Source organism: Fulvimonas sp. R45, assembly GCF_030504985.1.
Taxonomy (GTDB): domain Bacteria; phylum Pseudomonadota; class Gammaproteobacteria; order Xanthomonadales; family Rhodanobacteraceae; genus Rhodanobacter_A.
The window spans coordinates 1-44,046 of the sequence record NZ_JASERU010000025.1 but is presented as its reverse complement, the minus strand read 5'-3'; the positions used below and the strand labels follow the sequence as shown (position 1 = coordinate 44,046).

General features: G+C 72.5%; 48 protein-coding genes and 1 tRNA gene. 28 read left to right on the top strand and 21 right to left on the bottom strand.

Annotation, left to right across the window (positions count from 1 at the left end; translation table 11 throughout):
- The first annotated feature begins 148 nt into the window (after positions 1-148).
- Positions 149-538, top strand: a complete 390-nt coding sequence (locus QMK61_RS16380) for a hypothetical protein (protein WP_302073309.1) — start codon at positions 149-151, stop codon at positions 536-538.
- A gap of 208 nt (positions 539-746) precedes the next feature.
- Here the strand turns inward: QMK61_RS16380 and QMK61_RS16375 are convergent, their stop codons facing one another.
- Together QMK61_RS16375 and QMK61_RS16370 are read right to left on the bottom strand one after the other, a co-directional pair.
- Complete coding sequence (locus tag QMK61_RS16375; protein WP_302073308.1) at positions 747-1,007, bottom strand: flagellar biosynthesis protein; 261 nt, start codon at positions 1,005-1,007, stop codon at positions 747-749.
- Positions 1,004-2,155, bottom strand: coding sequence for a flagellar hook-length control protein FliK (locus tag QMK61_RS16370; protein ID WP_302073307.1), 1,152 nt, complete (start codon positions 2,153-2,155; stop codon positions 1,004-1,006). Before QMK61_RS16370 ends, QMK61_RS16375 begins: the two co-directional genes overlap by 4 nt.
- A gap of 157 nt (positions 2,156-2,312) precedes the next feature.
- Here QMK61_RS16370 and QMK61_RS16365 point away from each other — a divergent pair, with 157 nt between their 5' ends.
- From QMK61_RS16365 to QMK61_RS16320, 10 genes are all read left to right on the top strand, one after another.
- Complete coding sequence (locus QMK61_RS16365) at positions 2,313-2,615, top strand: STAS domain-containing protein (RefSeq protein ID WP_302073306.1); 303 nt, start codon at positions 2,313-2,315, stop codon at positions 2,613-2,615.
- Between the two features lie 18 nt (positions 2,616-2,633).
- Positions 2,634-2,996, top strand: a complete 363-nt coding sequence (locus QMK61_RS16360) for a response regulator (RefSeq protein ID WP_302073305.1) — start codon at positions 2,634-2,636, stop codon at positions 2,994-2,996.
- 10 nt (positions 2,997-3,006) lie between these two features.
- On the top strand, positions 3,007-4,956 hold the full coding sequence (locus QMK61_RS16355) for a chemotaxis protein CheA (RefSeq protein ID WP_302073304.1): 1,950 nt from the start codon (positions 3,007-3,009) through the stop codon (positions 4,954-4,956).
- Positions 4,957-5,074: 118 nt separating this feature from the next.
- Positions 5,075-5,581, top strand: coding sequence for a chemotaxis protein CheW (locus tag QMK61_RS16350; RefSeq protein ID WP_302073303.1), 507 nt, complete (start codon positions 5,075-5,077; stop codon positions 5,579-5,581).
- Between the two features lie 23 nt (positions 5,582-5,604).
- Positions 5,605-7,308: a methyl-accepting chemotaxis protein gene (locus QMK61_RS16345; RefSeq protein WP_302073302.1), complete on the top strand. Its 1,704-nt coding sequence runs from the start codon at positions 5,605-5,607 to the stop codon at positions 7,306-7,308.
- A 3-nt stretch (positions 7,309-7,311) separates the two neighbouring features.
- Positions 7,312-8,184, top strand: coding sequence for a protein-glutamate O-methyltransferase (locus QMK61_RS16340; protein WP_302073301.1), 873 nt, complete (start codon positions 7,312-7,314; stop codon positions 8,182-8,184).
- On the top strand, positions 8,181-8,819 hold the full coding sequence (gene cheD, locus QMK61_RS16335; RefSeq protein WP_302073300.1) for a chemoreceptor glutamine deamidase CheD: 639 nt from the start codon (positions 8,181-8,183) through the stop codon (positions 8,817-8,819). The genes QMK61_RS16340 and cheD overlap by 4 nt, the downstream gene beginning before the upstream one ends.
- 77 nt (positions 8,820-8,896) lie before the next feature.
- The gene (locus QMK61_RS16330; protein ID WP_302073299.1) at positions 8,897-9,997 is read left to right on the top strand and encodes a chemotaxis response regulator protein-glutamate methylesterase; all 1,101 of its coding nucleotides are present in this window, start codon (positions 8,897-8,899) and stop codon (positions 9,995-9,997) included.
- A 13-nt stretch (positions 9,998-10,010) separates the two neighbouring features.
- Positions 10,011-11,186, top strand: coding sequence for a methyl-accepting chemotaxis protein (locus QMK61_RS16325; protein WP_302073298.1), 1,176 nt, complete (start codon positions 10,011-10,013; stop codon positions 11,184-11,186).
- A 46-nt stretch (positions 11,187-11,232) separates the two neighbouring features.
- Entirely contained in the window at positions 11,233-11,538 is a 306-nt protein-coding gene (locus tag QMK61_RS16320) for an STAS domain-containing protein (protein WP_302073297.1), read from the top strand.
- A 54-nt stretch (positions 11,539-11,592) separates the two neighbouring features.
- Here the strand turns inward: QMK61_RS16320 and QMK61_RS16315 are convergent, their stop codons facing one another.
- The 7 genes from QMK61_RS16315 to cdd form a co-directional block, all read right to left on the bottom strand.
- Positions 11,593-11,955 carry a hypothetical protein gene (locus QMK61_RS16315; RefSeq protein WP_302073296.1) on the bottom strand — a complete coding sequence of 121 codons (363 nt, stop codon included), beginning with the start codon at positions 11,953-11,955 and terminating at the stop codon, positions 11,593-11,595.
- Between the two features lie 516 nt (positions 11,956-12,471).
- Positions 12,472-13,035, bottom strand: a complete 564-nt coding sequence (locus tag QMK61_RS16310; protein WP_302073295.1) for an NUDIX hydrolase — start codon at positions 13,033-13,035, stop codon at positions 12,472-12,474.
- A gap of 68 nt (positions 13,036-13,103) precedes the next feature.
- Positions 13,104-14,051: a DMT family transporter gene (locus tag QMK61_RS16305; protein WP_302073294.1), complete on the bottom strand. Its 948-nt coding sequence runs from the start codon at positions 14,049-14,051 to the stop codon at positions 13,104-13,106.
- Between the two features lie 49 nt (positions 14,052-14,100).
- Positions 14,101-14,925, bottom strand: coding sequence for an AraC family transcriptional regulator (locus tag QMK61_RS16300; protein ID WP_302073293.1), 825 nt, complete (start codon positions 14,923-14,925; stop codon positions 14,101-14,103).
- Positions 14,926-14,961: 36 nt separating this feature from the next.
- Positions 14,962-15,891, bottom strand: a complete 930-nt coding sequence (locus tag QMK61_RS16295) for a 5'-3' exonuclease H3TH domain-containing protein (RefSeq protein ID WP_302073292.1) — start codon at positions 15,889-15,891, stop codon at positions 14,962-14,964.
- A complete protein-coding gene (locus tag QMK61_RS16290; protein WP_302073291.1) occupies positions 15,879-16,448 on the bottom strand; it encodes a nitroreductase in 570 nt (189 codons plus the stop codon). Before QMK61_RS16290 ends, QMK61_RS16295 begins: the two co-directional genes overlap by 13 nt.
- 43 nt (positions 16,449-16,491) lie before the next feature.
- Positions 16,492-16,899: a cytidine deaminase gene (gene cdd / locus QMK61_RS16285; RefSeq protein WP_302073290.1), complete on the bottom strand. Its 408-nt coding sequence runs from the start codon at positions 16,897-16,899 to the stop codon at positions 16,492-16,494.
- Positions 16,900-17,063: 164 nt separating this feature from the next.
- Between cdd and QMK61_RS16280 the strand changes: the two genes are divergently transcribed.
- Complete coding sequence (locus tag QMK61_RS16280) at positions 17,064-18,164, top strand: NAD(P) transhydrogenase subunit alpha (RefSeq protein ID WP_302073289.1); 1,101 nt, start codon at positions 17,064-17,066, stop codon at positions 18,162-18,164.
- Between the two features lie 186 nt (positions 18,165-18,350).
- Here the strand turns inward: QMK61_RS16280 and QMK61_RS16275 are convergent, their stop codons facing one another.
- The 3 genes from QMK61_RS16275 to QMK61_RS16265 are packed head-to-tail and all read right to left on the bottom strand — an operon-like array spanning position 18,351 to position 19,852.
- Positions 18,351-18,866, bottom strand: a complete 516-nt coding sequence (locus QMK61_RS16275) for a DUF3106 domain-containing protein (RefSeq protein ID WP_302073288.1) — start codon at positions 18,864-18,866, stop codon at positions 18,351-18,353.
- 3 nt (positions 18,867-18,869) lie between these two features.
- Positions 18,870-19,265, bottom strand: a complete 396-nt coding sequence (locus QMK61_RS16270; RefSeq protein WP_302073287.1) for a hypothetical protein — start codon at positions 19,263-19,265, stop codon at positions 18,870-18,872.
- The gene (locus tag QMK61_RS16265) at positions 19,262-19,852 is read right to left on the bottom strand and encodes an RNA polymerase sigma factor (RefSeq protein ID WP_302073286.1); all 591 of its coding nucleotides are present in this window, start codon (positions 19,850-19,852) and stop codon (positions 19,262-19,264) included. The genes QMK61_RS16270 and QMK61_RS16265 overlap by 4 nt, the downstream gene beginning before the upstream one ends.
- Positions 19,853-20,041: 189 nt before the next feature.
- Here QMK61_RS16265 and QMK61_RS16260 point away from each other — a divergent pair, with 189 nt between their 5' ends.
- A complete protein-coding gene (locus tag QMK61_RS16260) occupies positions 20,042-20,341 on the top strand; it encodes an NAD(P) transhydrogenase subunit alpha (protein ID WP_302073285.1) in 300 nt (99 codons plus the stop codon).
- Positions 20,338-21,807 (top strand): NAD(P)(+) transhydrogenase (Re/Si-specific) subunit beta, encoded by a 1,470-nt coding sequence (locus tag QMK61_RS16255; RefSeq protein WP_302073284.1) that lies wholly within the window; start codon positions 20,338-20,340, stop codon positions 21,805-21,807. The genes QMK61_RS16260 and QMK61_RS16255 overlap by 4 nt, the downstream gene beginning before the upstream one ends.
- Here the strand turns inward: QMK61_RS16255 and QMK61_RS16250 are convergent.
- Positions 21,788-22,228 (bottom strand): hypothetical protein, encoded by a 441-nt coding sequence (locus tag QMK61_RS16250; RefSeq protein WP_302073283.1) that lies wholly within the window; start codon positions 22,226-22,228, stop codon positions 21,788-21,790. The two genes, QMK61_RS16255 and QMK61_RS16250, sit on opposite strands and share 20 nt — an antisense overlap.
- 228 nt (positions 22,229-22,456) lie before the next feature.
- On the opposite strand from QMK61_RS16250, the gene sufT reads away from it, so the two are divergent.
- Positions 22,457-23,014 (top strand): putative Fe-S cluster assembly protein SufT, encoded by a 558-nt coding sequence (sufT, locus tag QMK61_RS16245; protein ID WP_302073282.1) that lies wholly within the window; start codon positions 22,457-22,459, stop codon positions 23,012-23,014.
- Between the two features lie 45 nt (positions 23,015-23,059).
- On the opposite strand, the gene QMK61_RS16240 is transcribed toward sufT, so the two are convergent.
- The 3 genes from QMK61_RS16240 to QMK61_RS16230 all read right to left on the bottom strand — a co-directional run bounded on the left by QMK61_RS16240 (position 23,060) and on the right by QMK61_RS16230 (position 26,654).
- Positions 23,060-23,551, bottom strand: a complete 492-nt coding sequence (locus QMK61_RS16240) for an asparaginase domain-containing protein (protein WP_302073280.1) — start codon at positions 23,549-23,551, stop codon at positions 23,060-23,062.
- 136 nt (positions 23,552-23,687) lie between these two features.
- The gene (locus tag QMK61_RS16235; protein ID WP_302073279.1) at positions 23,688-25,328 is read right to left on the bottom strand and encodes an acyl-CoA dehydrogenase family protein; all 1,641 of its coding nucleotides are present in this window, start codon (positions 25,326-25,328) and stop codon (positions 23,688-23,690) included.
- A gap of 357 nt (positions 25,329-25,685) precedes the next feature.
- Positions 25,686-26,654, bottom strand: a complete 969-nt coding sequence (locus QMK61_RS16230) for a YafY family protein (protein WP_302073278.1) — start codon at positions 26,652-26,654, stop codon at positions 25,686-25,688.
- 63 nt (positions 26,655-26,717) lie between these two features.
- Here QMK61_RS16230 and QMK61_RS16225 point away from each other — a divergent pair, with 63 nt between their 5' ends.
- Together QMK61_RS16225 and QMK61_RS16220 are read left to right on the top strand one after the other, a co-directional pair.
- Positions 26,718-27,602: a hypothetical protein gene (locus QMK61_RS16225; protein ID WP_302073277.1), complete on the top strand. Its 885-nt coding sequence runs from the start codon at positions 26,718-26,720 to the stop codon at positions 27,600-27,602.
- Complete coding sequence (locus QMK61_RS16220; protein WP_302073276.1) at positions 27,599-28,234, top strand: LysE family translocator; 636 nt, start codon at positions 27,599-27,601, stop codon at positions 28,232-28,234. The genes QMK61_RS16225 and QMK61_RS16220 overlap by 4 nt, the downstream gene beginning before the upstream one ends.
- A gap of 7 nt (positions 28,235-28,241) precedes the next feature.
- Here QMK61_RS16220 and QMK61_RS16215 read toward each other — a convergent pair whose 3' ends face one another.
- Positions 28,242-28,592, bottom strand: a complete 351-nt coding sequence (locus tag QMK61_RS16215; RefSeq protein ID WP_302073275.1) for a DUF2069 domain-containing protein — start codon at positions 28,590-28,592, stop codon at positions 28,242-28,244.
- Entirely contained in the window at positions 28,589-29,188 is a 600-nt protein-coding gene (gene wrbA / locus QMK61_RS16210) for an NAD(P)H:quinone oxidoreductase (protein WP_302073274.1), read from the bottom strand. Before wrbA ends, QMK61_RS16215 begins: the two co-directional genes overlap by 4 nt.
- An 80-nt stretch (positions 29,189-29,268) precedes the next feature.
- Between wrbA and QMK61_RS16205 the strand changes: the two genes are divergently transcribed.
- Genes QMK61_RS16205 through QMK61_RS16195 form a run of 3 tightly spaced genes read left to right on the top strand, consistent with a single transcriptional unit; the run spans position 29,269 to position 31,285 of the window.
- Complete coding sequence (locus QMK61_RS16205) at positions 29,269-30,543, top strand: YihY family inner membrane protein (RefSeq protein WP_302073273.1); 1,275 nt, start codon at positions 29,269-29,271, stop codon at positions 30,541-30,543.
- Entirely contained in the window at positions 30,540-31,016 is a 477-nt protein-coding gene (locus QMK61_RS16200; protein ID WP_302073272.1) for a TlpA disulfide reductase family protein, read from the top strand. The genes QMK61_RS16205 and QMK61_RS16200 overlap by 4 nt, the downstream gene beginning before the upstream one ends.
- Positions 31,016-31,285 (top strand): acylphosphatase, encoded by a 270-nt coding sequence (locus tag QMK61_RS16195; RefSeq protein WP_302073271.1) that lies wholly within the window; start codon positions 31,016-31,018, stop codon positions 31,283-31,285. Before QMK61_RS16200 ends, QMK61_RS16195 begins: the two co-directional genes overlap by 1 nt.
- Positions 31,286-31,347: 62 nt before the next feature.
- Here QMK61_RS16195 and QMK61_RS16190 read toward each other — a convergent pair whose 3' ends face one another.
- From QMK61_RS16190 to hemA, 3 genes are all read right to left on the bottom strand, one after another.
- Positions 31,348-33,450, bottom strand: coding sequence for a tetratricopeptide repeat protein (locus tag QMK61_RS16190; protein WP_302073270.1), 2,103 nt, complete (start codon positions 33,448-33,450; stop codon positions 31,348-31,350).
- Complete coding sequence (prfA, locus tag QMK61_RS16185) at positions 33,447-34,529, bottom strand: peptide chain release factor 1 (protein ID WP_302073269.1); 1,083 nt, start codon at positions 34,527-34,529, stop codon at positions 33,447-33,449. The genes QMK61_RS16190 and prfA overlap by 4 nt, the downstream gene beginning before the upstream one ends.
- 70 nt (positions 34,530-34,599) lie before the next feature.
- Entirely contained in the window at positions 34,600-35,868 is a 1,269-nt protein-coding gene (hemA, locus tag QMK61_RS16180) for a glutamyl-tRNA reductase (protein WP_302073268.1), read from the bottom strand.
- A 153-nt stretch (positions 35,869-36,021) separates the two neighbouring features.
- On the opposite strand from hemA, the gene QMK61_RS16175 reads away from it, so the two are divergent.
- The 8 genes from QMK61_RS16175 to ychF all read left to right on the top strand — a co-directional run bounded on the left by QMK61_RS16175 (position 36,022) and on the right by ychF (position 43,490).
- The gene (locus tag QMK61_RS16175; RefSeq protein WP_302073267.1) at positions 36,022-37,704 is read left to right on the top strand and encodes a tetratricopeptide repeat protein; all 1,683 of its coding nucleotides are present in this window, start codon (positions 36,022-36,024) and stop codon (positions 37,702-37,704) included.
- The gene (lolB, locus tag QMK61_RS16170) at positions 37,701-38,315 is read left to right on the top strand and encodes a lipoprotein insertase outer membrane protein LolB (protein WP_302073266.1); all 615 of its coding nucleotides are present in this window, start codon (positions 37,701-37,703) and stop codon (positions 38,313-38,315) included. Before QMK61_RS16175 ends, lolB begins: the two co-directional genes overlap by 4 nt.
- Before the next feature lie 53 nt (positions 38,316-38,368).
- Positions 38,369-39,763: a 4-(cytidine 5'-diphospho)-2-C-methyl-D-erythritol kinase gene (ispE, locus tag QMK61_RS16165; protein WP_302073265.1), complete on the top strand. Its 1,395-nt coding sequence runs from the start codon at positions 38,369-38,371 to the stop codon at positions 39,761-39,763.
- Positions 39,764-39,776: 13 nt separating this feature from the next.
- Positions 39,777-39,851 (top strand) — tRNA-Gln (locus QMK61_RS16160).
- Between the two features lie 51 nt (positions 39,852-39,902).
- Positions 39,903-40,841 (top strand): ribose-phosphate diphosphokinase, encoded by a 939-nt coding sequence (locus QMK61_RS16155; protein WP_302073310.1) that lies wholly within the window; start codon positions 39,903-39,905, stop codon positions 40,839-40,841.
- Positions 40,842-40,987: 146 nt separating this feature from the next.
- Positions 40,988-41,644 (top strand): 50S ribosomal protein L25/general stress protein Ctc, encoded by a 657-nt coding sequence (locus QMK61_RS16150; protein WP_302073264.1) that lies wholly within the window; start codon positions 40,988-40,990, stop codon positions 41,642-41,644.
- A gap of 51 nt (positions 41,645-41,695) precedes the next feature.
- The gene (pth, locus tag QMK61_RS16145) at positions 41,696-42,280 is read left to right on the top strand and encodes an aminoacyl-tRNA hydrolase (protein WP_302073263.1); all 585 of its coding nucleotides are present in this window, start codon (positions 41,696-41,698) and stop codon (positions 42,278-42,280) included.
- Positions 42,281-42,398: 118 nt separating this feature from the next.
- On the top strand, positions 42,399-43,490 hold the full coding sequence (gene ychF / locus QMK61_RS16140) for a redox-regulated ATPase YchF (RefSeq protein ID WP_302073262.1): 1,092 nt from the start codon (positions 42,399-42,401) through the stop codon (positions 43,488-43,490).
- The last annotated feature ends 556 nt before the right edge of the window (positions 43,491-44,046 follow it).

Below are 44,046 nucleotides of genomic sequence, written 5' to 3'. Positions count from 1 at the left end.
TCGTCCACCACCGCCTCGCCACCATCGACATGCGCGAGGCCGACTAGACTGTTACCCATGTCCTGGCACGGGTGTAACCCATCTCCCCGGTCCATACAGCAAGAACAAAGAACGTGGTCGCCGCGACTTTCTGAAGAGTGCGGGCGCGATGGGATTGATCCTGGCAGCAAGCGTTCCGGTCGCAGGTGCCGCTTTTGCTCAAACAGCTATGGCGGCACCGGGTGATACTCACGCGCCCATCCAGGGGACGCAGGTGTTCCATGTGAAGGTACGGACCGATCTGTATTCGCCGCCGCTCGACCTCGATGTCGTGCCCGGGAAATTAACGGATCCTGTGGCGCTCAAGGGGAAAGGCCTCGTGCGTCTTCGCATCACGCCTGACAAGGTCGATCCGCACTTCGGGCCGTCCTATCACGTGGTCGTAACTGATGCGAAGGGCAACAAGCTGGCCGCCATGAACATCGGCAGCAATACGACGGCTACCTTCGAGAACCTCGGCATACAGATATATCTGCTGTCAGTCCAGCAGGCGACCTAGCCCGGCTGGGGTCGATCCGACGCTGCGACGCTGCTTGCGTCTACAGCGTCGCGCACCTGCGTTGGCCAGGAGTAGCAGGAGCAGGCGCCCGGAGTCCCGCGGGCGCCTTTTTTGTTTCCAGCGTCCGCTATGCCACTTACCAGCATGGTCCGTGTCATATGAAGATCGGCGGATGAATAGTGCTCCCGGCAGGGGGGCGGAACGCGTGCTAATGATCCTCTGCCTCGGCGTCATAGACGCTGGCAAGCACGGCGGCCGCGGCGGCGTACAGCGTGGCCGGCACGTCCTCGCGCAGGCGCAGCGCGCACAGCAGGCCGGCGACCTGGGCGTCGTGGTGCAGCGGCAGGCCCAGCGCGCGGGCGCGCGCCAGCAGCGCGTGCAGCGGTTCCGGCGGCAGCGGCGGCACGTCCACGCCGTCGGCGGCGAGGCGGAGGCTGATCTTGCGCTGGGGTGACGGCAGCGTATTCATGCGGTGGCCTTGAGCAGCACCTGGCTGTACGGGCCGGGAGGCTGGGGCAGGCCGTGCTGGCAGCTCAGCTGGTCGAGCAGCAGGCCGCTGCCGGCCAGGCGCTCGCGGAGCGCGGCGAAGCGGCGTTCCAGCCGTTCCACCGCAGGCGCATGCTGCGCCCACAGGCGTACCGCCAGGCGCAGGCCGCGCAGTTGCAGTTCGCCGTGCAGCGGGCCCAGCGCGGGCAGGTCGATGGCGAAGCCCAGGGTCCAGGCCGCGTCCTCGCCGGCGTCCGCCGCGCCGGGTTCGATGCGCAGCTGCAGGATGTCGTGGCCGCGCGTTCCCTGCAGCGGAATCTCGACCAGCCGCGCCGGCAGCGCGCCGGCCTCGAGCTGGGTCACTTCCAGCCGCGCCAGCGCGGCATGGGTGGCGTCGCGCAGCTGCGGCAGCAGGCGCGCGGCGTCGTCCGGTCGTGCTTCCGGCCACTCGGTTGCCAGCGGCGCGCGTGGCTGCGCCTGCAGGCCGCGCTGCTGCAACGGCGGCGGCGTGTCGGCGGGAACGCGCGCGCCGGGCGTGCCGCGAGGCAGGTCCTGCAACGACGCGGCCAGGCGCAGCAGGGCGGCCTTCCAGTCGTCCTCGACGGGCTGCGCGTCCGGCGTCGCCAGCAGGTCGGCCTCGAGGAACAGGCCGCTGCGCAGCACGGCCTGGCGCAGGCCGTCCGCGTCGGCGATTTCGGCGGGCGTGCGCAGGCTCTGCTCCAGTTGCGCCAGCGCCGTGCGCACGTACGCCGGCAATACGCGCAGCAGCGGGCGCTGCGCCAGCGCGGCCACGGTCGCCAGCAGCGGGGCGTAGCCGTTCTGCTGCGGCAGGCGCTCGCGCAGGGCGCGGCCCAGCGCCTGACCGGCGGAGGCCGGGCCGACCACCTCGAACTGCGGCTGCGCGCCCAGGCTCAGCACGCGCACCTGGAATTGCGCCGGCAGGCGGGCGCCGGCGCCGGGCGTGTCCGTCTCCACCGTCAACGCGCCGATCTGCAGCACCAGCAGCCCCTGCGGCGTGGTGCCCAGCGGGCGCGCCGACAGCACGCTGCCGATCCGCCACGCCTCGGCGCCGGCGCCGGAAGCGGCACCGGCCCAAGTGAGCGCGGCAAGGCTGGTGGGCTGGATGATCAAGCGGGACCTGTGCGGGCGCGCCATCCCGAGCGGCGCGTTCGCGGGATGCATCGGCCGGCATCACATGAACTTGAGCGCCGCGCCGCGCGGGCCGGCCCTCAAGCCGGCGCGCAAGCTGCCGATACCGGTCGCAGACGGGCTGAGGCGAGGCGGGGCGATGGCTGGACGGAAGGACGACGAGGCGCGGGTCGCGTTGCCGGCCGACTGCCGCATGGCCGCCGCGCCGGCGCTGCACGCCGCGCTGTGCTCGGCATTGGCGCGACCGGCCTGCGTGCTCGACGGGGCCGCGGTGGAGCGCGTGGACACCAGCGCGCTGCAGTTGCTGGCCGCGTTTCGCCGCGATGCCGTGGCGCGCGGCGTCGCGGTGCGCTGGCACGGCGCCAGCGCGGCGCTGCGCGAGGCGGCCGGCCTGCTCGGCCTGGCCCGGGCCCTGGACCTGCCGGCGACGCAGCCGGCCTGACTTTTTCGGAGATCGACGATGGCGAAGATTCTGGCGGTGGACGACTCGGCCTCGATGCGCGGCATGGTGGCGTTCACCCTGCGCGGCGCGGGCCACGAGGTGAGCGAGGCCGAGAACGGCGAGCTGGCGCTGGGCGCGGCCCGCGGCGAACGCTTCGACCTGGTGCTGGCCGACGTCAACATGCCGGTGATGGACGGCATCAGCATGGTGCGCGAGCTGCGCGCGCTGGACGCCTACCGCGGCGTACCGATCCTGATGCTGACCACCGAATCGCATGCGGACAAGAAGATGGAAGGCAAGGCGGCGGGCGCCACCGGCTGGCTGGTCAAGCCATTCGACCCGGAGCAGCTGCTGGCCACCGTCAAGCGCGTGCTGGGCTGAGGGCCGGTCCATGGGCGCGTCCGGGCTGGCGCAGTTCCAACAGGTGTTCATCGAGGAAAGCCTGGAAGGGCTGGACACGATGGAGTCCTCGCTGCTGGCGCTGGACGGGGGCGGCGACGCGGAGCTGGTGCACGGCATCTTCCGCGCGGCGCACTCGATCAAGGGCGGCGCGGCCATCTTCGGTTTCCCGGAGATGTCCTCGTTCACCCACGAGGCGGAGTCGCTGCTCGACGAGTTGCGCGACGGCCGGCGCGCGATCGATGGCGCCACCATCGAACTGCTGCTGCGCGTGGTGGATTGCCTGCGCGGCATGTTCGCCCAGGCGCAGGCAGGCCAGCCGCTGATCGACGCGGCGGCGGACGCGCTGCGCGGCGAGTTGGCCGCCGTGATGGGACGCGCGGCACCGGCGGCGGCCACGATGGAGGCGAAGGGCGGTCCCGGCGCGTGGCGCATCGGCTTCCGCCCGCATCGCGGCATGCTGGCCAGCGGCAACGATCCGCTGCGCCTGCTCCGCGAACTGGCGGCGCTGGGCGAGCTGGACGTGACCGCCGAGCTCGACCGCCTGCCGGCGCTGGAGGCGCTCGACCCGGACGAATGCCACCTCGGCTGGCGCCTGGAACTGCGTGGCGACGTGAAGCGCGCGGCGATCGCCGCGGTGTTCGACTGGGTCGAGGACGAGTGCGACCTCGCGATCGAACCGCTGCCGCCGGCGGTGCCCGCGCAGGCATCCGTGCCCGCGGCGGCCGCGACGCCGGCGCGCACGGCACGCGAGGCGGGCGCCGAGTCCGGCTCGGTGCGCGTGTCGATCGACAAGATCGACGGCCTGATCAACCTGGTGGGCGAGCTGGTGATCACCCAGTCCATGCTCGACACCTTCCGCGAGGGCGCCAATGCCTCGCGGCTGGCCATGCTGGAACAGGGCCTGGTGCAGCTGGCGCGCCACACGCGCGAGCTGCAGGAGAGCGTGATGGGCATCCGCATGCTGCCCATCGCCTCGGTGTTCAACCGCTTCCCGCGCATGGTGCGCGACATCGGCCAGAAGCTGGGCAAGCAGGTCAGGCTGGAACTGGCCGGCGAGCACACCGAGCTGGACAAGACCGTGCTGGAGAAGATCGGCGACCCGCTGGTGCACCTGGTGCGCAACGCCATCGACCACGGTCTGGAGACGCCGGAGCGGCGCCGCGCCGCGGGCAAGCCGGAGGCCGGCACGCTGCGGCTGGAGGCCTCGCACCGCGGCGGCAGCATCGTGGTGGAGGTGGTCGACGATGGTGCCGGCCTGAACCGCGGGGCGATCGTCGCCAAGGCAGTCGAGCGCGGCCTGGTCGCCAGCGGCGAGGGCATGGACGACGATGCCGTGGCCGAGCTGATCTTCCGGCCCGGCTTCTCCACCGCGGCGGTCACCACCGACCTGTCCGGCCGCGGCGTGGGCATGGACGTGGTCCGCCGCAACGTGGCCGACCTCGGCGGCACGGTGACGGTGCGCAGCGCGCCGGGGCGGGGCAGCACCTTCACCATCGTGCTGCCACTGACCCTGGCGATCATCGACGGCCTCACCGCGGCGGTGGGCGACGAGCGCTACATCGTGCCGCTGGTGTCGATCGTGGAATCGGTGCAACTGGACGACGGCGCGATCAAGACCATGCCCGGCGGCGGCGAGCTGTTCCGCTTCCGCGGCGACTACCTGCCGGTGGTCCGCCTGCACGAGGCCTTCGGCTGCGAGGGCGCGGTGCGCGAGATTCCGCGCGGCCTGATGATCGTGGTGGAAGGCGACGGCAGCCGCGCGGGCCTGTTCGTGGACGGCCTGGTCGGCCAGCAGCAGGCGGTGGTGAAGTCGCTGGAGGCCAATTACCGGCGCGTGCAGGGGGTGTCCGGCGCCACCATCCTGGCCGACGGTTCGGTGGCGCTGATCGTCGACATCCCCGGCCTGGTGCGCATGCAGGGCCGTCGCCGCGCGGCCTGAAGCGGCCCGTGGCGCGGCCCCCCGGAGACCGTGAACGGCCCGGGCCTCAAGTTTCCCGCGCCGCCGCCGATCTTCCACCCGAACGGGAGCGCGCGGCGCCCCGACGACGAGGCGAACCATGTCCGAGCACGCGCCGAGCGAGGCAATCCAGTCGCAGTACCTCACCGTCCACCTAGCGCGGGAGGAGTACGCCATCGACATCCTGGCGGTGCGCGAGATCCGCGGCTGGACGGCGGTCACGCGCATCCCGCAGGCGCCGCACTACGTGCTCGGCGTGCTCAACCTGCGCGGGGCGATCGTGCCGGTGCTGGACCTGCGCCTGCGCTTCGGCCTGCCGCGCGAGGACTACGACGCCACCACCGTGACGGTGATCGTCACCGTGGCCGGGCGCCTGTTCGGCGTGGTGGTGGACGGCGTCTCCGACGTGCTCGACGTGGCCGCGGACGCGGTGAAGCCGGTGCCCGACATGGGCACCGCGGTGGATACCGAATACCTGAAGGGGCTCACCGCGGTCGCCGAACGCATGGTGCTGCTCCTGGACGTGGACAAGCTGTTGCAGCCGCAGGACGCGCAGATGCTCGAGGCCGCCCTGCCGGCGGCCACCGACGTGAAAGCCGTGGCCTGACGACGGCCCTGACAGGAACCGCCATGAAAATGCCGAAACTGAAGTTCAAGATCTCCGCCCTCACGGTGCGCGGCCGCCTGCGCCTGGTGCTCGGCATGCTGGTGCTGATGCTGATCGGCGGCGCCGCGGTCGGGCTCGGTTCGCTGCAGGTGCAGAGCGACAACATGCGCCTGATGTACGACGAGGAGATCGTGCCGGCGCAGCTGGTGTCGCAGCTGGCGCAGCGCTCGCTGATGTCCTTCCTGGTGCTGGGCGAGGCGTCCAGCGTGGTGGCCAAGCCCGACCAGCTCAAGCAGAAGCTGGCCGAGTCCGGCAAGTACCGCGACGCGATCGCCGCGCTGCGCAAGCAGATCGCCGGCCTCGCCATGGACGGCGACGTGGCGAAGCAGTACCGCGACTTCGCTTCCACCGACGCCGACTACGACAGCGCGGTGAAGGACATGCTCGACGCGCTGAAGCAGGCCGATCCGGGCTCCGGCGACGTGCTGGAGATGGAAGTGCGGCCGCTGATGATGCAGCGCCAGGACGCGCTCGGCAAAGTCGTCGACCTGCAGCGCGTGGCGGCGCAGCGGGTGTACGACACGCAGCTGAAGCGCTTCCGCGTGGTGCGCGCGGCGAGCGTGGCGGCGCTGGTGGCCGGCCTGGCGCTGGCGCTGTTCATGGCGCTGGCGCTGAGCCGCTACATCGTCGACACGCTGCGCTTCGCCGGCCGCGTCGCCCGCGCCATTTCCGAGGGACGTCTCGGGCACGACATCAAGGCCGGCCGCCGCGACGAACTGGGCGACCTGCTCGACGCCTTCCGCACCATGGACGAGCGGCTCGCCGCCATCGTCGGCGAGGTGCGGCACGGCGCCGGCGCGGTGAGCACCGCCGCGCAGCAGATCGCGCGCGGCAACGACGACCTCAGCCAGCGCACCCAGGAACAGGCCTCCAGCCTGGAGCAGACCGCCTCCTCGATGGAGCAGATGACCTCCACGGTGAAGCAGAACGCCGAGAACGCCAGCCACGCCAACCAGCTCGCCCGCGGCGCGCGCGAGCAGGCCGAGCGCGGCGGTGAGGTGGTGGCGCAGGCGGTCGGCGCGATGCGCGAGATCAACCAGTCCAGCGGCAGGATCGCCGACATCGTGGGCCTGATCGACGAGATCGCCTTCCAGACCAACCTGCTGTCGCTGAACGCCGCGGTGGAAGCCGCGCGCGCCGGCGAGCAGGGCCGCGGCTTCGCGGTGGTGGCCGCCGAGGTGCGCAACCTGGCGCAGCGCTCGGCCGGCGCGGCGAAGGAGATCAAGGCGCTGATCAAGGACAGCGTGGACAAGGTGCAGGCCGGCTCGACCCTGGTGGACCAGTCCGGCAAGGCGCTGGCCGACATCGTGGAGAGCGTGAAGAAGGTCACCGACATCGTGGCCGAGATCGCCGCCGCCAGCCAGGAGCAGTCGGCCGGTATCGACCAGGTGAACCATGCCGTGCTGCAGATGGACGAGATGACCCAGCAGAACGCCGCGCTGGTGGAAGAGGCCGCCGCCGCCGCGCGTTCCATGCAGGAACAGGCTGCCGAGCTGAGCGGGCAGGTGGGCTTCTTCGAGCTGGGCGGCCGCGCCGCCGAGCCCGCGCCGCGGCCGTCGACGGCGGTGGCCGAGGCCGAGGCGGTGTTCGCCGCCGTGCGCAACGCGCCGCCGCGCGCCGCGCGCGAGCCCGAGACGGCCGACGCCGGCGCCTGGAAGGAGTTCTGAGCGATGGCCGCCGGCGTGCTGGCCGAAGACGGCGCGGCGACGGCCGGCGGCCCGGTGCTGGGCGATGCGGAGTTCCAGTTCCTGCGCGACTTCGTGCACCGCCATTGCGGCATCGCGCTGGGCGGGCAGAAGCGCCAGCTGGTGCAGGGGCGCCTGCTGCGCCGCCTGCGCGGGCTCGGCCTGGGCGATTTCCGCAGCTATTGCGAGCTGCTGCGGCGCGACCCGGACAGCGAGCTGGGCGACCTGGCCAGCGCGATCAGCACCAACGTCACCGCGTTCTTCCGCGAGGCGCACCACTACGAACTGCTCGAATGCGAACTGCTGCCGCGTTGGCTGGAACGCAAGCGTCGCCACGGCGGCCGCCTGCGCCTGTGGTCGGCCGGCTGCGCCACCGGCGAGGAGCCGTACGCGCTGGCGATGGTGCTGGCCGAGGCGCTGGCGCGCGAGGCCGGTGCGGTCGACGCGCGCATCCTGGCCACCGACCTGTCGCCGCAGGCGCTGGCGCAGGCGCGCCGCGGCGTGTACGCGCTCGACCGCCTCGGCGGCATCGACGAGGCGCGCCGCCGGCGCTGGCTGCTGCGCGGTTCCGGCGAATACGAAGGCTACGCCGCCGTCCACCCGCGCCTGCGCGAGCTGGTCAGCGTGCTGCCGCTGAACCTGCTGCACGAGTGGCCGATGCAGGGCCTGTTCGACGCGATCTTCTGCCGCAACGTGGTGATCTATTTCGACCAGCCCACCAAGCGGCGCCTGTTCGAGCGCTATGCGGCGATGCTGGAGCCGGGCGGCTACCTGTTCCTCGGCCACTCGGAGTCGATGCACGGCCTGTCCGACGCCTTCGAGCTGGTCGGCCGCACCGTCTACCGGAAGCGCGCATGAGCGCCGCGGCCGCCCTCGCCGACGCGCTGCCGGGCTTCGAGCACCTGCGCCGCTGCTGGGACAGCGCGCACGGACGCACCGCGGTGAAGCTGCTGCCGGGCGAGTTCTACGCGAGCGCGCAGGACGAGGTGATCACCACCGTGCTGGGTTCCTGCGTCTCCGCCTGCGTGTACGACGCGCGCCGGCGCATCGGCGGCATGAACCATTTCATGCTGCCGGCGCCGCCCGCCGGCGCGGCGGGGCGCGACGACTGGTCCGGCGTGGCCGGACGCGCGGCGCGCTACGGCAGCGACGCGATGGAGCAGTTGATCAACGCCGTGCTCAAGGCCGGCGGCCTGCGCGGCGAGCTGGCGGTGAAGGTCTTCGGCGGCGGCCGCGTGCTGGCGCAGATGACCGACGTGGGCCGGCGCAACATCGAGTTCGTGCAGCGCTACATCGAGGCCGAGCGCCTGCAGCTGGTGGCGTCCGACCTGGGCGACGTGCACCCGCGGCTGGTGCAGTTCTTCCCCGCCAGCGGGCGCGCGCGCGTGCGCCTGCTGCAGCGCGGCGGCGACGTGGCGCTGGCGGCGGAGGAGCGCTCGTACCTCAAGCGCCTGGCCAACGATCCGATAAAGGGCGAGGTGGAGCTGTTCTGACGCGCCGGCCCGGCGCAGGCCGCGGCGGCGCGCGAGGCGTCCGTTCCATCCATGAACAGCGAGACGGGAAACCGGCAATGGAAAGAGTGCGAGTACTGGTCATCGACGATTCCGCGCTGGTGCGCAAGCTGCTGTCGGCCATGCTCGCCTCCGACCCGGCGATCGAGGTGGTCGGCGCCGCGCCGGACCCGCTGGTGGCGCGCGAGAAGATCAAGCAGCTCGCCCCCGACGTGCTCACCCTGGACGTGGAGATGCCGCGCATGGACGGCCTCACCTTCCTGGAGAACCTGATGCGGCTGCGGCCGATGCCGGTGGTGATGGTGTCCTCGCTGACCCGGCAGGGCGCCGAGGTCACCCTGCGCGCGCTGGAACTGGGCGCGGTCGACTTCTTCGCCAAGCCGGCCAGCGACCTGGCCGACAGCCTCGCCGCCGGCGCCGCCGAGATCTGCGCCAAGGTGAAGGCCGCCGCGCGGGCGCGGCCGCGCCCGCGCGCGACGGTGCGCCGGCTGGAGGTGGCGCCGCGGCTGTCCGCCGACGCGGTGCTGCCGCGCTCGCAGACGCCGGGCACGCGCGGCGGCAGCCCGATCATCGCGCTGGGCGCGTCCACCGGCGGTACCGAGGCGATCCGCGCGGTGCTGGAGGCGATGCCGCCCGACGCGCCGCCGATCGTCGTCACCCAGCACATCCCGGCCGCCTTCAGCGGACCCTTCGCGGCGCGGATGGACCACTGCTCGGCGATGCGCGTGTGCGAGGCGCGCGACGGCCAGCCGATCCAGCCCGGCCACGCCTACATCGCCCCCGGCAGCCAGCACCTGCTGGTGATGTGGGACGGCGCCCGGCACGTGTGCCGCCTGCACGACGGGCCGCAGGTCAACCGCCACAAGCCCAGCGTCGACGTGCTGTTCCGCTCGACGGCGGCCAGCGTCGGCGCCGCCACGGTCGCCGCGCTGCTCACCGGCATGGGCGACGACGGGGCGCGCGGCCTGCTGGAACTGCGTCAGGCCGGCGCGCGCACCCTGGTGCAGGACGAGGAAAGCTCGGTGGTCTGGGGCATGCCTGGCGCCGCGTGGAAGCTCGGCGCCGCCGAGGAGGCGCTGCCGCTGGAGCGCATCGCCGCGCGCCTGCTCGCCCTGGCCAGCCGTCCCGCGGCCGTCGCCGCCACCGCTGCCATCCATTGATCCCGGAACCGCCATGTCTTTCGCCCGTCTTCCCGTCGTCCGCCATCCGCTCGGTTTCGGCGCCAGTGCGCTGGCTCTGGCGACCGCCCTGTTCTGGCACCCGGCCTGGCTGGCGCCGCTGCTGCTGGTCGCGGTGACCGCCGCGTGGATCGTCGAGGCGCACCGGCTCGGCGCGGCCGCCCATGCGGATGCGCCGGTGCCCGACCACGAACCGGTGCGCGAGGCGCTGGACGACGTGCGCGGCGCGCTGGTGGACGAGCTCGGTCACGCCGCGCGCGAGCTGCACCAGGCGCTGGACCTGCTGCGCGACGCGGTCTCCGAGCTGGGCGGCGGCTTCGACGGCCTGTCGCGCAAGACCGGCCAGCAGCAATCGCTGCTGAAGCAGATCATCGACGCGCAGCGCGACGGCGTCTCGATGCAGGATTTCGCCGCGCGCACCGGCGACCTGCTGGAACACTTCGTGGGGCTGATCGTGCAGCTCTCGCGCGAGAGCCTGCGCATCGTCTACCGCATCGACGGCACCGCGAAGGAGATGGACGCGGTGTTCGGCCTGCTGAGGAACGTCAACACCATCGCCGAGGAAACCAACCTGCTGGCGTTGAACGCGGCCATCGAGGCGGCGCGCGCGGGCGAGGCGGGGCGCGGCTTCGCGGTGGTGGCCGGCGAGATCCGCAACCTGGCCAGCCATTCCAACCAGTTCAACGAGCAGATCGGCAGCCACGTCGAGCGCGCGCGCGCCTCGATGGAGCAGCTGCGCGGCCTGGTCGGGGCGCTGGCCGCGCAGGACCTCAACGTGGCGCTGTCCGCCAAGGGCGGCATCGACGCGATGATGGAGCACGTCACCCGCAGCAACGCCCGCGCCAGCGAAGTCGCCGACCAGGTGGTGGAGATCAACCGCGGCCTCGGCAGCGACGTTTCCACCACCATCCGCTCGCTGCAGTTCGAGGACATCCTCAGCCAGCTGATCAACCAGACCCGTACGCGGCTGGTGGAGCTGCAGGACATCACCGCCGAGTGCACGCGCGACATCGAGACGCTGGCCTGCGGGCCGATCGACGCCGGCGTGCTGGCCGAGCACGCCGGGCGCGTGCGCAACCGGCTGGCGGTGCAGCGCGAGAAGGCGCGGCTGCGCTCGCGCGGCCCGGCGCTGCAGAGCTCGATGGACGCCGGCGAGATCGAGCTGTTCTGAACCCGCGGCCCGTGCACGGCCGCGCGACCGCCACCGGAGTCAAGCCATGAGCATCACCGCCCATCACGACAGCGAAACCGATTGCCTGACCCTGCAGCTCGGCGAGCGCTTCGATTTCAGTGTCCACCGCGACTTCCACGAGGCCTGCCTCGGCGCCGTGCGGCCCGCGCGCAGCTACGTGGTCGACCTGGGCGAGGTCGCCCGCATGGACAGCTCCGCGCTGGGCATGCTGCTGCTGCTGCGCGAGCACGCCGGCGGCGACCGCGCCGAGATCCGCATCGTCAACGTCGACAGCGCGCTGCGCGGCACGCTGCGCGTGGCCGGGTTCGACCGGCTGTTCGCGCTGCACTGAGGCACAAAAAAAGGGCCCCTCGCGGGGCCCTGCGGCGAAGCCCGGGAGCGCGGCTCACCAGGTGCGGACGTCGCTCACGCTGGCCGTGAAGGACTCCATGCTCGGCTGGTAGCGGAACAGCCGGCCCAGGTCGAAGTTCACCGATTGCCCCGGCGAGATGTTCGAGGTGCCGGCCGGCCAGCCCTGCTTGCTGGCCAGCACGTTGCCGCTGGCGTCCTTGGCCACGATGCGGACCTGCGCGGCGGCGGCCGCGCCGCAGTTGTTCACCAGTTCGCCGCTGAGGCTGATCCGCGGGCCGAAGCCGCCGGACACCGGTTTGATCTTGAAGTCCTGGATCTTGAAATCGTTGGCGGAGCAGGCGGCGTGCGCACCCAGCGGCGCGAGCAGCAGCAGGGCGGAGGCGAGCAGGGTCTTCATGGGCGGTCCGAGAGTCAGGTCGCATGGCGACGTCGGCTCCTGTATCGGCCGCCCGGGCGCGGGCTTTAGAGTCTGTTGACGATCCTACGGCTACTGGATCCCGGCCTGCGCCCACGGCTGTCCGGACTATTTCCTGCCGCTGGATGAGCTCCTCCCCCTGCGCGCAGGGGGAGGTTGGGAGGGGTAACGCTTTGGCTTTCAAGCCAAAAGCACCCCTCCCCAGCCCTCCCCTGCGCGCAGGGGAGGGAGCTTTCTTCGCTCTCCCTTCGAGGCCGCCGGTGGTCTTCCCCGCACGCTGTTTGCCGATCTTCGGTGCAAGCTCTTGACCGGCATCAACCACTGTTCCGGACAAATGGCCTGCGCCGGGATGACGAGCCGGGGGCTGTCATCGGTTGTCCAGCCGGATTTCCTGTTTGCCTGGAAAAGAAACGACGGGGGCTGTCCGGCAGGCGGGTTGTGAACAGGCCCCGAGGGGGCGGGCACCCGGCCGTGCGGTGCGGCCGGGATCCGCGAAGCTCAGGCCTCGCCGTGCTCCAGCAGCCACAGCCCCGCGAACAGCTTGGGGTCGATCGAGTAGCTCTCGGCGGCGCGGGCGAACAGCCATGCGCTCGCGCCGGCGCGCGGCACCTCGTGCACCACGATGTTCTCGCTGGCGTCGCCGCCGCCGGGGCCGACCTTCGTCAGGTCGAAGGCGCGCACGAAAGCGATCATCTCGGTGCTCATGCCGGCCGAGGACGGGCCCTGGTGGAGCAGGACCGCGCGGGCGCAGCGCCAGCCGGTCTCCTCCTCCAGCTCGCGCCGGGCGGCCAGCAGCACGCCTTCGTCTTCCTGCCCGGCGAGGTCGCCCACCAGCCCGGCCGGCATCTCGATGGTGCGCTGGCGGATCGCCACGCGGTACTGCTCCACGAACAGCACGCGGTCGTCGGGCGTCACCGCCACGATGATCGCCGCGCCGCCCGGGTTGTTGCGCTGCGCGTACTCCCAGCGCCCGCGACGGAGCAGGCTGAGCCAGCGGCCCGCGTAGAGCGTTTCCTCGGGGGCGTCGGCGTCGGCGGGAAGGGCAGTGCGGCTGGAAGGCATCGGCGGGCGTGCGTGGGGATGGACGCTGCATGGTGCCGCGGCGACATGGCATCGACAAGCGCGACGGCCTACGCCAGCGGCACCGGCCGCACCCGCGCCGCCCGCGCCACTCCGGTCACCAGCAGGGCGATGCCGAGCAGGGCCAGCGGTGCGGGCGCGTGGCCGCGCAGCGCGTAGGCATAGCCCAGCGCGGCCAGCGTCTCGAACACGATCAGTTGGCCGGCCAGCGCCGAGGGCAGGCGCTGGCTGGCTGCGTTCCAGCACGCGGTGCCCAGCCAGGAGGCGAACAGGCCGATCGCCGCCATCAGCGCCGCGAAGCGCAGCGGCTGCGGTCCCAGCGGCAGCGCGAAGGCATGTGCGCCGGTCGGCGCGAACCACCACAGCAGCAGGTACCCGGTCGCCGCCAGCGGCAGCGTGGCCACGCCCTGTGCGGTGGCCCAGGCGCGCGGGCTGCGTCCGGGATGGCGGCGCAGCCAGTCGGCGTTGCGCAGCGGATACCAGGTCCAGCAGGCCACCGCGGCGCAGGCCAGCAGGAAGCCGCGCGCGAGGCGGTGCAGGTCGGCGGCGGTGTCGCCCAGCGCCGTCAGTTCGCTGCGGTCGACGCAGGCGACGCCGGCGGCGATCAGCGCCAGCGAGGGCGCCAGCCGCCGCCAGGGCAGGCGGCCGTCGCGGCGCGCGTCGCGCAGGTTGGCGCTGATCGCGATCACCACCGGCAGCGTGCCGATGACCATCGTGGGCAGCGGTGCCCCGGCCAGCTGGATAGCGCCGGCCAGGCACAGGTAGTAGAGCAGGTTGCCCACGGCGGCCAGCTTCAGCGCCTCGATCCAGTCGGCACGTCCCAGCCGCGCCAGCGCGGCGCGGTCCAGCCAGGCCAGCGGCAGCGCGATCAGGCCGAAGGCGAGGTAGCGCCCCACCGACAGCAGCGCGGCGGGGTAGCCGGGCAGCAGCAGCGGGGCGACGAACACCAGGCCCCACATCAGGCCGGCCGCGAGCGCGTAGAGGATGCCGTTCAACATGGGCGCAGCATGGCGACCCGCGCGGCCGGCGTCTTGTACCGGATTGCGGTCAGCGCAGGACCTGGCGCTGGTAGCGCGCCGGCGTCACGCCGTAGCGGCGCGCGAACGCCCGGGTGAGGTGCGCCTGGTCGCTGAGGCCGACATCCACCGCCACCCGCGCCGGCGGTTCGCCGGCGTCGAGCAGGCGCTTGGCGCGGGACAGCCGCAGCGCCATCAGCCACTGCTGCGGCGTGGCGTGGTGCTGCGCGCGGAACTGGCGCAGGAAGTGGAACGGGCTGAGCCCGGCTACGGCGGCCAGCTGGTCGAGGCTGAGGCGCTCGGCCAGGTGCGCGTGCAGGTAGTCGAGCACGGGGGCGAAGCGGACCGGCGCCTGCGCCGGCGCCGGGCGCGGCACGCGGGCGTGGGCGCGGAAGCGATCGAGCAGGCGCGACAGCAGGCTGTCGAACGCCAGCGGCTCGTCGGCCCGCCACAGCGCGTCGAGCAGGGCGGTGGCCGCGCGGGCGCCGGCCGCGTCCATGCCCACCGGCCGGTCGAACCACCAGCCCGGCTCGCCGGTGATCTGAGCCACCAGCGCGGGGTCGATGTAGATCATGCGGTAGTGCCAGCCATCCTCGGTCTCGGCGCGGCCGGTGTGCAGCTCGCCGGCGTTCATCGTCACCAGCGAGTCGGGCGGCGCCAGGTGCTGGCCGCCGCGGTAGCGGAAGCGCTCCACGCCCGATTCGATCGCGCCCAGGCCGAAGCCGTCGTGGCAGTGCAGCTCGAAGGCATGCCGCACGATGTGCGCGCGGTACAGTTCGACCCCGGCGCGGTGCGGCGGGTGCCGGAACTGCGCCGAATCGGAAGGATGGTCGAACTGGCCGGGGACGCCCTGCATGGCGTGGATGCTAGCTGGCGCGCGTCGCCCGGGACATCAGGCCGCGATCAGCAGGGCCTTCATCCGCGCCCGCGTCAGCGGACCGAAGCGCAGGCGGCCGCACAGGTCCTCGAGCCGGGCCTCGTCCACGCGCCGGCGGCGCAGCGCGTCGACGTGCTCCTGCACCGGCGCGTCCAGCGCGATGCGGGTGAGGCGGCGGTACAGCCGCGCGGCCTCGGCGTGCTCGCGCAGGCGCGCGGCGCAGGCGGCGGCGCCGCGCAGGCGCAGGAAGGCCACCTCGTCCACGCGCTCGAGCAGCGCGTCGAGGCTGCCGAAGTGGGCGAGCAGGGCGGCGGCGGTCTTGGCGCCGATGCCGGGCACGCCGGGGATGTTGTCCACCGCGTCGCCGCACAGGGCCAGGTAGTCGGCCAGCTGGTGCGGATGCACACCCAGCTTCTCGTGCACGCCGGCGGGGCCCCAGCGCAGGTTGCGCGCGTAGTCCCACTGCTCGTCGTGCTCGCCCAGCAACTGGCCGAAGTCCTTGTCGGCGGAGACGATCACGCTGGGCACGCCGTGCCCGCGCAGGCTCCACAGCGCGCTGCCGATCAGGTCGTCGGCCTCGTAGCTGTGGTCGATCAGCACCGTCACGCCCAGTGCCGCGGCCACTTCGCGGCACAGCACGAACTGGTGCTCCAGCTCGGGCGGCGGCAGCTCGCGGTTGGCCTTGTAGGCCGGGTAGATCGCGTTGCGGAACGAGGTGGTAAGCGAGGCGTCGAAGGCCACCGCCACGCGCTCGGGCCGCGCCCGCTCCAGCAGCTCGCACAGGAAGCGCGCGAAGCCGTGCACGGCGTTGACCGGGCGGCCCTCGGCGTCGCGGAACTCGTCCGGCATCGAGTGCCAGGCGCGGAACACGTACAGGCTGCCGTCGACCAGGTGGGCGGCGGACGCCCGCGTGCCCGGCTGGCCGCTGGCGCTCACGGCGTCCATGTCGTCAGCAGTCCGTCCAGCGCGGGACGGTCGCGGTCGGGCACCTCGATCTGCGGGGTGCCGAGGTGCACGAAGCCGACCACGCGCTCGTTCTCCGCCAGGCCGAGGATGCGCGCGGCTTCGCCGTCGTAGGCGGCCCAGCCGGTAAGCCATTGCGCGCCGTAGCCCAGCGCGTGCGCGCCGAGCAGCAGGTTGTAGGCCACGTTGCCGGCGCACAGCAGCTGCTCGATCTCCGGCACCGAGCTTTCCGGGTGCAGTCGCGCCACCACCACGATCACCCGCGGCGCGAAGGTGTAGCGCAGGCGTTCCTTCTCGCGCTTGGATTCGGGCAGTCCGGGGTCGCGCGCGATGGCGCGCGCGGCCAGCTTCTCGCCGAAGCGCAGCTTGGCCTCGCCGCGCAGCTCGACCAGCCGGAACGGCACCAGCTTGCCGTGGTCGGGCACGCGGATCGCCGCCTGCAGCAGCGCGCGCAGGGTGGCGTCGTCGGGCGCCGGTTCGCCGAGCTGGCGGGATGGGACGGAGTGGCGTTGTTGCAGCAGTTCGAGCGGTGCGGACATGGGGGAAAGCTGCGTATGGGGAGCGGTCATGGTAACCGGCCGGTCACCGCACCGCCTCCAGCGTGAACGCGCCGGGCAGCAGCGCCGCCACGCTGGTCTCGCGCACCGCGCCGGCGAGGTTGCCCAGCCATACCGGCATGTCCGCGTCGCACAGCTCGGCCAGCACCTGGCGGCAGGCGCCGCAGGGGCTGACCGGCGCGGGGGTGTCGGCGGTCACCGCCAGCGCCGCGAAGTCGCGCGGCGCGCAGCCGGCGGCGATGGCGGAGAACAGCGCGGTGCGCTCGGCGCAGTTGCACAGCCCGTAGGCGGCGTTCTCCACGTTGCAGCCGGCGAAGCGGCGGCCGTCGCGCGCCAGCAGTACGGCGCCGACGGCGAAATGCGAGTAGGGGGCATAGGCGCGTTCGCGCGCCAGGCGCGCTTCGCGCAGCAGGGTTTCGGCGGTCTCGGTCATCGGTAGCGCGGTCTCCGGTTGCCACCCCCGCGACCTCGGCCCGAACGCCGGCCGGCGGGCCAGTCTACTCCCGGCACGCGCCCGCGCGGCAAGCCGGCGCCGCCCGCGTCCGCCTCCGGCGGCTGCCTGCTACGATGGGGAAACCAATCCGCAGGGGATGCACGATGCCGATCACCGTGGCCGCATTGCGCGAAACCGCCGCCGACGAGCGACGCGTGGCGATCACGCCCGAGGTGGCGCGGAAGTGGTGCGAGCAGGGCCTGCGCGTGCTGCTGGAACGCGGCGCCGGCGCGGCCGCGGGCTTCCCCGACGCCAGCTACGTCGGGGTGGAATTCGCCGATGCCGGCGCGGTGCTGGCGCAGGCCGACCTGCTGGCCTGCGTGCTGCCGCCGGACGATGCGGTGTTCGCGAAGCTGCGCGAGGGCGCCATGGTGGTCGGCCAGCTGCGTCCCTACGGCGCCGGCGCCCGCCTCGACGCGCTGGCGGCGCGCCGGCTCACCGCCTTCGCGCTGGAGCTGCTGCCGCGCACCACCCGCGCCCAGGCGATGGACGTGCTCAGCTCGCAGGCCGCGGTGGCGGGCTACCGCGCCATGCTGGTCGCGGCCGAGGCCTGCCCGAAGTTCTTTCCCATGCTGACCACCGCGGCGGGCACCATCCGCCCGTCGAAGGTGCTGGTGATCGGCGCCGGCGTGGCCGGCCTGCAGGCCATCGCCACCGCGCGCCGGCTGGGGGCGCAGGTGGAAGGCTACGACGTGCGCCCGGAGACGCGCGAGCAGGTGGAGTCGCTGGGCGCAAAGTTCCTCGACCTCGGCGTCAGCGCCGCCGGCAGCGGCGGCTACGCGCGGGAGCTTTCCGCCGAGGAGCGCGCCGCGCAGCAGCAGGCCCTGGCCGAGCGGCTGAAGTCGTTCGACGTGGTGGTGACCACCGCCGCGGTGCCCGGGCGCCCCGCGCCCAGGATCCTCGCCGCCACGATGGTGGAAGGCATGAAGGCCGGCGCGCTGATCGTGGACCTGGCCGCCGAGGGCGGCGGCAACTGCGAGCTGACCCGGCCGGGCGAGCGCGTGGAGCACGGCGGCGTGGTCGTGCTGGGGCCGCTCAACCTGCCCGCCGGCGCGCCGCTGCACGCCTCGGAGATGTACGCGCGCAACCTGCGCAACTTCGTCGAGCTGCTGCTGGAGGACGGCGCCCTGCAGCCGGACTTCGGCGACGAGCTGGTGGCGAAGAGCTGCGTGGTGCGGGCGGGGGAGAGGGTGTTCCAGGGCTGAGCCCGCGCCCGGGCGGCGCGGCGCGCGGCTCCCTGAGTCTGCTCACGATCTCCAAGTGCCCCCACGCCGGGGGAGCTGTTTGCGCGCAGGCCAGGGAAGAGCGAGGGAGTGGGCGTCCGTCCACGACCGAGCGATGACGTCGGCCTGTGGGCCAACGCGAGGTACTCGGAGATCGTGAACAGGCTCTCAGGGGCGTCCCGGCTTCCCGAACGGCCGCATGCTCGGCGGCGGCACCGCCCCGCGCGGGCCCGCGTCGTGCAGCCACTGCCGCCGTTCGGCGGGGCTCTTGGACTGCCATTCCTGCAGCAGCCGTTCGCGCTGCTGCGGCGGCAACTGCTGGAAGCGCTCGAAGGCGGCGCGCAGTTGCTGCTGGCGTTCCGGCGGCAGGCGGTGGAAGCGCTCCACGTCGTGCCGCACCGAGGCCCGCTGGGCGGGCGTCATCCGCTGCCAGCGCTCGATGCGCTGGCGGACTTCCTCGCGCCGGCGCGGCGGCAGCTTGACCCAGCGCGCGGATTTCTGCAGCAGGTGGTCCTGCCGGTGCGGCGGCAGGCTGTCCCATTTGTCGCGCAGCGGCGCCAGCACGTCCTGCTGCGCCGGGGTGAGGCTGCGCCAGGGGTGCGGCGCGGCCTGGGCACGCAGCGCGTACGGCAGGCCGCACGACAGGATCAGCGCCAGCAGGAACGGGACGGAACGCGCGCTCATGGTTCAGTAGGTGCTCCCGGACTGCGCCTGATGGGTGGAGGCGAGCCAGCTGTAGAAGTCCAGGTTCTGGTACAGCTTCGGATCGGTGCCGTCGGCGTCGGGCGGCAGTTCGCTGCTGGCGGTTTCCGGGCTGGTGGAGATCGCCGAGGCCGCCGGCACGGGGGCACCGTCGCGGCCGGCCGGCTGCCACACCATCATCGCGGCCAGCGCGACGGCGGCCAGCGCGCCGATCGGCAGCAGGGTGCGCATGCGATGGTGCGCGGGAGCCTGCGCCGTGGCCAGCGCGGTGCGGCGCGCGGCGCGCAGGCGGCCGGCGGTGGCCGGGTCCAGGCGCTGCAGGGCGTCGCGGTAGCGCGCGCGGGCGCGCAGTTCGAGGGACGGGTCGGGCGTGTCGTTCATCGCCAGTCCTCCAGTTGGTCGCGCAGGTTGTGCATCGCGCGCGACAGGTGGGTTTTCACGCTGCCTTCGGAGCAGCCCATGGCCTGGGCGGTTTCCGCCACGTCCAGGCCTTCCAGCACGCGCAGGATGAAAGCCTCGCGCTGGCGCCGGGGAAGCTTGCGCACCGCCGCCGCCAGGTCGGCGTACGACTGCGCGTCGCGCAAGCGGTCGAGCGGGCCGGGGGCGTTGTCGGCGGGCTCCCAGGCGGGACGCTCGTCGCCGTTCTCGTCGACCCCGCCGCCGAGCCAGCCGACCATGATGGAGCGCACCTTGCGGCGGCGCTGCAGGTCCACCACGCGGCGGCGCAGGATGCCCCAGAACAGCGGCATCCACTCGGCAGGCGGCTTGTCGCGGTAGTGCCGCACCAGCCGCAGCATGGCGTCCTGCACCGCATCCAGCGCGTCCTCGCGGTGGCCCAGGTGCAGCTCGGCGACGCGGAAGGCGCGCCGTTCGACCTGGGCCAGGAACGCGTCCAGCGTGGCCGGGACGGGCCGGCTTTCGCCGGCCAGCAGCGCCGCTTCGTCGAAGGTGGGGGCGAGGCCGTTCATGGCGTCGTCCCCGGCATGGTCCGGCTGCGCATCCCTGGGGCCCATCGGGTTGGATGTCCCGTTCAACGCGGCAGGCCGGTGCAGGTTGACCCCGAGGCGCCGCCGGCGCGGGGTTCCGCGCCGGAACTGATCGGGGCATCCCATCTACCGTATGATGCGGCGGACACGGCTGCGAGGCGGGGGAAGCACATGCTCGACGGGTTCCTGGCGCTGTACATCTTCATGCTGGCCGCGTTCACCGGCTACGAGATCATCGCGCGGGTGCCGGTGATCCTGCACACGCCGCTGATGTCCGGCTCCAATTTCGTCCACGGCATCGTGCTGGTGGGGGCCATGATAGCGCTGGGCCATGCGCGCACGCCGTTCGAGACGGCGCTGGGCTTCGTGGCCGTGCTGCTGGGGGCGGGCAACGCCGCCGGCGGCTACGTGGTCACCGAGCGCATGCTGGAGATGTTCAAGTCCAGCCGCAAGCCGGGGGACCAGGCATGAGCTGGCTGCCCACGCTGGTGCGTGCCTGCTATTTCATCGCCGCGCTGCTGTTCATCCTGGGCCTGAAGCGCATGAGCTCGCCGCGCACCGCGCGCGGCGGCATCGTGTGGGCGGGCGTGGGCATGCTGCTGGCGGTGCTGGCCACCTTCGCGCTGCCGGACATGCACAACCGGGGGCTGATCCTCGCCGCGGTGGTTATCGGCGTGGCCGCGGCCTGGTGGAGCGGCCGCCGCGTGGCGATGACCGCGATGCCGCAGATGGTGGCGCTGTACAACGGCATGGGCGGCGGCGCGGCGGCGGCGATCGGCGCGGTCGAGCTGGTGGCGCACGCACGCCGCGCCGCGGTGGCGGTGCCCGACACCGCGCCGCTGCGGCCGGAAAGCTGGGCGCTGGACGCGCTGCACCCGGTCGCGGCGGTGGCGCCGCTGTCGCCGGTGGAGCTGGTGCTGGGCGTGCTGGGTGCGCTGATCGGCGCGGTGAGCTTTTCCGGCTCACTGGTCGCCTTCGCCAAGCTGCAGGGCTGGATGGACCGGCGCTTCGTGTTCCCCGGCCAGCGCGCGGTCAACCTGTTGATCCTGCTGCTCGCGCTGGTGCACGGCGCGATGCTGGCGACGGGCCACCTGACGGTCCCGGCGACCGCGGCGTTCTTCGTGCTGGCCCTGCTGTTCGGCCTGATGATGACGCTGCCGATCGGCGGCGCCGACATGCCGGTGGTGATCTCGCTGTACAACGCGTTCACCGGGCTGGCGGTGGCGTTCGAGGGCTTCGTGCTGGGCAACGAGGCGATGATCATCGCCGGCATGGTGGTGGGCGCCGCCGGCACGCTGCTGACCCAGCTGATGGCCAAGGCGATGAACCGTTCGCTGGGCAACGTGCTGTTCGGCAGCTTCGGCGCCGCGGCGGGCGGCGCAGCGCAGGAGATCGCGGGCAGCCAGAAGCCGATCGAGGCCGCCGACGCGGCGGTGATGATGGCCTACGCCGAGCGCGTGGCCATCGTCCCCGGCTACGGCATGGCGGTGGCGCAGGCGCAGCACAAGGTGTGGGAGTTCGCCAGGCTGCTGATCGAACGCGGGGTGAAGGTGAGGTTCGCGATCCACCCGGTGGCCGGCCGCATGCCCGGGCACATGAACGTGCTGCTGGCCGAGGCCGGCGTGCCGTACGACCTGATCGCCGACATGGACGACATCAACCCCGAGTTCCCCGCCACCGACGTGGCGCTGGTGATCGGCGCCAACGACGTGGTGAACCCGATGGCCAAGACCGACCCGGCCTCGCCGATCTACGGCATGCCGATCCTCGACGTGGCGGCGGCCAGGAACGTCATCGTGATCAAGCGCGGCCGCGGCACCGGCTTCGCCGGCATCGAGAACGCGCTGTTCTACGCCGACAACACCCGCATGCTGTACGGCGACGGTCAGGCCGCCGCGGGCGAGCTGGTGGCGCAGCTCAAGGCGCTGGACGCCTGACCGCGCGCTGCGCCGCCACCAGCGCGGCGAGCACGGCGCCCAGCGCGAACCAGGCCAGCGCGGCGGGCGCCAGCCCCAGCCGCGCCAGCGCCAGCAGCATGACCGGGCCGGCGGTGCGCAACGCGTCGACCAGGCCGATGCCCAGGCTGCCGGCGATCCGCGCCGCGGCGATCAGCACGCAGACGTAGCCCGCCGCCAGCAGCGTGGCCGCGGCCGCCAGCACGGCGGCGCCGGCGCGCTGCCGCGGGCAGACCCAGAAGCGCATCGCCAGGCCCAGCAGAGCGCCCGCCGGCAGCGCCAGCCAGGGCGCCGTCTGGCCCAGGAACACCACCAGCAGCATCCATACCGCGCCGGCGGCCAGGCCCAGCATGGCCGCGCAGAAGGCGGCGAAGACGGCGCCGAACAGCGCACCCGCGCTCATGGCGCGGAACGGGCGGGGAGCGGGGCGGTGAAGGGCACGCGGTTTCCTTGCAGGCAAAGGGGCATTCTAGGTCGTGCGTGGCGCCGGCGGCGCCCGCTGCGGCAACCTGGCTTGATATGCGGCGGCGCCGGCCTGATCTGGAGCAGGGCCGGCGCCGCGCGCAGCCGGCATAATAGACGACCGGGCCGCCGCCTCGCGGCCGCCCGCTTTCCCCATTGGCAGGACGGCATGAGCGGCTTCAGTCTCAGCAGCGAACCTTTCACCCTGGCCCGCGACTGCGCGGCGGTCATGGTGCCGCAGGGCGAGGGCGTGACCCTGCCCGCGGGGCAGATCGGCTACATCACCCAGGCCCTGGGCGGCAGCTTCACCGTCTACGTGGAAGGCAACCTGTTCCGCATCGCCGGCGTCGACGCCGATGCGCTGGGCAAGGAACCCCCGCCGCCGATCGAGGTGCCCGCCGACGCCACCGACGCCGATGTCGAGAAGCTGGCCTGGGACCAGCTGCGCACGGTGTTCGACCCGGAGATCCCGATCAACGTGGTGGAACTGGGCCTGGTCTACGACCTCAGCCTGGAGCAGCGCGAGGACGGCCGGCGCACGATCTACGTGAAGCTCACCCTCACCGCCCCCGGTTGCGGCATGGGCGACATCCTGGTGGACGACGCGCGCACCAAGCTGGAGATGATCCCCACCGTGGCCGAGGCCGATATCGACCTGGTGTTCGACCCGCCATGGAACCATTCGATGATGTCCGACGCGGCCAAGCTGGAAACCGGCATGCTTTGACGGTTTTCTCCCTCTCCCGCAGGGGGAGAGGAAGAAAGGTAGACCTCAGCCCTTCGCTTCCTCGAAGCGGTTCTCCGCCCGGTTCTTGCGTACCTTCGCCGGATCCCACACGCGGCCGTTCATGGTGATGTAGACGCCGTCGGGCAGGGTCTGCACCGCGGCCACCGCGCAGCCGATATTGAACACCGCGTCCGAGCCCTGGAAGCGCGCGGGATTCAGCGCGCCGGTGAGCACGATCACCTTGCCGGAAATGCCGGCCAGCACCTTCGCGGTCTCCACCATGGTGTCGGTGCCGTGGGTGACCAGCACGTGGCGGTGCGGCTGCGCCTCGATGGTGGAGCGGATCAGCGCGCGGTCCTCGTCGGTGACGTGCAGGCTGTCCTTGCGCAGGATCGGGATCACGTCGAACTGGAAGGCCACGCCGAGCTGGCCGAGGATCTCGCCGATCTGCGGCGCGCCGATCTTGTAGTCCGACTTGTCGTCGAAGTAGATCTTGTCGATGGTGCCGCCGGTGGTGACGATGGTCAGGTGCTGCATGGCCGGAAACCGCGTGAGGGGAAGGCGCGCATTCTATCCCGCCGGACCGGTCGACCCCAGCCGGCCGCCATGGCGGCCGGTCGTACCGTCCGGTCGAGCGTGGCGGGCGGCTGGGGTGGAGGACAGGCCGGCACGTTCAGCCCAGCAGCAACCCAGTGTCGTCCGTCCCGGGCGCGACCAGCCGGTCGAGGCCGTGCTCGACGAAGCGCCGCAGCGCGGCGGCGGGCCGCCGGTCGCCGCGCGTCGCGGCCCACGCGGCCTGTCGCGCCAGCAACGCCGCCGCGGCGCAGCGCGCCAGGGTGAGCGCGAGGCCGCGCGCGCCGGCCTCCTGCGTGGCGCGCACGGCGCCGTGGCGGTCCAGCCAGCGGGCGGCGGCGTCCAGCGCCTGGCGGACCGCGCCGGCCGCGTGCATGTCGTCGTTGCCGTCCAGCCAGACCGCGGCGGCCGTGCGCAGCGCGCCGAGGCCGTCGCCGGCCAGGGCGCGCAGGCTGTCCAGCGACAGCACGTTGGTGGTGCCTTCCCAGATCGCGTACACCTGCGCGTCGCGCAGCAGCTGGGGCAGGCCGGTGTCCTCGATGTAGCCGGCGCCGCCGAAGCATTCCAGCGCCTCGGAGCAGACGGCCACGGCCAGCTTGCCGGTCCACAGCTTGGCCAGCGGCGTCAGCAGGCGCAGCAGCGCGGCTTCGTGCGGCGCGGCCGCGCCGTGTTCCACCCGTCCGAGCAGGTGCGCCACCTCGAAGGCCAGCGCGAACGCGCCCTCGAACTCGGCCTGCAGGTCGGCCAGCGTCCGCGCGTGCAGCGGGTGCTCGACCAGCGGGCGGCCGAACACCTGTCGCCGCGTGGCGTAGTCGCGCGCCAGGGCGATCGCGCGCGCCATGCTGGCGACGGCGCAGACGGCGTTCCAGCTGCGGGTGACGTTGAGCATCGGCGCCACCTGCCGCACGCCGTGCGCCAGCTCGCCGAGCGGCCAGGCGGGCAGGCCGTCGAGGTGGATCTCGGCGGTGGGGAGTTCGTGCGTGCCGAGCTTGTCCTTCAGCCGGTCGATGGCCAGTTCCGGCTTGCGCTCCGTCCCGTCCATCGTCTCGACGTAGAACAGGGCCAGCGCGCCGGCGCCGTCGTCGGCGCCCTCCGGACGCGCCAGCGCCAGCGCGGCCTCGCCCACCACGGCGGAGCTGAACCACTTGCGGCCGTACAGGCGCCACTGGCCATCGACGTCCCGGCGCGCCACGGTCTCGGTGTGGCCCACGTCGGAACCGCCATGCGTCTCGGTCATCCACTGGCCGCTGAGCCAGAACGAGGCCGGGTCGCGGCTGAGGAAATGCGGCAGGGCGCGCTCGATCAACGACCGGTTGCCTGAGGCCTTCAGCGCGGTCGCCGCGCCGTCGGTCATCGCCAGCGGACAGGTGTAGAACTCGCTGGCCAGGTGGTAGAGGTAGACCCGCGCGAATTCCTCCAGCCGCGCGTGCTCGTGGGCCTCGTGGCCGCTGGCGAGCACCGCGTGGCGGGTGGTGACGCCGGGGCCTTCCTGCCACGCGGTGGTCAGCTCGATGCGATCGACCCGGCGCCCCCAGGCGTCCCACTGCGTCAGCACCGGCTTGCGTCGCGTGGCGGCGGTGGCGCGATGCCACGCCGTCAGGGCATGGTCGCCCAGCGCGTCGAGGTCGGCATCCAGCGCGGCGCGGCGCGCGGCGGGCAGGACGCGGTCGAGCAGCGCGTGCAGCAGGCGGTCGCTGCGGTAAGGGTGCGGCAACTGCGGGGCGGCTTGCAGGAATCCCATGGGCGGCTCCGGGCAGGTGGTGTCCACGAGTATAGGCACGTCGCGGTGCGTGCCGCGTGAGAGCCTGTTCAAGATCTCCCCGCGGCCCGCGCCGGGAGCTGTTTGCGCGCAGACCAAGGAAGAGGGAAGGCGTGGACGTCCGTCCACGACTGAGTGATGACGCCGGTCTGTGGGCCAACAGACCCGGCCCTCCGGGTTGCCTTGCCCTGGCCGCCACGCGGCAGCGCGCGGCTTGGCCCCTGCCTTCGCAGGGGCAGGCTCTGCCCGCCAGCCAGGCGCTGCGCCACGCACTCCCACCGGGCGGCCAGGGCAAGGCAACGCGAGCACGGGGAGATCTTGAACAGGCTCTGAGAGACGCTAGCCGGCCAGTCGTTGCAGCTTCGCCGCGTGCCGCTTCAGCGCGTGGCGCAGTGGTGCCGGCCGGCGGATCTCGAACGCGAACGGCAGCCGCGCCAGTTCGCGTGCGAACCAGCCCAGGTCGTCGGCGCTGCTGCGCAACAGCACGCCGCCGGTGGCCGGTTCGAGCAGGCCGAAGTCCAGCGCGAAGGCGCGGCGCGCCGTGTCCAGGTCGGCGCGCAGCAGCACCTCCACCGCGTGGCGGCGCGGCATGCCGGCGATGCTGGCGTTGAGCTGCGCCAGCGCGTCGAAACCGTCCGGGCGCCGGAAGCGCTGGTCCAGCGCCCACACCGTGCCGATGCGGTCCAGCCGGAACGAGCGCAGGCCTCGGCGCAGGTGGCACCAGCCCACCATGTACCAGGCGCCGGCGCGCCAGGCCAGGCCGTAGGGATCGACCTCGCGCTCGCTGCGCCGCTGCGGCGGAGCGGTGTAGTCCAGTCGCACGCGGCGGCGTTCCTGCGCGGCGGCAGTGAGCGTGGCCAGCGCGTCGTCGCCGCCCGCCGCGCCGGACGGATGGAGATCAAGCTGCACCGTGTCGGCGATCGCCAGCGCGCGCTTCCGCAGCCGCTCGGGCATCGCCCGCGCCAGCTTCGCCTGCGCGCCGGCCACGGCCGGCGCCGCGCCCGCCAGTCCCAGCCGCTGCGCGGCGAGCAGGCCCAGCGAGAGGGCCTGCGCCTCGTCGTCGTCGAACATCAGCGGCGGCAGCTTGAAGCCGGGCACCAGCGCGTAGGCGCCGTGGCGCCCGCGCTCGGTGGCGATGGGGATGCCCAGGTCCTCCAGCGCCACGATGTAGCGGCGCAGGGTGCGCCCGTCCACGCCCACCTGCCGCGCCAGTTCCGGCCCGCTGGCGCGGCCGCGGCTCTGCAGCAGTTCCAGTACGGCGAGCAGGCGGGTGGTGGGCCGGGTCATGCGCGCAGTGTAGCGATTCATCAGGGCGGGTTATGTCCTGATTACGCCGTAGCGTGCGCGCATGTCCGCCACTGGGGAGTCGCCATGAAGTCCACGTTCCGCCGCCTGCTGGGCCTGTTTTCCATCGTCGCGCTGGGTGCGGGCACGCCAGCCGCAGCCGGGTCGGCAGCGGGCGATAACGCGACCGGGCCATCGCCCGGGGCTTTGCCCGGCATGGACACCGTGGCGCACCTGCACGATTTCCAGGTCGTCGAGCTGCGCCGCTACACCACCACGCACGGCGGACGCGCGCGCTTTGCCAGCTACTTCGACACCTATTTCCCGGAGGCCTTCGAGCAGCTCGGTGCGATGGTGTTCGGCCAGTTCCTGCCGCGCGGGCAGCCGGACCGGTTCGTCTGGCTGCGCGGCTTCCACGACATGCACGCGCGGCCGGTGGCGGATGCGCGGTTCTACTACGGGCCGCTGTGGCGCGAGCACCGCACCAAGGTGAACGCGCTGCTGCCCGACAGCGACGACGTGCTGCTGCTGCGCCCGCTGCGGCCGGACACCGGCGTCGCCGTGCTGCCGGCGGTGGACCCGGTGGACGAGCCGCACGGCGCGCGGGGGATCGTGGTGATGCAGGTCTTCGCGGCGAAGAAGGGCAGCGAGCGGGAGCTGGCGGCGCATGCGGAAGCGCAATTCGAACGCTACCGCGGTGCCGGCGTGCGCCAGGCCGGCATCCTCGTCACGCTGGACGAGCCGAACAATTTCCCGCAGCTACCGGTGCGCACGGACGGTCCGTGGCTGGTCTGGCTGGGCGTGGTGCGCGACGAGGCCGCGTTGCATGCGCTGGAACCGGCGATGCGCGCGGCCGCCAGCGCCCTGGATGCCGGCGGCCTGCTGCGCGGCGAGCCGGAGCGGGTGGTAATGGACCCGACGCCGCGCTCGCGGCTGCGCTGGCTGCCCGACGTGGCGGGAACGGCGCCATGAGCCATGCCGCGCAGCTGTGGCTGTTCTTCGTGGTGGTGTTCGGGGTGATCGCGCTGCCCGGGCTGGACATGGCCTTCGTGTTCGGCAGCGCATTGAGCGGCGGCCGTGCGCGGGGGCTGGCCGCGGTGGGCGGCATCGTGGCCGGTGGCCTGTGCCACGTGCTGATGGCGGCATTGGGGATCAGCGTGCTGGTGAAGCTGGTGCCGGGCGTGTTCAGGGCGCTGCTGCTGGCCGGCGCGCTGTACATCGCCTGGATCGGCGTCGCGCTGCTGCGCGCTACCGCGACGCTGCAGGCGCCGGCGGCGGGGCAGGCGCTGCCGTGGGCGGCGACGTTCCGGCAGGGCATGCTCACCTGCCTGCTCAATCCCAAGGCCTACCTGTTCATGCTGGCGATCTTCCCGCAGTTCCTGCGCCCGGCCGATGGCGCGTTGTGGCTGCAGGCGCTGGTGCTGTGGGCGATCATCGCGCTGACCCAGGGCGGCGTGTACGGCACGCTGGCGCTGCTGGGGGGCCGCGTGCGCGGGTGGCTGCACGGCCGCCCCGCCGCCGGCGCGTGGGCTACCCGTTGCGTCGGCGCGTTGCTGGTCGCCGTGGCGGCGCTGACCGCGGCGGAGGCGTGGCCGCGGCCCTGAGCCGCGCTCAGCGCCGCGGCCGCCGCACGCCGGCGCCGAGCGTGCCGATCAGCAGCAGGGTCAGCGCGATCTCCAGCAGCGCCGGGATGCGCTCGGCCGGTGCGCTCCAGGCTTCGGCCACGCCATGGCAGAAGTAGAACAGGGCCAGGATGCCGACCCACAGCAGGGCGCGGCGCACGTTGCGCAGCGCGAGCAGCGGCAGCAGCAGCGGGACCAGCGCGATCGACAGCGCCAGCGGCACCGGCATGTGCCGCGGCGGTTGCAGCCAGCCGTGCCACAGTGCCTGCAGCGCGACCAGCGCGGCCCAGGCGGCCAGGCCCAGCTTCTGCTCGGCGGGCAGCGCGGTGCGGGCGTTCATGCGGCGCCCCCAAGCTTGCGCGCGGTGTCGGCGAGGCGGCGGCCGAGCGCGCGGGCCAGCTCGCGCTCGTGCTCGCTGATCGCATGCTCGCCCTTGGCGCCGGCGACGTGGCTGGCGCCGTAGGGCGCGCCGCCGCTGCGGGTGGCGGACAGCGCCGCCTCGGTGAACGGGATGCCCAGCAGCAGCATGCCATGGTGCAGCAGCGGCAGCGCCATCGTCAGCAGGGTGCTTTCCTGGCCGCCGTGCATGGTGCCGGTGGAGGTGAACACCGCGGCGGGCTTGCCGACCAGCGCGCCGCTGGCCCATTCGGCGCCGGTGCCGTCGAGGAAGTGCTTGAGCGGCGCGGCCATGTTGCCGAAGCGGGTCGGGCTGCCTAGGGCGAGCCCGGCGCAGTCGGCCAGGTCCTGCCTGGTGGCGTAGGGCGCGCCCTCGTCGGGCTCGGGCGGCTGCGCGGTCTCCGTCACCGGCGCCACCGGCGGCACCTGGCGCAGGCGCGCGCGCATGCCGGGCACTTCCTCGATGCCCCGCGCGATCAGCCGCGCCAGCTGTGCGGTGTGGCCAGTGCGGCTGTAGTAGAGGACCAGGATCTCGTTCATGCGGCTCGATGCGTGGGTGGGCCGTTCACGGGCGATGCGCTAGTGTACCGGCGATGTCGGACCGGCCCACAGGGACCCCCATGCGTTGGCGCTTCGATCGAGACCGCAGCCTCACCTTCGGCCGCTTCCTGTGGCAGCGTTTCCTCGACGACAAGTGCTTCGAGACCGCCGGCGCGCTGTCCTACACCACGCTGGTGTCGCTGGTGCCGCTGATGGTGGCGGGCCTGGCGATGTTCTCGGTGTTCCCGGTGTTCGCCGGCGCGCGCGACACGCTGCTGGACTTCGTGTTCCACAACTTCGTGCCAGCCGCCGGCCACCACGTGCAGGTGGCGCTGCAGGAGTTCGCCAGCAACGCCAGCCAGCTCACCGGCATCAGCATCCTGGTGATGCTGTTCAGCGCGGTCTCGATGATGGTGAGCATCGAGGACCGGCTCAACCGCATCTGGCGCGTGCACCAGCCGCGGCGCTGGAGCTCGCGGGTGCTGCTGTACTGGGCGGCGCTGACGTTGGGGCCGATCCTGGTGGTGGGCGGGCTGGCGGCCAGTTCCTACATCACCGCGCTGCCGCTGCTGAACGAGACCGCCGGCCAGCTCGGCGCCGGCGGCGTGGTGTTGCGCGTGCTGCCGTTCGTGGTGACCCTGGTGACGCTGTGGCTGCTGTACACGGTGGTGCCGAACCGGCGCGTGTCGAAGCGCGATGCGGCGATCGGCGCGCTGCTCGGCGCGGTGCTGTTCGAGGTCGCGCGCTGGGGCTTCCGGCTGTTCGTGCACGGCGGGCACACCTACCAGCAGATCTACGGCAAGGCGCTGGCGGTGATCCCGATCTTCCTGCTGTGGATCTACCTGTCGTGGATCATCGTGATCCTGGGCGCGTCGATCGCAGCCTCGATCTCCTCGTTCGAGTACCGCCCGGCGGCGAAGGCGCTGCCGAAGGACGCCGAGTTTCTCGGCCTGCTGGCGGTGCTGGGCCATTTCGTGCGGGCGCAGCGCAGCGGCGAATGCGTGGACCCGGCGAGCGTGCAACTGGCCGAGCCGGTCCTGGACGGCACCGCCATCGCCGCCTGCTTCGGCACCCTGCAGCAGGCCGACCTGATCCAGCGCAGCGAGGCCGGCGGCTGGCTGCTGTCGCGCAGCCTGGACAGCACCGACCTGCTGCGGGTGTACGCGCACAGCGGCTGCCGCCTGCCGCTGGAGCCGGCGAAGGATGCCGCCGGGCTGGAGATCGCGTTGCCGTCCGAGCTGCTCGCGTTGCTCGAGGACATGGCGCGCGGCCTCAAGGCGACACTGGGCACGCGGCTCGACCGGGCCTATCCTGCCGGTTCCCCGTCCGGTCCCGCCGAGGAATCCGTTCCATGAAACTGCTGCGCCTGCTGCCGGTCCTGCTGGCCCTGTCCGTCGCCGCGCCCGCCTTTGCGGCCATGCCGGCGCAACCCGCGCTGAAGATCACCACGCTGGACGGCAAGCCATGGAACCTGGCCGCGCAGCGCGGGCACTGGGTGATCGTGAATTTCTGGGCCACCTGGTGCGTGCCGTGCATCAAGGAGATGCCCGACATCTCGAAGTTCGTGGCCACGCACCCGGACGTGCGCGCCATCGGCCTGGCCTACGAGGACAGCGCGCCGGCCGAGATCCGCGCCTTCCTGCGCAAGCACCCGGTGAGCTACCCGGTGGCCCAGGTCCCGCTGGACAAGCCGCCGCAGGATTTCGACGAGCCGCTCGGCCTGCCCACCACCTGGCTGATCGCGCCCGACGGCCGCGTGGCGCAGCGCTTCATGGGGCCGGTGGACGGCGCGAAGCTGGGCGCCGCGATCGCGGCGAAGCCCCGCTGATGCCTGCCGCGCGCTTCCTGGTCGGCGGTCGGGTGCAGGGCGTGTTCTACCGGGCCAGCACCCGCGAGCAGGCGCGCGGACTGGGCCTGGCCGGCCATGCGCGCAACCTGCCGGACGGCCGCGTCGAGGTGCTGGCCTGCGGCGACGCCGCGGCGCTCGACGCGCTGGAGCGCTGGCTGTGGCAGGGGCCGCCCGCGGCCGAGGTGGAATCGGTGATGCGCGAGCCCGCCGGGGCGCCGGACGGGCCGGGCTTCCACGTCGTCGGCTGAGCGCCTGCGAGGTCATCGAGCGTCCGGCCGCGGATCGAGTGATCCGCAAGCCCCGGGCCAGCCTACAAGTCGTGATCGACCGGCGGCCGCCCGATGCGGTGGCGGGTGCTGATCCACTGCACCGCGCGGCGGAAGTCGCGCGCGTAGGCGGCCATGTCGAACAGCGGGTTCGCCGCGCGCTGCTGCACCAGATGGCGGCGCAGCGTGGCCAGCGCGGCGGGGTCGCCGCCCAGGCGCACCGCGGTGGCGAGGAAGCCGTCCTCGTCCTCGGCCACCAGTTCCGGCAGCCCCGCGTGTTCGAGCAGGCTGGCGGCCACGCGCCCGGCGAAGGTGTCGCCGCGCAGGGTGAGCACCGGGCAGCCGGCCCACAGCGCGTCGGAGGCGGTGGTGTGGGCGTTGTAGGGCAGGGTGTCGAGGAACAGGTCGGCGTGGGCGTAGCAGGCCAGGTATTCGGCGTGCGGCAACTGCGGCAGGAACACCAGCCGCTCCGGCGCCACGTCCAGCGCGGCGGCCGCGGCGCGCAGGCGCGCGTTGGCACCGTCGGGGCCGGAGAGCAGCCACAGCACGCTGTCCGGCACCTGTTGCAGCACCAGCATGAAGCGCGCGAACGAGGCCGGGTTGATCTTCCATGCGTTGTTGAAGCAGGCGAACACGGTGCCTTGCGCGGGCAGGCCGCAATAGGCGCGGCTGGGCGGCGGGCCGGGTTCGCGGGTGGTGTCGCTGGGCTGGTAGCAGCGCGGCAGGCGCAGCAGCTTTTCGCTGACGTGTGGGCGCAGCGCATCGGGCAGCACCGTGGCGTCGGCCAGCAGGTAGTCCATCCACGGCGCGCCGGAGGTGCCGGGGTAGGCCAGCCAGTTCACCTGCACCGGCGCGGGGCGCAGCGCCATCAGTTCGACGTTGTCCTTGCCGCAGTAGCCGTTGAGGTCGAACAGCACCTCGATGCCGGCGGCATGGATGCGCTGCGCGCATTGCGCCGGGTTCTGCCCGGCCAGGTCGTGCAGCGTGGACACGGCGGCGAGGCGGCGGCGGATCGCGCCGCCGTCGTCGGGCGTGGTCGCGAACAGATGGATGTCCAGGTCGCTGCCGGCCAGCGCCTCCAGCATGGCCACCACGAGCAGGCCGGTGGCGTGCTCGCCGAAACCGTCGGCGACCAGGCCGACGCGGATCGGCGCGCCGGCCGCCGGGGCGGACGGGCGCAGGTCGAGCTGGACGCGCAGCGGCACGGTGCGCTGTTCGATCATGGCGGCGTAGCTTTCGGCGCAGCGGCGCTGTGCGGCGGCGCCGGCGTCCTCGGCCAGGAAGGCGAACGGGCCGATGCCCGGCTGGTGCGCGGCCACCGCCTGCCGCAGCCGGGCGGACAGTTCGTCCAGCTCGCGCCAGTCGCAGCGGCGGCGCTGCGCGTACAGCAACTGGCTCAGCGCCGGGGCGAGTTGCGGATCGGCCTGCAGGGCGCGGCGCCAGGCGTCGGCGGCGGCGCCGAGGTCGCCGGCCTCGTCCAGCATCAGGCCGGCCTCGTAGGGGTAGCGGGGGTTGTGCGGGGCCGTGCGCTCGGCCTGCAGCCAGGCGTCGGCGGCCTCGCGGGCGCGGCCCTGCGCGCGCAGGACGTGGCCGAGCAGGGCGTGGGCGCCGTCCAGCGCAGGCGCGATCTGCAGCGCCTCGCGCACGTGCGTCTCGGCTTGGCCGGCATGGCCCAGTTCCAGCTCGGCGGCGGCCAGGTTCAGTCGCAGGCCCGGGTGGCCGGGAGCGCCGTGGGTGGCCATGGCGAAGGCCTCGCGCGCCTGCGGGTAGCGGGCCGCGGCCATCAGCGCGGTGCCCAGGCCGTTGAGGATGGCGGGGTGGCCGGGCGTGCGCCGCAGCGCGGCGCGCAGGCGCTCGATCGCGGCATCGGCCTGGCCGTCCTCCAGCGCCAGCGTGGCGAGGTTGCACTGGATCTCCACGCTCTGCGGCGCCAGCTCGGCGGCGCGGGCCAGCGCGCTGCGCGCCTCGCCGCGGCGGCCGCAGCGCAGCAGTGCGATGCCGTGCAGGCGGATCAGTTCCGGCGCCACCGGGAAGTCGCGCCGCGCGCGGGCGGCGAAGGCGACGGCCTCGGCGTCCCGGCCGCGTTCCAGCAGGCCGGCCAGCTGTTGCAGGGTGCCCTTGATGTCGACGGGTATGGCGATGTTCATGCAGGGTTGGCCAGCGATTTCAGTTCGTCGGCCTGGTGTTCCCGCACCAGCGCGTCGATCAGTTCGTCGAGGTCGCCTTCCATGATTTCCGGCAGACGATACAGGTTCAGCCCGATGCGGTGGTCGGTGACGAGGTTGTCCTTGTAGCGGTAGGTACGGATGCGCTGGCTGCGGTCGCCGGTGCCCACCTGCAGGCGCCGCTCCTGCGCCTGCGCCGCGGCCTGCTTCGACTGCGCCTCGTCGAGCAGGCGCGCCTTCAGCAGGCTCATCGCGCGGGCGCGGTTCTTGTGCTGGCTGCGCTCGTCCTGGCATTCCACCACGGTGCCGGTGGGCAGGTGGGTGATGCGGATCGCCGAGTCGGTCTTGTTGACGTGCTGGCCGCCGGCGCCGGAGGCGCGGAAGGTGTCGATCTTCAGCTCGGCGGGGTTCAGCTCGATGCTCTCGATCTCGTCCAGTTCCGGCAGCACCGCCACGGTGGCGGTGGAGGTGTGGATGCGGCCCTGCGACTCGGTGGCCGGCACGCGCTTCACGCAGTGGGCGCCGGATTCGAACTTCAGCCGCGAGAACGCGCCCTTGCCCTCGACGCGGGCGACGATCTCCTTGTAGCCGCCGTGCTCGCCGGGGTTCTCGCTGAGGACCTCCACCTGCCAGCGCCGGCGCTCGGCGTAGCGCGCGTACATGCGGAACAGGTCGCCGGCGAAGATCGCCGCCTCGTCGCCGCCGGTGCCGGCGCGCACTTCCAGGAACAGGTTGGCCTCGTCGCGCGGGTCGACCGGCAACAGCAGGATCTGCAGTTCATCGTCGAGTTCGGCCAGGCGCCGTTCCAGCCGCGCGACGTCGTCGGCGGCCATGTCGCCGAGGTCGGGGTCGTCCAGCATGGCGCGGGCGTCGGCCAGCTCGCGTCCGGCCTGGTCGTGCTCGCGCAGCGCGGCGGCCACCGGCTCGAGCTGGGCGTACTCGCGCGACAGCTCGCGGAAGCGCGCGTTGTCGGCCAGCACCTCGGGCTGGCCGAGCAGCAGGCCGACTTCTTCGTGGCGTTCGGCGAGGGCTTCGAGCTTGCGGCGGATGGAGGGCGTCATGGCGGGGGCGGTCGGGTGGGCGGGCGGCGCGGGCCGCGGCGGATCCGGAAGCGGCAGCCAGCCGCCCTCGCTAGGCGTCGTCGCGTTCGTCGTCGCCGGCGTACAGGCGCCCGGCGGCGTGCAGCAGGTCCAGGTCGCCGTTCAGTGCCGCCTCGCGCAGCCGCGCGCTGGGGTGGTGCAGCAGCTTGTTGGTGAGCGTGTTGGCGAGGAAGGCCAGCGCCTCCTCAGCCGGCTTGCCGCGCGCGACCATCGCCTGCGCCTTGGCCAGCACCTCGTCGCGGTAGCGCTCGGCGTGCTGGCGCAGGTCCAGCGCGGGGTTTTTCAGGGTGAGCGCGCGGCGCCAGGCCATGTAGCGCTCCACCTGCAGGTCGATGATGGCGTCGGCCTCGCGCGCCGCGGCCTCGCGCGAGCGGCGGTTGTCGTCGATCACCTGGCGCAGGTCGTCGATGCCGTAGAGGAACACGTCGCCGAGCGCGCCCACCGCCGGGTCGATGTCGCGCGGCACGGCGATGTCGACCAGGAACATCGGCCGTCGCCGGCGCGCGGCGATGGCCTGCTCGACCATCGGCTTGGTGAGGACAGGCTGCCGCGAGGCGGTCGAGGCGAGCACGATGTCGGCCTCGGCCAGGTGCTGCGGCAGGTCGTGCAGGGCGATCGCGTAGCCGCCGTGGCGGCCGGCCAGCTCCTGCGCGTTCTCCAGCGTGCGGTTGGCCACGATCAGCCGGCGCACCTGCTTGTCGGCGAGGTGGCGCGCGGCCAGCTCGACGGTGTCGCCGGCGCCGATCAGCAGCACGCAGGCCTGCTTGAGGTCGGTGAACACCTGCTCGGCCAGGCGCACCGCGGTGAACGCCACCGACACGGTGTGCGCGCCGATGCGGGTATCGGTGCGCACGCGCTTGGCCACCGCGAAGGTGTGCTGCAGCAGGCGGTCCATCGGCGCCTTCAGCGCCTGCGCCTCACGCGCCAACTGGTAGGCGTCCTTCACCTGGCCGAGGATCTGCGGCTCGCCCAGCACCATCGAGTCCAGCCCGGTGGCGACGCGGAACATGTGCCGCACGGCGGCGTCCTCGTCGTGGCGGTAGAGGAACTCGTCCAGCCGGCCCGGGGTCAGACGGTGGTGGCGGTTGAGCCAGTCGCCCGGCACCTGCTCCGCGCCCGCCGCCACGCTGACGTACAGCTCGGTGCGGTTGCAGGTGGACAGGATCATCGCCTCCTCCACGCCCGGCTCGTGCGCCAGCTCGCGCAGCGCCGGGGCGGCGCTGTCCGCGTCGAAGGCCACCTGTTCGCGCAGGCCGACCGGCGCGGTGAGGTGGTTGAGCCCGAGGGCGATCAGCGGCATGGCGTGAGAGGATTCAAGGCGGCGGGCATCTCCGTCGGCGTAGACTAGCTTGGACAGGCCGACAGGGCCGAAACCGGCGGATGGATGGTGACTAGTGTGCTGAGCGGGGCCTTGGAGTTCAAGCAACTGCGGCATTTTGCGGCGAGCGGGGCGATGCTGCTGGGACTGGCCGGCTGTGCCGCGATGCCGGCCCGGCAGGCGGCCCCGGCGCCGGCTTCGCCACAGCCGCTGACCCGGCTGACGGTGGCCATCCCCGACGACGACCACAACCTCACCGCGCAGCTGCTGGCCGGGGAAATGGCGCTGGCGCGCACCGACCTCAAGGCGGCCGCGGCGGCCTACGGCAAGGCGGCCACCCTGTCCGACGACCCGCGCGTGGCCGGGCAGGCCGCGGCGCTGGCCATCGCCGTGCACGACGACGCGGCCGCGCGGCGCGCGCTGGATCGCTGGCAGGCGCTGGGCGCGAAGCCGGCGCCGCTGGCGCAGCTGCGCGCCCAGCTGGCGCTGGACGGCGGCCACACCGACGAGGCCCGCCTCCAGCTCGAAAAGCTGACCGCCAGCGGCGACAAGAACGCCTGGCGCGACTTCGGCCGCGTGCTGCTTGGCAGCCGCGACCCGGCGGTGGCCGGGCGCCTGCTGGAGGCGCTGGCCACGCCGGAGCGCCTGCCGGCCGACCCGCAGGCCTGGCTGGCGATGAGCGAGATGGGCGACCACTTCGGCCGCCACGCCTATGCCCGGCACATCGCCGACGCGGCGATGCAGCGCTTCCACAGCGCCGAGACCTACGCCTGGGCGGCGCAGATGAAGTTCAGGAACGGCGACCGCAAGGGCGCGATGGCGCTGTTCCGCAAGGCCCAGGCGAAGGACCCGAAGGACATCCGCCTGCGCCTGGCCTATGCCAGCCTGCTGCAACAGGGCGGCGACGCGGCGCAGGCCGCGAGCGTGCTGGAGAACGGCCCGCAGGACACCGACACCTACGCCATGCGCGCCGGCCTGGCGGCGGCCGCGAAGGACCGCGCGGCGCTGGCGCGGATCTACGACCAGCTTGGCCATGCCTCCGACGAGCAGCGCACCGACGGCGCCTACCTGCTGGGCCAGCTGGCCGAGACGCTGGACCGTCCGGACGATGCCTTGAAGTGGTACGCCCAGGTCGCCGACGACGACCCGCACGCCTTTGACGCCGACCTGCGCAGCGCGGTGCTGCTGCAGGCGCAGGGCAAGTCGGCGCAGGCGCACGAACAGCTGGCGCAGATGCAGGCCGACTACCTCGACCAGCCCAAGCAACTGCGCCAGGCCTACGAGGTGGACGCCGACCTGTACATGCGCGAACAGCGCTACGACGAGGCTGTCGACGCCTTCGTCCACGCCCTGCAGGTGGCGCCGGACGATCCCGCGCTGCTGTACGGCCGCGGCCTGGCCTATGCCGAGGCGGGCCGCATCGACGCCGCCGTGGCCGACTTCCGCCACCTGCTCAAGCTCAAGCCCGGCGACGTCGAGGCCAGCAACGCGCTCGGTTTCACCCTGGCCGACGCCGACCGCGACCTGCCCGAGGCCGAGAAACTGATCGCCGCGGCGCGCAAGGCCAAGCCCGACGATCCGTCCATCGCCGACTCCTGGGGCTGGCTGCAGTACCGGCTGGGCCACCTGGACCAGGCCGAGGCGGTGCTGCGTGGCGCGTGGCAGGCCAGCCGCAACGCCGACATCGGCGCCCACCTGGCCGAGGTGCTGTGGAAGCAGGGCCGCCACCAGGAGGCGCGCCAGCTGTTCGACGAGGCGCACAAGCTCGACCCGCACAACGCCACCCTGCAAGACGCGCTGAAACGGCTGCATCCATGAACCGACGACACCTGCGATGGCTGGCGGCGCTGCTGCCGCTGGGACTGGCCGCCTGCGCCCCGCGCCAGGCCGTGCGCCTGCCGGGCGACGCCGCCATGCTGGCGAAGCAGCAGGCCCGCGAGCAGCAGCTGGCCGGCGTCGACCACTGGACCCTGCAGGGCCGGCTGGGCGTCTCCGACGGCCGCAACGGCGGCAGTGGCAGCCTCAGCTGGACCCAGGACGGCGACCACTACGAATTCGTGCTGCACGGGCCGGCGCTCAGCGGCGCGGACTTCCGCCTCAGCGGCGGCCCCGACGGCGCCACCCTGGAAGGCGTGCGCGGCGGCCCGCTGCACGGCGCCGACGCGGAAGCGCTGATGCAGCGCGCGCTGGGCTGGACCGTGCCGCTGCGCGACCTGCGCGCCTGGGTGCGGGGCCTGCGCGCGGACAGCGGCCCGGCCGAGCTGCGCTTCGGTGCCGACGGCCTGCCTTCGCTGCTGCAGCAGGACGGCTGGGCGGTGGACTACCGCGCCTGGGATACCGCACGGCAGCCGCCGTTGCCGACGACCATCTTTGCGGCCAAGCCGCCGTACAAGGTGCGTCTGTCGGTGGAAAGCTGGACCATCCGCTAGACTGCGCGTCCCGCGCGGCCGGTGCCGCGCGAAGCCCGCCAGGCTTGCCGCGCATGAGCTGCACCATCGTCCCCGCCCGCCCCGACCAGGTCGACACGCTGCGCGACATCGAGCGCGCCGCGCTGGAGCTGTTCCGCGGCCACCCCACCTGGCCCTCCTATGCCGCCAGCACGCCCAGCGATGCGGAGGTGCTGGCCGACGCCATCGGCCGCGGCCGGGTGTGGGTGGCGCTGGACGCGGAAGGCCGCGAAGCGGGCTACGTCGGCGTGGACGTGGAAGATGGCGAGGCTACCATCGCCGAGATCGACGTGCGCCCCAGCCATGGCCGCCAGGGCATCGGCGCGCGCCTGCTGGAGCACGCCTGCACCTGGGCCGCCGAGTCCGGCTACCCGGCGATCAACCTGGGCACGCTGTCCGACGTGCCGTGGAACGCGCCGTTCTACGCCCGCCACGGCTTCGCGCCGATCGCGCCGGAGCGCTACACGCCGGCGCTGGCCCGGCACCGCGAGCAGGACCGCGAGCGCGGCTTCCCGATGCACCTGCGCGTCTACATGCGCCGGGCGCTGGCCCCCGCGCCGGACGGCTGGACGCGCTGGCCGGCGCCGGCCAAGCTCAACCTGTTCCTGCGCATCACCGGTCGCCGCGACGATGGCTACCACGAGCTGCAGACGGTGTTCCGCCTGCTCGACCGTGGCGACGAGCTGCGCCTGCGCGTACGCCCCGACGGCGCGATCCGCCGGCTCGGCGAGGTGCCCGGCGTGGCCGAGGTGGACGACCTGGCCGTGCGCGCCGCCCGCCTGCTGCGCCAGCGCGCCGGCGTGGCGGCGGGCGCCGAGGTCGAGGTGGCCAAGCGCATCCCGATGGGGGGCGGCCTGGGCGGCGGCAGTTCGGACGCGGCGACCGTGCTGGTGGCGCTCAACCAGCTGTGGGGCGCCGGGTTGGACGAGGACGCGCTGGCAGCGCTGGGTCGCGAGCTGGGCGCCGACGTGCCGGTGTTCGTGCGCGGCCGCTCGGCCTGGGCCGAGGGCGTGGGCGAGCGGCTGACGCCGCTGGCGCTGCCGCGGCGCTGGTACGCGGTGCTGGACCCGCGCACGCACGTGCCCACCGCGGCCCTGTTTCAAGCGCCTGAATTGACACGAAATGCGGCGCCGGCGACAATTTCGTCCTTTGTTTCCGGCGATGCGGCGGAGAACGCCTTCGAACCGGTCGTGCGCGCGCGGCACCCGCAGGTGGCGGCGGCGCTGGACTGGCTCGGCGCGTTCGGCCCGGCGCGGCTTTCCGGCAGCGGCGGGTGCGTGTTCCTGGAAATGCCCACGCGCGAGCGCGCGGAGGCGGTGGTCAGGCGCTGTCCCGCGTGCTTCGGTGCGTGGGTGGCCGCGGGCGTGGGGCTGTCGCCCCTGCACGAGGCGCTGGCCCGCCACCGCGGGGCGTCGGCCGGGAACAACTAGGCAAATCGCACACTGGGGCGTCGCCAAGCGGTAAGGCACCGGGTTTTGATCCCGGCATTCGCAGGTTCGAATCCTGCCGCCCCAGCCATCTCGTCAGATCTTCGTTTCAAAGGAAGCGCCCGTGGATACGCCCACCCCGATGCTGTTCACCGGCAATGCCCACCGCGGCCTCGCGGAGAGCGTGGCCCAGCGGCTGGGCATCCCGCTGGGCAAGGCGCTGGTCGGCAAGTTCAGCGACGGCGAGGTGCAGATCGAGATCGAGGAGAACGTCCGCCGGCAGGAGGTGTTCGTCATCCAGCCGACCGGTGCGCCGAGCGCGGAGAACCTGTTCGAGTTGCTGGCCCTGGTGGACGCGCTGAAGCGCGCCTCGGCGGCCAGCGTCACCGCGGTGATGCCGTACTTCGGCTATGCCCGCCAGGACCGCCGCCCGCGTTCCGCGCGCGTGCCGATCACCGCCAAGATGGTGGCCAAGATGGTCGGTACCGCCGGCGTGGACCGCGTGCTCACGGTGGACCTGCACGCCGACCAGATCCAGGGCTTCTTCGACATCCCGGTGGACAACGTCTACGCCTCGCCGCTGCTGCTGGCGGACATCTGGCGCCACCACTCGCTGGACGACCTGATCGTGGTCAGCCCGGACGTGGGCGGCGTGGTGCGCGCGCGCGCCATCGCCAAGCGGCTGGACGACGCCGACCTGGCGATCATCGACAAGCGCCGCCCGAAGGCCAACGTGGCCACGGTGATGAACATCATCGGCGACGTGGACGGCAAGACCTGCGTGATGGTGGACGACATCGTCGACACCGCCGGCACGCTGTGCGCGGCCGCCGCGGCGCTGAAGGAACGCGGCGCGCGCAAGGTGATCGCCTACTGCGTGCACCCGGTGCTGTCGGGCGCGGCGATCGGCAACATCGAGAATTCGCAGCTCGACCAGCTGGTGGTCACCGATACGCTGCCGCTGCGCCCCGAGGCGCGGTCGTGCGCGAAGATCCGCCAGCTCTCGGTGGCCGAGCTGCTGGCCGAGACGATCCGCCGCATCGCCTTCGGCGAGTCGGTGAGTTCGTTGTACGTGGACTGAAAATCTGAAAGTCCGCTCAGGATGGGCGGTTTTGATGTTCGGCTTTCCGCGGCAGGATGCCGCGTGGAAGTAACGGACTTCCCTGGTCGCGGGGAAGTCGACCGTCCGCCGCGAGGCGGGCAAATACAGCCTAGGTAGCAACAACAATGTCCCAGACCCATGAAATCAAGGCCCAGAGCCGCAAGGACGAGGGGAAAGGTGCGAGCCGCCGCCTGCGTCGTGCCGCGATGGTGCCTGCCGTCGTCTACGGCGCCGGCCAGCCGCCGCAGAGCATCCAGATCGAGCACAACACCATCCTGCTCGCCGCCAAGCACGAGTGGTTCTTCTCCTCGGTGCTCGACCTGAACGTCGACGGCAAGGTGCAGAAGGTGCTGGTGCGCGACTGGCAGAAGCATCCGTTCAAGCAGCAGATGCTGCACATGGACTTCCTGCGCATCGACGAGAACCACGCCATCCGCGTGAACGTGCCGCTGCACTTCCTCAACCAGGAGAAGTCGGCCGCGGGCAAGACCTCGGGCGTGGTGATCTCGCACAACCTGACCGAAGTGGAAGTGTCCTGCCTGCCGAAGGACCTGCCCGAGTTCATCGAGCTCGACCTGGCCGACCTCAAGCCCGGCGACATCGTCCACCTGTCGCAGCTGAAGCTGCCGAAGGGTGTGGAGATCGTGGCGCTGCACCTGGGCGCCGACCACGACGTGGCCGTGGTCACCGCCAACACGGTGAAGGAAGAGGCCGAGGAAGCGCCGGCCGCCGAAGCCGCCGAGGGCGAGGCCAAGCCGGCTGCCGAAGAGCCCAAGAAGTAAGCCGCGGCGGCCCGCACCCGGCCTGGGTGCGGGCCGCGCGCGACGTTTCGCATGGCGGGGCTTCGACTCATCGTCGGCCTGGGCAATCCCGGCGCCGAATACCTCAGGACCCGGCACAACGCCGGGTTCTGGCTTGTGGACGCCCTCGCGGCGGACCAGGGCGGGCGCTGGGGCTTCGACGGCAAGCTGCACGGCGAGGCCTGCAAGGTGCGCGTCGGCGGCGAGCCGGTATGGCTGCTCAAGCCGGCCACCTTCATGAACAAGAGTGGCCTCGCGGTCGCGTCCGCGCTGCGCTACTACAAGATCGCGGCGGAGGAATGCCTGGTCGCCCACGACGACCTGGACCTGCCCGCCGGCACCGTGCGCCTGAAGTTCGACGGCGGCCACGGCGGCCAGAACGGCCTGCGCGACATCGCCGCGCACCTGGGCCACGGCAAGTACCACCGGCTGCGCATCGGCATCGGCCACCCCGGCCACCGGGACAAGGTCACGCCCTGGGTGCTCGGCCGGCCGTCGGCGCAGGACGAGGACGCCATCCTCGGCGGCATCGGCCGCGCGCTGGACGTGCTGCCGCTGGCGGTGGGCGGGCAGTTCGACAAGGCGATGCAGCAGTTGCATACCGTCGATGGCAAGTAGGTTTTTTGACGTCATTCCCGCGCAAGCGGGGATCCATCCTGCGTTGGGCGCGCCATGGCCCAATAGATTCCCGCTTGCGCGGGAATGACGCCTGGACAGCACATATTCCGGAGTCTCCATGGGCATCAAATGCGGCATCGTCGGCCTGCCCAACGTCGGCAAGTCCACCCTGTTCAACGCGCTGACCAAGGCGGGCATCGCCGCGGCGAACTTCCCGTTCTGCACCATCGAGCCCAACGTGGGCGTGGTGCCGGTGCCCGACCCGCGGCTCGCCGCGCTGGCGGCGATCGTCAACCCGCAGAAGGTCGTCCCCACCGCGGTGGAGTTCGTCGACATCGCCGGCCTGGTCGCCGGCGCCTCGAAGGGCGAGGGCCTGGGCAACAAGTTCCTGGCGCACATCCGCGAGGTCGACGCGATCGCCCACGTGGTGCGCTGCTTCGAGCATGGCGACATCGTGCACGTGGCGGGCAAGGTCGATCCCATCGCCGACATCGAGACGATCGACACCGAGCTGGCGCTGGCCGACCTGGAGTCGGTGGAGAAGGCGTTGAACCGGGCCGAGCGCGCGGCCAAGGCCAACGACAAGGAGGCGCTGGCGAAGAAGCCGGTGCTGCAGAAGCTCGCCGCCACGCTCAACGAAGGCCGCTCGGCGCGCAGCGCGAAGCTGGACGACGAGGAAAAGGCGCTGGTGCGCGACCTGTTCCTGCTCACCCTGAAGCCGCTGATGTACATCGCCAACGTGCTGGAGGACGGCTTCGAGAACAACCCGCATCTCGACGCCGTGCGCGCCCGCGCCGCGGAAGAGGGCGCCGAGGTGGTGCCGGTGTGCGCCGCCATCGAAGAGGAGCTGGCCCAGCTCGACGACGCCGACCGCGACGAGTTCCTCAGGGACCTGGGCCTGGACGAGCCGGGCCTCAACCGCGTCATCCGCGCCGGCTACAGGCTGCTCGACCTGCAGACCTACTTCACCGCCGGCGTGAAGGAGGTGCGCGCCTGGACCATCAGGCGCGGCTACACCGCGCCGCAGGCGGCCGGCGTGATCCACACCGACTTCGAGCGCGGCTTCATCCGTGCCGAGACGGTCTCCTACGACGACTTCATCCAGTACAAGGGCGAACAGGGCGCCGCCGCCGCCGGCCGCCTGCGCAAGGAAGGCAAGGACTACGTGGTCAAGGACGGCGACGTGCTGCACTTCCTGTTCAATGTGTAGGTTTTGGGTTTGGACGGTCGTTTGACAGGTAGTTGTCGCATGGACACAATGCGTCTGTTTCGAAGCGGCGCCTCCCGTGTCACCAACGCCATCCGTCTACACGCTCCCTATCTTCCGCAATACCCGGGTCGCTGATGGACCGGCACCCGGACGCATCCCGGTAGACCATCGGGTTAAGGGGGAGCGGATCCGGTATTGGCGTGAATTGCGCGCCTCCCAGAAAATGAAGTGGGAGACGTTTCCGCAATTCCCTCTGGTGCTCAATGCTGACGGATCACCATGGGCCCCAGCATGCATGTGGCTGTTGGACCGTGCATGGACTAAACCTCATAAAGTGTCTTCGCTGAACCCCGTGGCGCAAGGGCTGCGGGCCTACAAGGAGTTCCTTGACGAGCTTGGGCTCCAGTGGGATGACTTCTCGGCAGTCGACAAGTATCTGCGCCCCACCTACCTCTACATGAACCTGCCCCCTGAGAGCGGACGCCAAGAAGCACGGAGTCAAGCGGCCTGCTTCAGCTTCTTGGCATAGTCGTTGGGTGACAAGTAGCCGAGCGCC

What these genes read in the sequence shown, in the direction of transcription:
- QMK61_RS16175 (WP_302073267.1), top strand. Translation starts at nt 36,022, where the DNA reads ATGCTGCTGGGACTGGCCGGCTGTGCCGCGATGCCGGCCCGGCAGGCG.
- pth (WP_302073263.1), top strand. Translation starts at nt 41,696, where the DNA reads ATGGCGGGGCTTCGACTCATCGTCGGCCTGGGCAATCCCGGCGCCGAA.
- QMK61_RS16235 (WP_302073279.1), bottom strand. Translation starts at nt 25,328, where the DNA reads ATGGGATTCCTGCAAGCCGCCCCGCAGTTGCCGCACCCTTACCGCAGC.
- QMK61_RS16275 (WP_302073288.1), bottom strand. Translation starts at nt 18,866, where the DNA reads ATGAGCGCGCGTTCCGTCCCGTTCCTGCTGGCGCTGATCCTGTCGTGC.
- QMK61_RS16240 (WP_302073280.1), bottom strand. Translation starts at nt 23,551, where the DNA reads ATGCAGCACCTGACCATCGTCACCACCGGCGGCACCATCGACAAGATC.
- QMK61_RS16250 (WP_302073283.1), bottom strand. Translation starts at nt 22,228, where the DNA reads ATGAGCGCGGGTGCGCTGTTCGGCGCCGTCTTCGCCGCCTTCTGCGCG.
- QMK61_RS16190 (WP_302073270.1), bottom strand. Translation starts at nt 33,450, where the DNA reads ATGAACATCGCCATACCCGTCGACATCAAGGGCACCCTGCAACAGCTG.
- QMK61_RS16305 (WP_302073294.1), bottom strand. Translation starts at nt 14,051, where the DNA reads ATGTTGAACGGCATCCTCTACGCGCTCGCGGCCGGCCTGATGTGGGGC.
- QMK61_RS16270 (WP_302073287.1), bottom strand. Translation starts at nt 19,265, where the DNA reads ATGAACGACACGCCCGACCCGTCCCTCGAACTGCGCGCCCGCGCGCGC.
- QMK61_RS16220 (WP_302073276.1), top strand. Translation starts at nt 27,599, where the DNA reads ATGAGCCATGCCGCGCAGCTGTGGCTGTTCTTCGTGGTGGTGTTCGGG.
- QMK61_RS16290 (WP_302073291.1), bottom strand. Translation starts at nt 16,448, where the DNA reads ATGTCCGCACCGCTCGAACTGCTGCAACAACGCCACTCCGTCCCATCC.
- QMK61_RS16300 (WP_302073293.1), bottom strand. Translation starts at nt 14,925, where the DNA reads ATGCAGGGCGTCCCCGGCCAGTTCGACCATCCTTCCGATTCGGCGCAG.
- QMK61_RS16255 (WP_302073284.1), top strand. Translation starts at nt 20,338, where the DNA reads ATGAGCTGGCTGCCCACGCTGGTGCGTGCCTGCTATTTCATCGCCGCG.
- QMK61_RS16205 (WP_302073273.1), top strand. Translation starts at nt 29,269, where the DNA reads ATGCGTTGGCGCTTCGATCGAGACCGCAGCCTCACCTTCGGCCGCTTC.
- QMK61_RS16340 (WP_302073301.1), top strand. Translation starts at nt 7,312, where the DNA reads ATGGCCGCCGGCGTGCTGGCCGAAGACGGCGCGGCGACGGCCGGCGGC.
- QMK61_RS16155 (WP_302073310.1), top strand. Translation starts at nt 39,903, where the DNA reads ATGCTGTTCACCGGCAATGCCCACCGCGGCCTCGCGGAGAGCGTGGCC.
- QMK61_RS16380 (WP_302073309.1), top strand. Translation starts at nt 149, where the DNA reads ATGGGATTGATCCTGGCAGCAAGCGTTCCGGTCGCAGGTGCCGCTTTT.
- QMK61_RS16280 (WP_302073289.1), top strand. Translation starts at nt 17,064, where the DNA reads ATGCCGATCACCGTGGCCGCATTGCGCGAAACCGCCGCCGACGAGCGA.
- ychF (WP_302073262.1), top strand. Translation starts at nt 42,399, where the DNA reads ATGGGCATCAAATGCGGCATCGTCGGCCTGCCCAACGTCGGCAAGTCC.
- cdd (WP_302073290.1), bottom strand. Translation starts at nt 16,899, where the DNA reads ATGACCGAGACCGCCGAAACCCTGCTGCGCGAAGCGCGCCTGGCGCGC.
- QMK61_RS16365 (WP_302073306.1), top strand. Translation starts at nt 2,313, where the DNA reads ATGGCTGGACGGAAGGACGACGAGGCGCGGGTCGCGTTGCCGGCCGAC.
- QMK61_RS16310 (WP_302073295.1), bottom strand. Translation starts at nt 13,035, where the DNA reads ATGCCTTCCAGCCGCACTGCCCTTCCCGCCGACGCCGACGCCCCCGAG.
- QMK61_RS16225 (WP_302073277.1), top strand. Translation starts at nt 26,718, where the DNA reads ATGAAGTCCACGTTCCGCCGCCTGCTGGGCCTGTTTTCCATCGTCGCG.
- QMK61_RS16295 (WP_302073292.1), bottom strand. Translation starts at nt 15,891, where the DNA reads ATGGACGCCGTGAGCGCCAGCGGCCAGCCGGGCACGCGGGCGTCCGCC.
- QMK61_RS16320 (WP_302073297.1), top strand. Translation starts at nt 11,233, where the DNA reads ATGAGCATCACCGCCCATCACGACAGCGAAACCGATTGCCTGACCCTG.
- QMK61_RS16195 (WP_302073271.1), top strand. Translation starts at nt 31,016, where the DNA reads ATGCCTGCCGCGCGCTTCCTGGTCGGCGGTCGGGTGCAGGGCGTGTTC.
- prfA (WP_302073269.1), bottom strand. Translation starts at nt 34,529, where the DNA reads ATGACGCCCTCCATCCGCCGCAAGCTCGAAGCCCTCGCCGAACGCCAC.
- QMK61_RS16265 (WP_302073286.1), bottom strand. Translation starts at nt 19,852, where the DNA reads ATGAACGGCCTCGCCCCCACCTTCGACGAAGCGGCGCTGCTGGCCGGC.
- QMK61_RS16215 (WP_302073275.1), bottom strand. Translation starts at nt 28,592, where the DNA reads ATGAACGCCCGCACCGCGCTGCCCGCCGAGCAGAAGCTGGGCCTGGCC.
- QMK61_RS16350 (WP_302073303.1), top strand. Translation starts at nt 5,075, where the DNA reads ATGTCCGAGCACGCGCCGAGCGAGGCAATCCAGTCGCAGTACCTCACC.
- QMK61_RS16315 (WP_302073296.1), bottom strand. Translation starts at nt 11,955, where the DNA reads ATGAAGACCCTGCTCGCCTCCGCCCTGCTGCTGCTCGCGCCGCTGGGT.
- hemA (WP_302073268.1), bottom strand. Translation starts at nt 35,868, where the DNA reads ATGCCGCTGATCGCCCTCGGGCTCAACCACCTCACCGCGCCGGTCGGC.
- lolB (WP_302073266.1), top strand. Translation starts at nt 37,701, where the DNA reads ATGAACCGACGACACCTGCGATGGCTGGCGGCGCTGCTGCCGCTGGGA.
- QMK61_RS16260 (WP_302073285.1), top strand. Translation starts at nt 20,042, where the DNA reads ATGCTCGACGGGTTCCTGGCGCTGTACATCTTCATGCTGGCCGCGTTC.
- cheD (WP_302073300.1), top strand. Translation starts at nt 8,181, where the DNA reads ATGAGCGCCGCGGCCGCCCTCGCCGACGCGCTGCCGGGCTTCGAGCAC.
- sufT (WP_302073282.1), top strand. Translation starts at nt 22,457, where the DNA reads ATGAGCGGCTTCAGTCTCAGCAGCGAACCTTTCACCCTGGCCCGCGAC.
- QMK61_RS16345 (WP_302073302.1), top strand. Translation starts at nt 5,605, where the DNA reads ATGAAAATGCCGAAACTGAAGTTCAAGATCTCCGCCCTCACGGTGCGC.
- QMK61_RS16325 (WP_302073298.1), top strand. Translation starts at nt 10,011, where the DNA reads ATGTCTTTCGCCCGTCTTCCCGTCGTCCGCCATCCGCTCGGTTTCGGC.
- QMK61_RS16200 (WP_302073272.1), top strand. Translation starts at nt 30,540, where the DNA reads ATGAAACTGCTGCGCCTGCTGCCGGTCCTGCTGGCCCTGTCCGTCGCC.
- ispE (WP_302073265.1), top strand. Translation starts at nt 38,369, where the DNA reads ATGAGCTGCACCATCGTCCCCGCCCGCCCCGACCAGGTCGACACGCTG.
- wrbA (WP_302073274.1), bottom strand. Translation starts at nt 29,188, where the DNA reads ATGAACGAGATCCTGGTCCTCTACTACAGCCGCACTGGCCACACCGCA.
- QMK61_RS16355 (WP_302073304.1), top strand. Translation starts at nt 3,007, where the DNA reads ATGGGCGCGTCCGGGCTGGCGCAGTTCCAACAGGTGTTCATCGAGGAA.
- QMK61_RS16375 (WP_302073308.1), bottom strand. Translation starts at nt 1,007, where the DNA reads ATGAATACGCTGCCGTCACCCCAGCGCAAGATCAGCCTCCGCCTCGCC.
- QMK61_RS16360 (WP_302073305.1), top strand. Translation starts at nt 2,634, where the DNA reads ATGGCGAAGATTCTGGCGGTGGACGACTCGGCCTCGATGCGCGGCATG.
- QMK61_RS16330 (WP_302073299.1), top strand. Translation starts at nt 8,897, where the DNA reads ATGGAAAGAGTGCGAGTACTGGTCATCGACGATTCCGCGCTGGTGCGC.
- QMK61_RS16150 (WP_302073264.1), top strand. Translation starts at nt 40,988, where the DNA reads ATGTCCCAGACCCATGAAATCAAGGCCCAGAGCCGCAAGGACGAGGGG.
- QMK61_RS16230 (WP_302073278.1), bottom strand. Translation starts at nt 26,654, where the DNA reads ATGAATCGCTACACTGCGCGCATGACCCGGCCCACCACCCGCCTGCTC.